The sequence below is a fragment of the Gordonia otitidis NBRC 100426 genome (assembly GCF_000248075.1).
Taxonomy (GTDB): Bacteria; Actinomycetota; Actinomycetes; order Mycobacteriales; family Mycobacteriaceae; genus Gordonia; species Gordonia otitidis.
Map to the genome: position 1 here is coordinate 1 of NZ_BAFB01000192.1, position 41,422 is coordinate 41,422.

General features: G+C 66.0%; 36 protein-coding genes and 3 pseudogenes. 17 read left to right on the plus strand and 22 right to left on the minus strand.

From position 1 onward, the window contains the following. A partial coding sequence (locus tag GOOTI_RS26225; RefSeq protein WP_007240198.1) for a DUF6297 family protein occupies positions 1–1,023 on the plus strand: 1,023 nt, incomplete at its 5' end. A gap of 15 nt (positions 1,024–1,038) precedes the next feature. Here GOOTI_RS26225 and GOOTI_RS18875 read toward each other — a convergent pair. The 6 genes from GOOTI_RS18875 to GOOTI_RS18900 form a co-directional block, all read right to left on the minus strand. Then, the gene (locus GOOTI_RS18875) at positions 1,039–1,485 is read right to left on the minus strand and encodes a hypothetical protein (RefSeq protein WP_039994352.1); all 447 of its coding nucleotides are present in this window, start codon (positions 1,483–1,485) and stop codon (positions 1,039–1,041) included. Positions 1,486–2,029: 544 nt separating this feature from the next. Then, a complete protein-coding gene (cydC, locus tag GOOTI_RS18880) occupies positions 2,030–3,814 on the minus strand; it encodes a thiol reductant ABC exporter subunit CydC (RefSeq protein ID WP_039994353.1) in 1,785 nt (594 codons plus the stop codon). A 1-nt stretch (position 3,815) separates the two neighbouring features. Then, on the minus strand, positions 3,816–5,549 hold the full coding sequence (cydD, locus tag GOOTI_RS18885) for a thiol reductant ABC exporter subunit CydD (RefSeq protein ID WP_007240201.1): 1,734 nt from the start codon (positions 5,547–5,549) through the stop codon (positions 3,816–3,818). Between the two features lie 5 nt (positions 5,550–5,554). Then, the gene (cydB, locus tag GOOTI_RS18890) at positions 5,555–6,631 is read right to left on the minus strand and encodes a cytochrome d ubiquinol oxidase subunit II (RefSeq protein ID WP_007240202.1); all 1,077 of its coding nucleotides are present in this window, start codon (positions 6,629–6,631) and stop codon (positions 5,555–5,557) included. A gap of 13 nt (positions 6,632–6,644) precedes the next feature. After that, entirely contained in the window at positions 6,645–8,231 is a 1,587-nt protein-coding gene (locus GOOTI_RS18895; RefSeq protein WP_007240203.1) for a cytochrome ubiquinol oxidase subunit I, read from the minus strand. A gap of 214 nt (positions 8,232–8,445) precedes the next feature. Then, complete coding sequence (locus tag GOOTI_RS18900) at positions 8,446–9,324, minus strand: aminodeoxychorismate lyase (RefSeq protein WP_007240204.1); 879 nt, start codon at positions 9,322–9,324, stop codon at positions 8,446–8,448. Positions 9,325–9,365: 41 nt separating this feature from the next. Here GOOTI_RS18900 and ygfZ point away from each other — a divergent pair, with 41 nt between their 5' ends. The 3 genes from ygfZ to GOOTI_RS25310 all read left to right on the plus strand — a co-directional run bounded on the left by ygfZ (position 9,366) and on the right by GOOTI_RS25310 (position 11,514). Further along, positions 9,366–10,541, plus strand: a complete 1,176-nt coding sequence (gene ygfZ, locus GOOTI_RS18905; RefSeq protein ID WP_039994354.1) for a CAF17-like 4Fe-4S cluster assembly/insertion protein YgfZ — start codon at positions 9,366–9,368, stop codon at positions 10,539–10,541. Further along, the gene (locus GOOTI_RS18910; RefSeq protein ID WP_007240206.1) at positions 10,538–11,188 is read left to right on the plus strand and encodes an MOSC domain-containing protein; all 651 of its coding nucleotides are present in this window, start codon (positions 10,538–10,540) and stop codon (positions 11,186–11,188) included. The genes ygfZ and GOOTI_RS18910 overlap by 4 nt, the downstream gene beginning before the upstream one ends. Before the next feature lie 149 nt (positions 11,189–11,337). After that, positions 11,338–11,514 carry a DUF3073 domain-containing protein gene (locus GOOTI_RS25310; protein ID WP_007240207.1) on the plus strand — a complete coding sequence of 59 codons (177 nt, stop codon included), beginning with the start codon at positions 11,338–11,340 and terminating at the stop codon, positions 11,512–11,514. Between the two features lie 144 nt (positions 11,515–11,658). Here the strand turns inward: GOOTI_RS25310 and purM are convergent, their stop codons facing one another. The 3 genes from purM to GOOTI_RS18925 all read right to left on the minus strand — a co-directional run bounded on the left by purM (position 11,659) and on the right by GOOTI_RS18925 (position 15,080). After that, complete coding sequence (purM, locus tag GOOTI_RS18915) at positions 11,659–12,816, minus strand: phosphoribosylformylglycinamidine cyclo-ligase (protein ID WP_007240208.1); 1,158 nt, start codon at positions 12,814–12,816, stop codon at positions 11,659–11,661. A 105-nt stretch (positions 12,817–12,921) separates the two neighbouring features. Continuing rightward, entirely contained in the window at positions 12,922–14,508 is a 1,587-nt protein-coding gene (purF, locus tag GOOTI_RS18920; RefSeq protein WP_007240209.1) for an amidophosphoribosyltransferase, read from the minus strand. 185 nt (positions 14,509–14,693) lie between these two features. After that, positions 14,694–15,080, minus strand: coding sequence for a sterol carrier family protein (locus GOOTI_RS18925; RefSeq protein WP_039994358.1), 387 nt, complete (start codon positions 15,078–15,080; stop codon positions 14,694–14,696). A 45-nt stretch (positions 15,081–15,125) separates the two neighbouring features. Here GOOTI_RS18925 and GOOTI_RS18930 point away from each other — a divergent pair, with 45 nt between their 5' ends. Then, complete coding sequence (locus GOOTI_RS18930) at positions 15,126–16,634, plus strand: glutamate-cysteine ligase family protein (protein ID WP_007240211.1); 1,509 nt, start codon at positions 15,126–15,128, stop codon at positions 16,632–16,634. 71 nt (positions 16,635–16,705) lie between these two features. Here the strand turns inward: GOOTI_RS18930 and GOOTI_RS18935 are convergent, their stop codons facing one another. After that, positions 16,706–17,833 (minus strand): NAD(P)H-dependent amine dehydrogenase family protein, encoded by a 1,128-nt coding sequence (locus GOOTI_RS18935; protein WP_007240212.1) that lies wholly within the window; start codon positions 17,831–17,833, stop codon positions 16,706–16,708. 62 nt (positions 17,834–17,895) lie between these two features. Between GOOTI_RS18935 and GOOTI_RS18940 the strand changes: the two genes are divergently transcribed. Further along, a complete protein-coding gene (locus GOOTI_RS18940; RefSeq protein ID WP_039994356.1) occupies positions 17,896–18,771 on the plus strand; it encodes a glycerophosphodiester phosphodiesterase in 876 nt (291 codons plus the stop codon). A 60-nt stretch (positions 18,772–18,831) separates the two neighbouring features. Here the strand turns inward: GOOTI_RS18940 and GOOTI_RS18945 are convergent, their stop codons facing one another. Both GOOTI_RS18945 and purL read right to left on the minus strand, forming a co-directional pair. Next, on the minus strand, positions 18,832–19,488 hold the full coding sequence (locus tag GOOTI_RS18945; protein WP_138985312.1) for a hypothetical protein: 657 nt from the start codon (positions 19,486–19,488) through the stop codon (positions 18,832–18,834). Positions 19,489–19,633: 145 nt separating this feature from the next. Next, entirely contained in the window at positions 19,634–21,934 is a 2,301-nt protein-coding gene (gene purL, locus GOOTI_RS18950; protein ID WP_227922095.1) for a phosphoribosylformylglycinamidine synthase subunit PurL, read from the minus strand. A gap of 184 nt (positions 21,935–22,118) precedes the next feature. Here purL and eccA point away from each other — a divergent pair. Beyond that, positions 22,119–23,910 (plus strand): annotated as a pseudogene (gene eccA / locus GOOTI_RS18955) (type VII secretion AAA-ATPase EccA). A gap of 27 nt (positions 23,911–23,937) precedes the next feature. Here the strand turns inward: eccA and GOOTI_RS18960 are convergent. Beyond that, the gene (locus GOOTI_RS18960; protein WP_007240218.1) at positions 23,938–24,714 is read right to left on the minus strand and encodes a 3'(2'),5'-bisphosphate nucleotidase CysQ; all 777 of its coding nucleotides are present in this window, start codon (positions 24,712–24,714) and stop codon (positions 23,938–23,940) included. A 120-nt stretch (positions 24,715–24,834) separates the two neighbouring features. Beyond that, positions 24,835–25,407, minus strand: a pseudogene (cysC, locus tag GOOTI_RS18965) (adenylyl-sulfate kinase); the annotation flags it as partial. Between the two features lie 208 nt (positions 25,408–25,615). Here cysC and GOOTI_RS18970 point away from each other — a divergent pair. The 6 genes from GOOTI_RS18970 (at position 25,616) to GOOTI_RS18995 (ending at position 30,952) form a co-directional block, all read left to right on the plus strand. Then, complete coding sequence (locus GOOTI_RS18970; RefSeq protein ID WP_007240220.1) at positions 25,616–26,137, plus strand: hypothetical protein; 522 nt, start codon at positions 25,616–25,618, stop codon at positions 26,135–26,137. Positions 26,138–26,175: 38 nt separating this feature from the next. Beyond that, complete coding sequence (locus GOOTI_RS18975; protein WP_007240221.1) at positions 26,176–26,661, plus strand: hypothetical protein; 486 nt, start codon at positions 26,176–26,178, stop codon at positions 26,659–26,661. Positions 26,662–26,768: 107 nt separating this feature from the next. Beyond that, positions 26,769–27,686, plus strand: a complete 918-nt coding sequence (locus GOOTI_RS18980; protein WP_007240222.1) for an enoyl-CoA hydratase — start codon at positions 26,769–26,771, stop codon at positions 27,684–27,686. A gap of 3 nt (positions 27,687–27,689) precedes the next feature. Further along, a complete protein-coding gene (locus GOOTI_RS18985) occupies positions 27,690–28,856 on the plus strand; it encodes an acyl-CoA dehydrogenase family protein (RefSeq protein WP_007240223.1) in 1,167 nt (388 codons plus the stop codon). Positions 28,857–28,859: 3 nt separating this feature from the next. Further along, positions 28,860–29,837 (plus strand): acyl-CoA dehydrogenase family protein, encoded by a 978-nt coding sequence (locus GOOTI_RS18990; protein WP_007240224.1) that lies wholly within the window; start codon positions 28,860–28,862, stop codon positions 29,835–29,837. Further along, complete coding sequence (locus GOOTI_RS18995) at positions 29,834–30,952, plus strand: acyl-CoA dehydrogenase family protein (protein WP_007240225.1); 1,119 nt, start codon at positions 29,834–29,836, stop codon at positions 30,950–30,952. Before GOOTI_RS18990 ends, GOOTI_RS18995 begins: the two co-directional genes overlap by 4 nt. Positions 30,953–30,991: 39 nt before the next feature. Here the strand turns inward: GOOTI_RS18995 and GOOTI_RS19000 are convergent, their stop codons facing one another. From GOOTI_RS19000 to hsaA, 7 genes are read right to left on the minus strand one after another with little or no spacing between them, the layout of a single operon-like run. Continuing rightward, positions 30,992–31,624: a TMEM175 family protein gene (locus tag GOOTI_RS19000; protein ID WP_007240226.1), complete on the minus strand. Its 633-nt coding sequence runs from the start codon at positions 31,622–31,624 to the stop codon at positions 30,992–30,994. 9 nt (positions 31,625–31,633) lie between these two features. Then, the gene (locus GOOTI_RS19005) at positions 31,634–32,773 is read right to left on the minus strand and encodes a sulfotransferase family protein (protein WP_007240227.1); all 1,140 of its coding nucleotides are present in this window, start codon (positions 32,771–32,773) and stop codon (positions 31,634–31,636) included. Beyond that, positions 32,766–33,581 carry an SDR family oxidoreductase gene (locus GOOTI_RS19010; protein ID WP_039994363.1) on the minus strand — a complete coding sequence of 272 codons (816 nt, stop codon included), beginning with the start codon at positions 33,579–33,581 and terminating at the stop codon, positions 32,766–32,768. Before GOOTI_RS19010 ends, GOOTI_RS19005 begins: the two co-directional genes overlap by 8 nt. Before the next feature lie 5 nt (positions 33,582–33,586). After that, positions 33,587–34,843, minus strand: coding sequence for a hypothetical protein (locus tag GOOTI_RS19015; protein ID WP_007240229.1), 1,257 nt, complete (start codon positions 34,841–34,843; stop codon positions 33,587–33,589). Next, entirely contained in the window at positions 34,840–35,412 is a 573-nt protein-coding gene (hsaB, locus tag GOOTI_RS19020; RefSeq protein ID WP_007240230.1) for a 3-hydroxy-9,10-secoandrosta-1,3,5(10)-triene-9,17-dione monooxygenase reductase subunit, read from the minus strand. Before hsaB ends, GOOTI_RS19015 begins: the two co-directional genes overlap by 4 nt. 20 nt (positions 35,413–35,432) lie before the next feature. Beyond that, positions 35,433–36,347, minus strand: coding sequence for an iron-dependent extradiol dioxygenase HsaC (hsaC, locus tag GOOTI_RS19025; protein ID WP_007240231.1), 915 nt, complete (start codon positions 36,345–36,347; stop codon positions 35,433–35,435). Positions 36,348–36,360: 13 nt separating this feature from the next. Beyond that, complete coding sequence (hsaA, locus tag GOOTI_RS19030; RefSeq protein WP_007240232.1) at positions 36,361–37,563, minus strand: 3-hydroxy-9,10-secoandrosta-1,3,5(10)-triene-9,17-dione monooxygenase oxygenase subunit; 1,203 nt, start codon at positions 37,561–37,563, stop codon at positions 36,361–36,363. Positions 37,564–37,865: 302 nt separating this feature from the next. On the opposite strand from hsaA, the gene GOOTI_RS19035 reads away from it, so the two are divergent. Together GOOTI_RS19035 and GOOTI_RS19040 are read left to right on the plus strand one after the other, a co-directional pair. Beyond that, positions 37,866–39,101, plus strand: a complete 1,236-nt coding sequence (locus GOOTI_RS19035) for a 3-ketosteroid-9-alpha-monooxygenase, oxygenase component (protein ID WP_007240233.1) — start codon at positions 37,866–37,868, stop codon at positions 39,099–39,101. Positions 39,102–39,103: 2 nt separating this feature from the next. Next, positions 39,104–39,520 (plus strand): hypothetical protein, encoded by a 417-nt coding sequence (locus GOOTI_RS19040; RefSeq protein WP_007240234.1) that lies wholly within the window; start codon positions 39,104–39,106, stop codon positions 39,518–39,520. On the opposite strand, the gene GOOTI_RS19045 is transcribed toward GOOTI_RS19040, so the two are convergent. Then, positions 39,454–40,020: a hypothetical protein gene (locus GOOTI_RS19045; protein ID WP_007240235.1), complete on the minus strand. Its 567-nt coding sequence runs from the start codon at positions 40,018–40,020 to the stop codon at positions 39,454–39,456. The genes GOOTI_RS19040 and GOOTI_RS19045 overlap by 67 nt on opposite strands. 131 nt (positions 40,021–40,151) lie before the next feature. On the opposite strand from GOOTI_RS19045, the gene GOOTI_RS19050 reads away from it, so the two are divergent. Together GOOTI_RS19050 and GOOTI_RS19055 are read left to right on the plus strand one after the other, a co-directional pair. Continuing rightward, positions 40,152–40,955, plus strand: coding sequence for a VOC family protein (locus GOOTI_RS19050; RefSeq protein WP_007240236.1), 804 nt, complete (start codon positions 40,152–40,154; stop codon positions 40,953–40,955). A 146-nt stretch (positions 40,956–41,101) separates the two neighbouring features. Next, positions 41,102–41,422: pseudogene (locus tag GOOTI_RS19055) on the plus strand (hypothetical protein); the annotation flags it as partial.

Here is a 41,422-nt window from a genome sequence, read left to right on the forward strand (position 1 = left end):
GCCGCGCTGATCCTCACCGTGTCGGCGGTCGGCGTGCTCGTACATCACTGGTCGACGATCTGGGGACCGGTGCGCGTCGGCCGGGCCACGGCACGGTGGGTTCTGTCCGGTCCCGACGACCGCACCCGCCCACTCGCTCGACGCCTCGTCACAGTCGGCGCTGCGATGGTCGTATGCTGCGCAGCGACGTCTGCGATACTGGCGACCCTGCATCCCGCATCGATCGCAGTCGTGGTGCCGGCCGGTGCGGCAGCGGGACTGCTGGCACTGGGTGCGGCGTATGCTCGTCAGCTGAATGAGGATCGGCGACGGCTGCCGCGGGAACGGGCGCTCTCACCGAAGTGGCTGCACCGCAACAGCTTTGCACCCCATGACGGATACGCGGATGCGCTGCAGCTCGCCGCGAGCATGTTCGACACCACGTGGCTGACCGACAACCGCGTGGTGCGGTGGCAGCGTCGACGCATGGCCGCACCGAGGCGAGCGCTGCCCGCGTCGTGGTTCGGTGCCGCCGTCGAACTCGATCGGCGACGACTGCTCCGGCATCCCGATGCCTGTGTCCGCTGGCTGATCTGCACTGCGATGATCGCCGTTGTGCCGCAGCTGGTCACCATTCACCACGGCGCGATACTCGTCCTGGCGATGCTGGTCTACAGCGCGGGCAACAGCCTGACCGGCGGCCTTCGCTCGGTGGCCGGCACCCCGGCGCTGCGACGGGCTTTCGATCTCGCAGATCGACCGATCATGTTGGCACACATGGCGATACCGTCGGTCGGGGTCATCGTGACCGGCGGTGTTGCCGTCGTGGCCTGGCCGCTGCCGATGACCTCCGCAGCACTCATGTTGTGCGGCCTACTGTTCGCGGTGTATCGACGCGCGACCCGCCCGCCCCTTCCCTACGACTCGCCTGCCATGAGCGAGCCGTTGGTGACTGGTGCGGTCATTCAACCACAACTACTCACCTCGATGATGCGCGGAACGGTTGCCGTGCTCGTGACCGCCGCGATCGTCGGGTTGCTGTGACCGAGCACCGTCGAGTCACCAACGCGGTTGCGGGGACGGACCGTCGAAGAAGAACTGTGGGCCTCCTGGGGCGTCGTCGACGATCTCACCGACCAGCACGGGCCGCCCGTCGCAGCGCTCGCCCTGCACGATGTGGAACTCGGTGTCGGGCAGGATGCGCGACGCACCGCTCGGCAGGAAAGTGAACAGCGTGCCGTCGGTGCCGCTCACACCCGGTGTCGAGAGAATGGCGAGATCATCGTCGCCGCCGTTGTACAGCACGAGATGCCCGATCATGGAGCCCGCGACGCCGAACCTGCTGTACCAGAGGCGCTCGACTCTGCCGATGATCCAGTTGGTCGGGCCGTCGTTCGTCCACTCGGGATCGTCCGGGGTGAGGTATCTGCGGCGTACCGCGACGGTGCGGTTCGACGAGGCGTGCATTCGTGAATGCAGGGTCCTGACCGCGCTGGCTGTTCTCATCGGCTCCGACCTTTCTGCAGGGCCCCGCGCTGTGCACGCGGTGTCGTCTGCCACCAAGTTCACCCGCTGGCGCCGATGTCTACATGCGTAGCGCGCTACTCGTTGTCGTCGATCTCCGGCCGCACCCCGCACTGGTACCCGTCGGCGACATGGAACGACCCCCGCACCACCCGTCTGGGACGGGCCGGGCGACCGGACTGGTCGGGTGCGGGGGTCGGGTGGCCATCTGGAATTCGCCGCGAAGCGAATCGGCCTAAGTCACAGGCGGTCCGCCGTCAGCGGATGGCCACCTCACGTGTCCGTATGTCATACAACTTCAGACCACCTCCTTTCTCGTGTACGAACGAAAGTACGCCCACTACCCGCGCTCGGCAACGGGTTTTCGCGCAGTCCACTGACGGCCCGCCACCGACCGCTGCGTACACAACTGCGACGTCACAGCGAGGCCGCGACAATTATTGTCGCCGCTCTCCGCTGACGACCGGATTGTGTACGTACCCAGCTACTCGGACCCCGCCGCACCGGGCCAACCGCGCTCGGCACGCTATCCGAGGGCGTCCAGCGGGGTCAGGTCGACGACGTCTGCGTCGAGTGCTCCGGTGCGGGCGCCCGCGGGCAGTTGGTGCGTCACGACCACCACGGTCCGCTCGGGACCAAACATGCCACCCACCGGTGTCAACAGGCGGGCCAGTAACTGCTCGGCATCCGTGGCGTCAAGGTGTTCGGTCGGCTCGTCGAGCAACACCACCGGCGCTCGGTGCAGCAGTGCACGGGCAAGTAGTAGTCGACGACGCTGCCCACCGCTGATCGCCTCGGCACCGCCGGTCAATACCGTGTCGAGGCCGCCGGGCAGACCCGCAAGCCAATCGCCGAGACCGACGGTCGCCAGCGCCTCGCGCATCTCGTCGTCGGTCACGTCGCCGCGCGCCACGCGCAGGTTCTCACCGAGCGTCGTCGAGAAGATGTGCGCTTCCTCGGCGAAATAACATGCGGCCGAACGCAATGCGACCGGAGTGCCGTCCTGGTCGGTCGCAGTCACCGAACCAGCACGCGACTCGAGCAAGCCGGCGATGGTCAGCAGCAGCGTCGACTTCCCGATGCCACTCGGGCCGACGACTGCAAGCCGCGATCCCGGCGGAAGAACCTGGGAGATGCCCTGGTCGGGTCCCAGCGTCCGCGGTGTGGCGTCGGCCGAGGCGGGCCACCCCCACCTCAGTTGTTCGAGCTGCATCGTCACCGGCCCAGCGTGTACTGGCACGTCGATGTCATCGGCGCCATCCGCAGAAGCACCGACGTCGGCACCATCAATGTCAGCACCTTCGGCGCGGGCACCATCGACCAAAGCCATCACGCGTGATGCGCTCTGACGGCTGCGCTCCAATTGGATCCCGGCCTCGGTCAGCGGGGCGGTGGACTCGAATGCGGACAGGGGCAACAGGATCAGCACACCGAGGATCATCGGGGTCAGTCCGTGGCCGCTCGCGACGTCGGAGAGAGAACCGGATGTCTGTGCGGCCAGGTGTATTCCGATGAGGCAGGCCGCGATCAACGAGGCGCCGAGCGCGAGCGGTGTCGCGGCCGCCGCTGCGGACTGCACCCGCACCCCACGATCGGCGGCGGAGATGGCTGCCTGGTCGGCAGCCCGAGCGTCGGCAAGCACCGCATCGCGACGTCTGCCGACGATCAACTCCGGCGCATGCCACAGTGCTGTGGCCGCGGTGTCGACGGCACGGGCGGTCGCGGTTGCACTATCGGCGATCGCGCGCGCCGATCCGCGTGCGGCCAGCCACGGGGCGATCACACCGCTGACGATCAACGCGACAGCCAATACCAGCGCAGCCCACCCCGAGACCAGCGCCATGATGACCACCGCGGCGACCGACGTCGTGAATCCGACCCCGATGGGGATCAGTCCGCGGATCAACGCGTTTCCGAGTTCATCGATGTCGTCGCCGGTTCGGGTGAGCAGGTCGCCACGACGCAACGTGACCGAGTACGCGGGCGAACCGGTGGCCAGAGCGAGGTACAGCCGTTCCCGCGCCGTCGACATCCCGCCGAGTGCGAGGTCGTGGGTGGCCAGCCGTTCCAGGTAGCGAAACAGGCCCCGTGAGATACCCAGTGCGCGTACCGCCGTGATCGCGACTGACAGGTACAGCACCGGCGGCATCTGCCAGGCGCGGGTGATGAGCCACGCCGACAACGCGGCGAGACCGAGCGCCGACATCGCCCCCGCGATACCGAGGAGCAGCGACCTCGCGACCGGACGCCACGTCAACCCGAGGAAACCGAGTGCCCGCACAAGGGGATCGTTCACGAGACCGTTCTTCATGTCAGCCAACGCCGATCACCGCCGGAAAATCGACAACCGAATCGGCATAAGCCCTGGCGATGGGCCGGTGCGCAACCACGATGACCGTGTCTCCGTTCGCGGCACGCCGCGCGATCGCAGCCAGGACAGACGCCTCCGATCCGGCGTCGAGGTGAGCGGTCGGCTCGTCGAGCAGCAGCAGCGGCGCCGGGGATGCCAGCGCCCTGGTCAACGCCAAGCGCTGACGCTGTCCGGCAGACAGCCCCACTCCACCCGCACCCAACTCGGTCTCGACGCCGTCGGAAAGACTCGACAGCACCACGTCGAAACCCGTTGCCGCAGCTGCCGAATCGTAGGCATCGGCGTTGAGCGTCCCGAACAGCGCGAGGTTCTCGGCGACCGTACCGGGCACGATGACCGGTTGTTGCGGGAGCCAGATCACCTGCTCGTGGTAGGCGGTGGGGTCGAGTTCCGCCACCGGAATCGACCCGACCAGAACCGACCCGTTGTCTGGTGCGATCAGTCCGAGGATCGTCGCGATGGCGGTCGACTTGCCCGCCCCGTTGGGGCCTGTGAACAACGTCAGCTGCCCGGCCTCCACGGTCGCGGACAACCCGTACGGCGCCCAGCCGTCGCGGCCGTGTACCCCGACGTCGAGCAAGCGAATCGGTTGTCCCGCAACGGTGCAGGTCCGCGTGCGACGATGCACGGGCGTCGCGTCGCCTTCTCCGGTCTCGATGAGTTCGAGCACCTCACGTGCGGCGGTGACACCGTCGGCGGAGTTGTGGAACTGCGCACCCACCTGCCGCAGTGGCAGATAAGCCTCCGGCGCGAGGATGAGCGCCAGAACTCCCGCGTAGAGGCTCATGTCCCCGAAGACGAGGCGGAGACCGATACCCACGGCGACGAGCGCCACGCACAGCGTGGCGAGGAACTCCAGCACACCACCCGACAGGAAGGCCACACGGAGTGTCGCCATCGTGCTGCGCTTGTGTTCTGCGCCGAGGTCGGCGACCCGCGCGGCAGGCGCCTTGGCACGATTGAGAGCACGGAGCGTCGGCAAGCCGGTGATGAGGTCGAGTACCTGGGAATTCAAAGTGCTCATCGTCTCGAGCTTGCGTTCGGTCCTGTCCCGGGTCATCACTCCGATGAGGATCATGAACAACGGAATGAGCGGCAGCGTGATGATGATGATGAGCGCCGACGGCCAATCGGTCAGCCCGATCACGACGACCACCGTCGGCGTCACCAACACCGTCACGATCAGTGCCGGGACGTACCCGGAGAGATACGGGCCGAGTGCGTCGAGCCCGCGCAGCAACACCGTCGTGGCGTGCTCTCTGCGGCGCAACAGTTCTCGCGTCGGCGTTCGGTCCGGATCGGTGAGCGCCCGCAGTGCACGCGCACGCAGTTCGGCGATGGTCGTCGCCGACGCACGGTGCGCGTAACGGTCATGGGCAAAGGATGTCCCCACTCGCACAACAAGAGCGACACCGAGAATCCACAGATGCGCGGACTGTGCCGACAACGACCGCGTGGTCGGATCGACGATGATCTCGGACAGGATCGACGCCGTCATCGCGGCCGCGACGATCATCGCGACAGTCGTGATGGACGCCGACACCGCGGTGACCGCAACGTATCTGCGGGTGGTCGGCGAGTACTTGAGCAGGCGCGGATCGAGCGGTGGTCCGCCTCGACGTTCGGTGACCGGTCTCGCCTGTGGGTCGCCCCGACCATCGGCCGGGGCGCCCACAGGACTTATTGCCACGCCTTCAGCGACGACAAGCCGATCGACTCGGGAATCTGGTCGACGGACAGCCGCTTGCGGAACACCCAGTAGGTCCAGGCCTGGTAGGCGATGACGATCGGCGTGACGATGACCGCGGCGATGGTCATCACCGTGAGCGTGTAGTCGCTCGACGACGTGTTCTCGACCGTCAGGTTCCACGCCGCATTCGTCGTCGACGGGAGCACGTTGGGGAACAGGCACGCGAACAGCGAGGCGACCGTACCTGCGATTGCGATCGCGTTGGCGGTGAACGCGATGCCCTCACGCTCGGCCTGGGTGGCGATGACCATGACCACGGCGGCGACCGCCGCGATCAGCACCGGAATCCAGGTCCACCCGTTGCCGTACGCGAACTGGGTCCAGAGCAGGAACACCGCTGCCACGATCAGTGTCGGGATGGCCAGTGTCTTGGCGTACTTCTTGGCGTCCTCCTCGAGCACGCCTCCCGTTTTGATACTCAGGAAGATCGCGCCGTGTGTGAGGAACACCAGCAGCGTCGTGAGCCCACCCAGCAGTCCATAGGGATTGAGCAGGTTGAAGAACCCGCCGGTGTACTGATGCCGCTCGTCGATCGGAAGTCCCCGTACGACATTCGCGAACGCGACGCCCCAGAGGATCGCCGGAATCCACGACCCGAGTCCGATACCGAAGTCACACCACTGACGCCACTTGGGATTGTTGATCTTGCCGCGCCATTCGATCGATACGACGCGGGCGATCAGGCCCACGAGGATCAGGAACAGCGGCAGATACAACGCGGAGAACATCGTGGCGTACCACCCGCCGAACGCCGCGAACAACGCACCGCCTGCCGTCAGGAGCCACACCTCGTTGCCGTCCCACACGGGTCCGATCGTGTTGAGCAGCACGCGACGTCGCTTGTCGTTGTCGGCGGCGTCGTCCTTCGCCGACACCTTGCTGTCGCCACCGGTGTGGCTGCGGCCGAGGAACGGCATGAGCATGCCGACGCCGAAGTCGAAGCCCTCGAGCACGAAGTACCCGACGAACAGGATCGCGACGATGACGAACCAGAGATTTCCGAGCATGTCCCTTAACTCCTCAGTACGCGAACGACAGTTGCTTGGGGCCGTCGGCATCGGAGTCGGTGACATCCTCGTCGACGATGGGCGGAACGTCGTCGTGCGGTCCTGGGCCCTCGATGATGTAGCGCCGCTGCAGCAGGAACCACACGACGCCGAGCGCGCCGTAAAGGACGGTGAATCCGATCAGCGTCACCCAGAGAATCGGCGGCGTGTGATTGGAGACACCGTTCTGCACCAGCATGTGGATACGAGTGGGATCGAGATCGTCGGCCCAGTTGGGCACGACCACCCACGGCTGACGTCCCATCTCGGTGAAGATCCAGCCGGATGCGTTGGCCAGGAAAGGCGTCGGGATCATCCAGAGCGCGAGCAGACCGAACTTGCGTGACGTGATCACCTTGTTCTTGCGCGTCAGCCACAATCCGCCGAGCGCCACGATCACCGATCCGAGCGCCCACGTGATCATCGCGCGGAAACCCCAGTAGGTGACGAAGAGGTTGGGCGCGAAGTTCTGACCGGGCTCGACACCCGGTGTCCCGGCGAGTCTCTGGGTGTACTCCTCCTGCAATTGATTGACGCCCTTGACCTCGCTGTCGAAGCGGTGATCGGCGAGGAACGACAGCATGCGCGGGATGGTGATGACGTGCTCGATGTTGTCGCAGTTGTTCTGCCGACCGACCGCCAGAACGGAGAAGCCTGCGGGCTGCTCGGTATCGCACAGCGATTCCGCGGCGGCCATCTTCATCGGCTGCTGTTTGAACATCAGTTGTGCCTGCATGTCACCGGTGATGATGACGAGGACGCCTGCGACGATCGCGAACCAGCACGCGAACCTCGTGACAGGCCGCCACAACCGACGCGCGTCGCGTTCGAGATCCTGCGGGGTCGCGTCGATCTGACTCGGCGACGTGGTCTTCGGCATGTCGGAGGTGTCACCGGTCTCGATGGCAGCACTGAGCTTCTTCGCGCGGATCATGTTGCGTGTCATCCACCAGGCACCGATCGCACCGACGAAAGTGGCTGCGGTGAGCCAGGATCCGGCGATGACGTGCGGGAAGGCAACGAGCGTCGTGTTGTTGGTGATGACCGCCCAGAAGTTGTTCATCGCAGGACGCTCACGCACGTCACTCCAGGCGACCCCGACCGGGTGCTGCATGAAGCTGTTCGCCGCGATGATGAAGTAGGCCGACGCCGTCACACCGATCGTGACCAACCAGATGGTCGCGAGATGCACACGCCGCGGCAACCTCGTCCACCCGAAGATCCACAGGCCGAGGAACGTCGATTCGAGGAAGAAGGCGATCAACCCCTCGAGCGCCAACGGCGCACCGAAGACGTCGGCAACATAGCGGCTGTATTCACTCCAGTTCATCCCGAACTGGAATTCCTGCACGATGCCGGTCGCCACACCGAGTGCGAAGTTGATGAGGAAGAGTTTTCCGAAGAATTTGGTGGCGCGTAGCCACTGCTCATTTCCGGTCCTGTGCCACACCGTCTGCATGATTGCGACCATCGGCGCGAGGCCGATGGTCAGTGGGACAAGAATGAAGTGATAGACAGTCGTGATTCCGAACTGCCATCGGGACAAATCCAGAGCGTTCATCGCGCCTCGAATCTCATAGCCGCGCCCCCGGGCTGGGAGACGCGTCTGGTAGCAGAGCGCGGACTTCTACGACGGCACGTAGTAGTCCGTTGTCGACGACGCTACGCTGGGCCGATCACGGGGACAAGCAGCCAAAGGTCCCGTCGTCGGGATGAAGTTATGAGCTGTGTCTCACGCTGTCTGTTCGTCTCACAAATCACTGTGACAGACGTGACTATTCTGTGTCATCGCCGATCGCCCGGTTCACCAAATCGGCGAATTGCTCGGTATTCGAAGCCACCGGCGTCACGTATCTGTTCAATGCGGTAACTCGCGCGGCCAGCGTGACGCTACTCACCAGCCAGAAGGAATCCGCCGCAATGAGGTCTGCCGTGCGCAGCACACGGGTACTGGTGTCCCAGCCCTCTTTCTCGGCCAGCTCGAATGTCGCCCGGGCCGTTGTCCCCGGAAGGATGCCCACCTCGCTCGGCGGCGTGACGAGTGTCTTGTCGTACACCGCGATCACCGTCGACCGCGGACCCTCGAGCACGGCACCTTCTGCGCTCAGATAGATGACGTCGTCGAATCCCTGTGCCGTCGCGTGCCGCAGGGCAGCCATGTTGGTCGCGTAGCTCAGTGTCTTGGCTCCCAGGAGCTGCCACGGAGAACTCGACGCCGCAACGATCGAGTAACCGCGGTCGAGGGTGACCACCGAGACCCCGTCCCGTCGGACTGCGGTCACCCTGTCGGCGACAGGGCCGACCGTCAGATAGGCCGTCGGCGACGCATCGTGACCCGCACTCTCCCTGCCTCGCGAATAGACGAGGCGCATGAGTCCCTCCGCGCCGCGCGGCGCGTCGGCCGTCCACTGCTTGGCTGCTACGTCGATCACCTCCCGCCACGCATCGGCGTCGGGCTCGGGCAGGTCGAGCATTGCCGCGCTACGCGCGAGGCGTTCGAGATGCAGCGCCACACATCGTGCGCGCCCTCCGCGGACGAGCAACGTCTCGAAGATCCCGTCGCCACGCACCGCGGCGAGGTCGTCGGCGCACAGAAACGGTGCGTCGGGGTCGTGGCGCTCACCGTCGAGGGTCATCAGGATCGAGTGCGACATACTCCAAGAGGCTAATGCGTCGGCTGCGTAGAATCTCAGGGGTGGCGCCCTCTTCGATCTTGACCAGGTATTCCACCATGGGCGCGGTTGCCGACCCGCACTCGCCCGACGACGATTCGTCGACGACCGTCGCGTGGCACTACGGCGATCCGCTCGGCGAACAGCGTGCGGCGGTACGTGGGGCGGTCATCGTCGACCGGTCCGATCGCTCGGTGATCGAGGTACCCGGCCCTGAACGCCTGACCTGGCTGCACAACATCAGCAGCCAGGACCTGCGTCAGCTGCCCGACCGACGCAGTGCGGAATCACTGTCGTTGGACATGAACGGTCGCATCGAAGACCACTTCGTGGTCAGCGACGTCGACGAGGTCACATGGATCGACACCGAGGGCTACCGCGGAGCTCCGCTTCTCGACTTCCTCACCAAGATGGTCTTCTGGGCCGACGTCGCCCCCGCGGCGCGGCCGGACATGAAGGTGCTGACACTCATCGGCCCCGACGTCCTGCGCGGCCCCATCGCCGAGACTCTCGAGATCGATCCCGACGCGCTCCCCTACACGGCAGGCGATCTCCCCGAATCCCATCACGAGGAGGAACCGCTCGGCTTCTGGCGCATCATGCCGCCACTCTCGGAGGGGCCGCACGCCTCCGGTGCCCTTCCCGTCGTCGACCTCGTCATCCCCGAGTCGCAGATCGTGAGCTGGTGGGACACCGTGATCGACGCCGGTGGGCGCGCCGCCGGAAGTTGGGCATTCGACGCACTGCGTGTCGCGGGCACGCGCCCCCGCCTCGGTATCGACACCGACGAACGAACCATTCCGCACGAGGTGAACTGGATCGGCGGACCGCAGGAGTTCGGTGCCGTACACCTCGACAAGGGGTGCTACCGCGGGCAGGAGACGGTGGCGCGGGTCCACAATCTGGGCAAGGCGCCCCGCCGACTCGTCCTCCTTCATCTCGACGGCAGCGCCGACGACAAGCCCGAGCCCGGCGCCGCAGTGACAGCGGGCGGCCGCACGGTCGGCCGTGTGGGGACAGTCATCGACCACTTCGAACTCGGCCCGATCGCACTTGCCCTGGTCAAGAACGGAATCGGTCCCGACGTCGAGCTCGAGGTCGGCGACCGTGTGCCGGCGCGCATCGACCCCGATTCCATCCGGACCGACGCGCGGGTGCAGGCAGGGCGTGCCGCGATCGACAGGCTGCGTGGTCGGTGAGCGAGCAGTCGCCCTCACTCCTCGGCCATGTCATCGCGGTCTGTGTCGCCGACCACGACGTCGACCTTCCTTCGATCGGCGCCAGCGCGATCGACAAGCGACCCCAGCAGGGCAGGGTGATGGTCGGCGCAGAAGGACTCGTCACCGACCACGTCTGCGATACCAAACATCACGGCGGAGTCGACCAGGCCGTCTACGCCTACGATCACGCCGAAGCGCACCACTGGGCCGCAACCCTGGGGCGTGAGCTGCCTTACGGTTGGTTCGGGGAGAATCTTCGCGTCACCGGACTCCCGGTGACCGATGCACTGGTCGGGGAACAGTGGGCAGTCGGCGACGACGGACTGCTGCTCGAGACGACGATCCCCCGCACCCCGTGCCGCACCTTCGCCGTGTGGGCCGACGAGACCAAGTGGATCAAACGCTTCCACGACCGCGGCGATGTGGGCACCTACCTGCGCGTTCTTCGGCCGGGCACGGTTGGGGCAGGCGACGACATCCGGGTCGTGCATCGTCCGGATCACCGCGTCCGCGTCCGTCACCTGATCACCGGGACCGACGCCGACTCGCTGCGCGAACTGCTCGCCATCGACGACCTCGCCCCCAAAGTCCGCCGCGAGGCCACCAAGAAGCTGGCGCGCGCGTAGTCGTCCCCGCCACCGCGTCGGCGTGGCAAGGCAGGGCAATCCACAGAATCCCTGCGGGCGCGCTAGACTGGTTGCACGACAGATTCACTACCTAGAGAACGGGGCCGCCACTTGTTTGGCCGCCCCGTCATTGTGCGAGGGGGTCCCATATGGGCCGCGGCCGGGCGAAAGCAAAGCAGACGAAGGTTGCTCGTCAGCTCAAATACTCCACTCCCCACACCGACTTCGACAGCTTGCAGCGCGAGTTGTCGGGGTCGAGTGATTCGGCAGACCGTCCGGATCCGGTGGACGAGTGGGCCGAAGAGGAGGAGTGGAAGCGCGCCTGACGCGCACCTTCTCCTGCGGTAACCCGCACGACCTTTGTTTCGTCGGTGGCGTGCCCGGCATTCCCGGACATGCCACCGACGAAACTCGTCTGTCGGCGTCGGGTCCGCGCGTCCGACTCACTCCGCGCGGCGCGCCGCGAGAGTTCAGAAACGCGGGTGTTCTCCGACGACGGTCACCTTCCCGACACCGTGGTTCTTGGGTTCGGGCGAGCGCTTGATCGAGCCGAGCACCCAGCTGTCGACGTGGCGCGCGGTGAGCACGGCCAGTGCACGATCGGTGTCCTCCGGCGCGACGATCGCGACCATCCCGACACCCATGTTGAACGTGCGCTCCATCTCCGCCTGTTCGACACGGCCGCGCTGCGAGATGAGTGCGAATATCGGTGCGGGAGTCCACGTTCCACGTTCCAGTTCGGCTACGAGGCCGTCCGGGATCACCCGCGCCAGGTTCTCGGCGAGTCCACCACCGGTGATGTGCGCGAAGATCCGTACGTCGGTTTCGGCAGCCAACGCCAGGCAATCACGCGCGTAGATCCGCGTCGGCTCGAGCAACTCCTCGCCGAGGGTGCGCCCGAACTCCTCGACATGTCCGCCGAGATCCATGTGTCCCCACTCGAGGAGCACTTTGCGCGCAAGTGAATAGCCGTTGGAATGCAACCCGGACGATCCCATCGCGATCACCACGTCGCCTGCGCGCACACGTTCGGGCGACAACAGTTCGTCGTTCTCGACGATGCCGACCGCGGTCGCCGACAGGTCGTAGTGATCGGGCAACATCAGGCCCGGGTGCTCGGCCGTCTCGCCACCGAGCAGCGCACAACCCGCCGCCACGCAACCGTCCGCGATACCCGAGACGATCTCGGCCACGACCTCGGGAATCACCTTGCCGATCGCGATGTAGTCCTGCAGGAAGAGTGGTTCCGCGCCGCACACGACCAGATCGTCGACACACATCGCGACGAGGTCCTGTCCGACGGTGTCGTGCTTGCCGACCGCCTGGGCGACGGCGAGCTTCGTACCGACACCGTCGCTCGACGCAGCGAGGACGGGCTCCCGATAGTTGCCCTTGAGGGCGAACAGGCCGGCGAATCCGCCGAGCCCGCCGAGCACCTCGGGACGCGTTGCGCGTTTGGCGTGCGGGGCGAACAACTCGACGGCGCGTTCACCCGCGTCGATGTCGACTCCGGCAGCTGCGTACGACGCACCCGAGTCCGTTGGGGTCGTACCGCGGTCGTTGGCTGCGGTGTCCTGGCCTTCAGCTGCCGAATCGCGGCCGTTGGCCGCCGTACCTTCGTCGGACATGTAGGCGCGTACCCCTTGCTCGCAATCGCTGATGGTCGGGTCACACGCTACCCGAGAGCGTGCGGGCAGTCGTCACAGGCGGGGAGTACTCACAGGGGTTGACGATCAGGGACGCAGGACAGCATTCGCGTTGTCGTTCGGCACCGTCAGCGGGTCGATACGCGCGTCTCCCGCCGCAGCGTTGGCGAGCATCTGCTCGAGGACCGCCTTGCCCATCGAGGTCTCCTTCGGGAGTTCGATCGGGTAGTTGCCGTCGAAACACGCCGCACACAGCGACGATGCAGGCTGGTCGGTGGCGGCGATCATCTCGTCGATGCTGATGTACCCGAGCGAGTCGGCGCCGATGGCCTGCCGCACGCCCTCGACCATGTGCTCCTCTGACTCCATTCCGTTGGCGATCAGCTCGGCGGGAGACGCGAAGTCGATCCCGTAGAAGCAGGGCCAGCGGACAGGGCTCGACGCGATGCGGACGTGGATTTCGGCCGCACCTGCCTCGCGCAGCATACGGATCAGCGCACGCTGGGTGTTACCACGGACGATCGAATCGTCGACGACCACCAGGCGCTTGCCGCGGATCACTTCCTTGAGTGGATTGAGCTTGAGCCGGATACCGAGCTGACGGATGGTCTGCGACGGCTGGATGAAGGTACGCCCCACGTAAGCGTTCTTCATCAGACCCTGGCCGTAGGGAATGCCCGATTCCTGCGCGTATCCGACGGCAGCCGGTGTTCCCGACTCCGGGACAGGGATCACCAGATCACCGTCGGCGGGGAACTCCCTGGCGAGCCGTCGACCGATCTCGACGCGCGTCGAATGCACCGACCTACCGTGGATCACGCTGTCGGGTCGGGCGAGGTAGACGTACTCGAAGACGCAGCCGCGCGGCGTCGGCTCGGCGAAGCGGGAACTGCGCACGCCGTCGGCGTCGATCGCAAGCAGCTCGCCGGGCTCGATGTCGCGGACGAACGAGGCGCCGACGATGTCGAGCGCTGCGGTCTCGGACGCGACGACCCATCCCCTGTCGAGTCGTCCGAGTGACAGCGGGCGAACCCCGTGGGGGTCACGCGCGGCATACAGGGTGTGCTCGTCCATGAAGGTCAGGCAGAACGCTCCGCGCAGCGTCGGTAGCAGTTCCATCGCCGCCTGCTCGATCGTGCTGTCGGCTGCGCCGTGTGCCAACAGCGCGCCGACGATGTCGGAGTCCGACGTCGCGGCGCCGCTCGCGATGCCCAGGTCACGCGCCCTGCTCGCGAGATCGGCTGTGTTGACCAGATTGCCGTTGTGTCCCAGCGCAACTCCGCTACCGGCGTCGGTGGTGCGGAAGATCGGTTGGGAGTTCTCCCAGGTGGTCGACCCGGTCGTCGAGTATCGGCAGTGCCCGATCGCGACGTGCCCGACCATCGCACCGAGGGTCTGTTCGTCGAAAACCTGACTGACCAGCCCGAGATCCTTGAACACCAGCACCTGGGAGCCGTCTCCGACCGCGATTCCCGCAGCTTCCTGGCCGCGGTGCTGCAGGGCGTAGAGACCGTAGTAGCTGAGTTTGGCGACATCTTCGCCCGGAGCCCATACGCCGAAGACGCCACATTCCTCGCGCGGTTCGTTCTCCGGTTCGTCCATCGCGTCGCGTGCGGGACAGTTGTGTTGGGTAGGAGCCAACAAGTTGGTGCTTGTGATCGAAAGATCCGGCATACGACGAGCTCCCTGGGCTGGACGTGGCGGCGCTGGCCTGGTCGATGGCTTCGCGTGACGAAGAGAACCACCAGCGAGTTTACGTGCCGGTAGCCCTCTATTTCCACTTGTGCAGCGGCGCGGCACCTGCGGTTATTCCGGCTGTGAGCCAGCGCACTGAACCTACTGGAGCGGGATTCGGGCCCTCATACCCGAACGAGCGGCATCCACGATGCGACCTCGCCCGCTCTGCTGCCCGACGACGAGACCGCACCGTCGGCGACCAGTTCGTCGAAGTCGGCGTCGCCCACGGCCAGGAGCAACCACGAGCGCGGATCGGTTTCGACGACGTTCGGCGGGGTTCCCCTGGTGTGGCGCGGGCCCTCGATGCACTGCACGGCGACGAACGGTGGCACACGCACCTCGACCGAGTTTCCGGGCGCAATGTCCTCGAGGGTGCGCGCGGTCAGCCGCACCGCCGCGGCGAGGTCGGCTCGAGCAGGGGTTGGCTGGGTGTCGTCGCGCAGCCAGGGCGTCACAGCGAGAACCGCTGCGCGCGCGGCTGCGGGATCGATCGGTTTTCGCGCGGGCACCCCGCAATGATGCCCGGACCCCGCGGCGTCGGGCACCATTGACCCATGGGAACCGACGTGCCCGATCAGAAGTTCACCGGCGCCGACCGGGTCCGTTTCCGACGCCAGGTCTCGCGTGGCACGGAGGCGATCGCGCGCATGCTCGCCGAAGGATTGTTCAGCGATCACGGCGCGCCACCGGAACCACTTCTGGGCATGGAGGTAGAGCTCAACCTCGTCGACGCCGCGATGAATCCCGCCATGGCCAACGCCGCGGTCCTCGACGCCATCGCCGACCCCGATTACCAGACCGAGCTCGGTCAGTTCAACATCGAGATCAACGTGTCTCCCCGCCCCTTCACCACCGACGACACCATCTCACTCGAGCAGGCCCTGCGCACCTCGCTCAATCGGGCGGAGAAGCGGGCCGCGGCCACCGACAGTCACCTCGTCATGATCGGCATGCTCCCGACGTTACGATCCGAACACTTTGCCCACCACTGGATTTCGGCCAACCCCCGGTATGACCTCCTGAACCGGCAGATCTTCGACGCTCGCGGTGAGGACATCGAACTCGACATCACCGGCGTGCCACTCGACGAACATCACGACGCCGAACATCTGCACACCTCGACCGATTCGATTCTTCCCGAGGCCGCCTGCACGTCACTGCAACTACATCTGCGCGTCGCACCAGAAGACTTCGCTCCGCATTGGAATGCGGCGCAAGCGATCTCGGGAGTTCAGGTCGCCCTGGCGGGCAATGCCCCGTTCCTCGCCGACACCGCCCTCTGGCACGAGAGTCGGATCCCGGTGTTCGAGCAGGCAACCGACACCCGACCGCTCGAACTGAAAAACCAGGGCGTCCGGCCGCGTGTCTGGTTCGGTGAGCGTTGGATCAACACCATTTTCGATCTCTTCGACGAGAACACCAGGTACTTCCCGGCATTGCTACCCGTGTCCTCCGACGAGGATCCCCTCGCCACGCTCGATGCAGGCGAGACTCCGGCGCTCGACGAGTTACGTCTGCACAACGGGACCGTCTACCGCTGGAACCGTCCGGTCTACGACGTCGTCGACGGTCATGCACACCTGCGCGTCGAGAACAGGGTGCTACCCGCGGGGCCGACCGTCGTCGACACCATGGCCAACGCGGCGTTCTACTACGGCCTCGTGCGCGGGCTCGTCGAACAGGATCTGCCGTTGTGGTCGCAGATGTCGTTCGACGCGGCTGCAGAAAATCTCCATGCCGGCGCACGAGCCGGCTTCGACAGCCAGCTCTACTGGCCGGGCGTCGGCTGGATACGTCCTGACGAGCTCACGCTTCGTCGCCTGTTGCCGTTGGCCGACGCCGGGCTGCGCTCGTTCGGGGTCTCCGACAAGGCGCGCTCGCGGTATCTCTCGGTCATCGAGGGACGGTGTATCACTCGTCAGTCGGGGTCGGTGTGGCAGCGCCGTGCGGTGGCCGCCCGCGAAGCCGCGGGCGACACGCGCAGCGCAGCGCTTCACGGCATGCTCGCCGACTACGTCGCGTTGATGCACGAGGGCGAACCCGTGCACACCTGGTCCCTGTGATCAGTCCCTGCGATGACCGGCCACCGATCACCACCCGGCGCTTCGTCGTCGACGGGTGCGGTTACGAGGACTCAGCGCGCGTGGACGACGTCGTCACCCACCGGTGCCGCCGACACCCCGTTCGCGCAAGCGACGAGCCCACGTCCGGTGACGAGCGGCAGATCGAGCGCGGTCGCGAGCCCCGCGGGTGCCGCGACGACCGCGGGCACGGCGTTGACCAGGCGCATCGCCGTCACGATCATGCCCGAGACGTTGTGGTCGCCGTTCTCACCGTGATGACCGAACTCGACTGTCATCTGCGGCTCCCCTGAGATGACGACGCGGTAGGAGCCGTCTCCGCGCGCGGGCTTGGGCCACTGTGGGCACTGGTCGGGGTGTGTCCGCGTGACGTGCTCCAGCACGATCCGGTCGACGCCGTCGACCTGGCCCACGACCTCGAATCGCAGCGCGGCCATCGTGCCCCGCGGCACGTCGACGGACACCGTCGAATAGTCACGATCGGCAGCGACCCGCTCGACGCGCTCCACGAGCGGCTCGTCGAGCGTGATGCCGAGCCCCGCCGCGAGTTGACGTACGACGCTCCCCCACGCCATCCCGAGGACGCCCGGCGTCAGCAGGACCGGGGTGCTGTCCATGGGTTGACCGAATCCGAACAGGTCGCGCATGACCACCGGCTGGTAATAGGTGGAGTAGTCGGCGATCTCCATGCACCTGACCTCGTCGATGCGCTGCGCGAGACTCGTGATCGACAGCGGTAGGACGTCGTTGGCGAATCCCGGATCGATGCCGTTCACGTGCAGGGTCGCACCACCACTGCGTGCCGCCGCCTCGATCTGCTCGATCATCGAGGCGGGCAGGATGCCGTGCGGGAACTGCAACACCACCGGGCCGCTCGACACCACGTTGATTCCCGCCTCGAGGAATCTCGACAGATCGTTGATCGACTCGACCACGCGGTCGTCGGTCATCGCGGTGTGCACGATGCAGTCGGGAGCCGTTGCCAGCAGTTCGTCGACATCCGACGTCGCCACGACACCGAGCTCACGGCCGAGTCCGGCGAGCTCTCCCGCGTCGAGACCGACCTTGGCCGGATCGGACACCCACACACCGACCAGTTCCAGATCGGGATGGGCATCGATTCCCGCGATGGCGTGCTTTCCGACGGTTCCGGTCGACCATTCGACGACGCGCAGACTCATGCCATCAAACTAGAACACGTTCCATATCGGTGAGCACTGTTTCGCGGGTAACGTCGGCATCGATGTCGAGCCCCCAACCGTCCGCCGCATCCTCTCCGCCGCCGATCTCGGTGTCGAGCGATGGCCGTCAAACCACACTCAAGTGGCATCGCGCCCGCCGTCGGCCGTCGGACACGCCGTTCACCGCGTCGCGGATCGTCGAAGCGCTGCGGGTCGGAGCGAGCGTCGAGGTCGACCTCGTGATCCATGCCGACCGCGGCTTCGCCCTGCTGCACGATCGCGACATCGCGCAGGCGACCACGGGACACGGCAATGTCGCGCAGGCGTCGGCGTCCTACCTCCGCGGGTTGTCGTTGCGCGATGCCACCGGGACGCCGACCCACGAGAAGGTTGTCCTCCTCGAAGACCTCGCGGCTCTGCTCGAGAACATCGACGTCGCCGACGACTCGATGCTGCAACTCGACTTCAAGGAGAACGCTGCAGCGCTCGACGAGGCGGCCGTCGAGGTGTTCGCTGCGGCGGTGACTCCCTTCGCGGACAACGCGATCCTGTCGTGCGGCGACGCCGACGCGGTGAGAATTCTGTGCGACGCCGCACCTGGGATCCACGTCGGCTACGACCCGTGCCACCACGGCGCGATCGGTCGGGTGTTGCGCTCGGGCGACTTTCGCGGTTTCGTCTTCACAGCGTGCCGCAATTCGCCGCGCGCCGAGATGATCTACCTCGACCAGAGCCTCGTACTGGCCGCAGCGGACAGGGGTGCCGATCTCATCGCGGCATTCCATGCGATGCAACGACGGGTCGACGCCTACACGCTCGGAAGTGCCGACGCGACCACGCTCGCGCGGTTCTGGCGCCTCGTCGAACGAGGTGCAGATCAGATCACGACCGACGATCCGGAGGGCTTCCACGCTGCCGCATCGGTGCAGCCGAACTGAGGCCGCATGCGTGTGGCGCCCGCGCGGACTCGCCGCGGTCAACGAGCTGTCAGCGCCGTCTCACCAGCGACGATTCACCATGGGCTGGCCGAACGAAACCTGTTGCGCGCGCGCACGATCGGCACACCACGCACCGGTGGCCGGAACCAGCGCGAGGATCGCGGTGGCAACGGGAAAGACGAGCACAGTCAGACTGACGAGCGTGGGAGTGATGTGAATCGCGGGTCCCGAGTAGCGGGACGACAGCGAGACGGCGCTGACCACCACATTGACAACGCTCACCAGAACTCCGACTGTGCACCCGCCGACGATCAGCCATCGGCCGAGTGCCTTCCGACGCAGCACCATGACTGCACCGGTCGCGAGCAATGCTGTACCGACGATCCCGAAGAGCAGATCGACGACGATCCACGCGTAGTAGCTACCGCTGAGGTACCTGGCGTTGTCGAAGAGCGCATCGGCCGTCGAGATGATCACCAACAGACCCCAGGCGGCGCCGAGGATCGCCAGCACCGACGAGACGATGGCAGTGACTCCGGAAGCCGCGGCGCTGCGCTGCCCGTAGCCGGGCATCGGGTATCCGTACCGGGGCTGGCCATACTGGGGCTGCCCGTATAGGGGGTGCCCGTACTGGGGTTGGCCATACTGGGGTTGGCCATACTGCGGCGGCTGCCCGAACTGGGGTTGCCCGCGGTACGGGTCAACAGGATTCGACATGGATTCTCCGCGGTGGTCGGGCTTCACGGCGTCGACCACGGTCTCGTATGTGATGAGGACCCGGACAGTAGATCATCCCGGCCGCTCGATCCCCGCGGACGGGGGCATCAGCCCACCGACCAGGGTCAGCCGAACGGGTCGGGCATCAGCCGAACAGCGCCGGCAGCGTCCCCTCGTACACGGCTCGCAGTTCGTCGAGGGTCACCTCGAACTGGTCCTGCACGGTCACCGAATCCGAGCCCTGATCGACGACGCCGATGCGCGTCCACGGCATCTGACGAGCGGTGAGCATCGAGGTGAATCGCGACTCCTCGGTACGCGGCACGGCGACCAGGACTCGACCCGACGACTCGGAGAACAACCACACGAATGGATCGGCGTCCTCGGGTAGCAGTATCCGACAGCCGGTTTCGCCTGCAAGAGCCGATTCGACGACGGCCTGGATCAACCCGCCCTCGCTGAGATCGTGTGCGGCAGAGACCAACCCGTCGCGCGACGCCGCGGTCAGGATGTCAGCCAACAGTTTCTCGTGATCGAGATCGACCGTCGGGGGCACTCCGCCGAGATGGTCGTAGGCGACCTCGGCCCAGATCGATCCGTCGAATTCGTCGCGTGTCTCACCGAGGAGGATCAGCGTCTCGCCCGGCTCCGTACCGAAGTCGGTGGGGAGCCGACGATGCACGTCGTCGATCACACCGAGCACGCCGACGACCGGTGTCGGCAGGATGGGCGTCGACCCGGTCTGGTTGTAGAAGCTCACGTTGCCGCCCGTCACGGGGATGCCGAGCTGTCGGCATCCATCGGCGAGTCCGTGGACGGCCTGCTGGAACTGCCACATCACACCGGGGTCCTCGGGCGAACCGAAGTTCAGGCAGTTCGTCACCGCGCGCGGTGTGGCACCCGACGCCGCCACGTTGCGGTAGGCCTCGGCGAGCGCGAGCTGCGCACCACGGTACGGATCGAGAAAGGTGTAGCGGCCCGAGGCATCGGTGGCCAAAGCTATTCCACGACCGGTCTTTTCGTCGATGCGGATTACGCCGGAGTCGGCGTGTTCGGCGAGGACGGTGTTGCCGCGCACGTATCGGTCGTACTGATCGGTGATGAACTTGCGACTGCACAGAGCGGGTGATGCCAACATGTCGAGCAGCGTCTTACGCAGTTCGACAGGCGTCGACGGTCGCTGCAACGCCTCCGTGGTCGACTCGATCACGCCGTCCTGCCACTCGGGTCGGGCAACGGGGCGCTCGTATACCGGGCCCTCGTGCGCGACGGTGCGCGGCGGAACGTCGACAACAGTCTCACCGTGCCAAGTGATCACGAGGTTGTCGCCGTCGGTGACCTCTCCGATGACAGTGGCGAGTACATCCCACTTGCGACACACGGCGAGGAACTCGTCGACATTCTCCGGCGTGACGACGGCACACATGCGCTCCTGCGACTCGCTGGAGAGCACCTCGGCCGGGGTCATACCCTCCGCGCGCATCGGCACCTTCTCGAGTTCGATCCGCATGCCGCCGTCGCCCGCCGAGGCCAACTCCGACGTCGCGCAGGACAGACCTGCACCACCGAGGTCCTGGATACCGACCACGAGCCCGGAGTGATAGAGCTCGAGACAACACTCGATCAGCACCTTCTCGGTGAACGGATCGCCCACCTGAACGCTGGGTAGCTTCTTGCGGTTGGGACCGGACTCGCCGGTGTCGTCGAACGTCTCCGACGCGAGGACCGATACGCCCCCGATGCCGTCGAGTCCCGTGCGTGCACCGAACAGGATGATCTTGTTGCCGGTTCCCGACGCGAACGCCAGTTGCAGGTCCTCGGTGCGCAACGCCCCCGCGCACAAAGCGTTGACGAGCGGGTTTCCCGCGTAGCTGGAGTCGAAGACGGTCTCGCCGCCGATGTTGGGCAGGCCGAGCGAGTTGCCGTATCCGCCGACACCACGCACCACACCGTCGAGCACACGACGGGTGTCGGGCGCGTCCGCGCGACCGAAGCGGAGCTGATCCATGACCGCGATCGGGCGTGCACCCATCGCCATGATGTCGCGCACGATACCGCCCACACCGGTCGCAGCGCCCTGGTAGGGCTCGACGTAACTGGGATGGTTGTGCGATTCGACCTTGAACGTGACGGCCCAGCCGTCGCCGATGTCGACGACGCCCGCGTTCTCGCCGATTCCGGCGAGCATGCCCGAGCGCATCTCCTCGGTGGTCGTCTCGCCGAAGTACCGCAGATGCACCTTCGACGACTTGTAGCTGCAGTGCTCCGACCACATCACCGAATACATGGCGAGCTCGGAATCGGTGGGCCGACGACCGAGGATCTGCTTGATGCGCTCGTACTCGTCGTCCTTGAGCCCGAGTTCTTTGTAGGGCTGGGGCTGATCGGGGCTGGCAACAGCACGCTCGATTGAATCCACCGACACGGTCTCCACAGGATCGCTCACCCGCCAGATTCTACCGTCCATGCCGTGCCGACCTCGGACTGTGTCGAGCCACGCACCCGGCTCTGAGTCCACAACGAATACTTCACGCCCGATCGCCGTACGCACCCGCTACCGTGATTGATCTACGCGAAGCGGTTCAATCGGACTTACGCGAAGCGGTTCAATCAGACTGAGTGGGGGGATGATGGCCGACGTCCGCAAGGCGAGGCAGCTCTTCGAGTTGGGAGTGCTCTCGTTGGGCATTTCCGTCGAGGGCACCGATCCGGTGAACGATCCGGCGCAGGCCGCCAAGGCGTTCACGCGTGCCAGCGAATGGAATCCCGGACTTGCCGACGCCTGGCTCGGCCGTCTCGCCTGCGGCGACACCTCCAACGAGGTGTTCCTCGCGCTGTTCCGGCACCGCGACCACATCGGTGCGGAGCAACGACGACTCGGCCTGCCACCACGAACACTCGTCGGGCGGTGGTACACGGGCATGTTCATCGACTACCCCCTGTCCGACGCCGTCGAGGCCAGCACCGCATATGCGGCGACACTGATCGCGGGCGACGATTTCGCGGGCGCCCGCCACGTCCTCGATGCCATCGGGCCGGAGCGTCGAACGACGATCGTCTCGTTCATCGAAGCCGTGCTCTATTTCCGCACCGGGCGCTGGCCGGATGTCCTGTCGACGCTCGCACGTTCGGAACAGTGGCACGACCCCTACATGGTTGCCGTCGCCGACTACCTCACGGGCACCGCGTGCGCCCAACTCGGCATGACGGCCGAAGCCATCCGACGCCTCGAACGAGCGATGACGTGCGCGATCCCCGCATGCGCCAGTCGCGCGATGTACACCTACGGGCTCGCACTGCGCGGAGAAGGAAAGGAAGCACAGGCGACCCCGCTGCTCGAGCAGGCCTTCGCCAACGACCCCTCCCTCACCGCAGCAGCCGAGGCGCTGCGGACGCCGTCGATCCGGCTGACCATCACGAGTGCCGACGAGATCGCGGCACGGACGGACCCCTGGGATCCCGCCTCGGTGCCGTCGACACCGACCGTCCTCGCAGCCACCGATATCTCCGACGCCGAGGCAGACACCGCCGACGCCCTGGTCACGACGGCACAGGCAGGCGGAGCTCGAGGCGCAGATCGGCCTGACATCGGTCAAAGAGCAGGTCGCCAAGCTCCAGTCGGCCGCAACGTTGGCGAGGATTCGCGCCGATCGGGGACTCTCGACCTCGGCGCGCAGTCTGCATCTGGCGTTCACGGGGCCGCCCGGGACGGGCAAGACCACTGTCGCCCGGGTGATCGCGAAGCTGTACTGCGGCCTCGGATTCATCAAGTCCGACAAGGTCGTCGAGGCCACCCGACGCGACATGGTCGGCGAGCACCTGGGCAGCACCGCGATCAAGACCTCGACCCTGATCGATTCCGCGATGGATGGCGTGCTGTTCATCGACGAGGCGTACACGCTTGTCCAGCAAGGACTCTCGGGCGGAGATGCCTTCGGACGCGAGGCTGTCGACACGCTGTTGGCCCGGATGGAGGACAACCGCGACCGCCTCGTCGTCATCATCGCGGGCTATGACGCCGAGATCGACCGATTCCTCGCGTCCAACGACGGCCTGGCCTCACGTTTCGCCCGGCGCATCAGATTCGAGTCGTACACACCCGACGAGTTGGCCCGCATCGGCGAGTACCTCGCGCAGCGTCGTGATTCGACGCTGACGCCCGAGGCAGTGGCGGCAATCGAGCAGGCCTGCACCCCGCTCTACCACGACGTGCGCGAGAACGACTCGGGCGTCCGCCGCGGCATCGATCTCGCGGGCAACGGACGATTCGTGCGGAACATCATCGAGTCCGCGGAAGAGGAGCGCGAATATCGCCTTTCCGCAGGCGATCTGACCTCACTGTCGCAGGAGGATCTGATGAGAATCGAGGCGCGTGACGTGCACACCGCGATCACGAACCTGATGTCGGGGTTGGCGAGGTGACGCGGCCGATTACGAAGCGACCCCGCGTCACTCCGCCGCGGTCACCGCGATGATCGTGTCCCGCAACTCGGGTCGGCAGATCACGAGGTCGGGCAGGTAGGTGTCGTCCTGGTTGTAGACGAGCGGCGATCCGTCGATTCGGCTGCACCACAGTCCTTGTGCCTGCGCGACGGCCACCGGCGCGGCCGAATCCCACTCGTACTGCCCGCCGGCATGGACGTAGGCGTCGGCCTCGCCTCGCACCACGGCCATCGCCTTGGCACCCGCCGATCCCATCTGCAGGACCTCACCGCCGAGGGCGTCGGCAACGGCCTGCGAGAACGCGGGCGGACGGGAGCCACTCACGACGACACGCGGCTTGTCACCGCGCGGAACGTCTGCCAGCCCCTCGGTCGGCGCGATCGGCGTCGGATCGTCGAGGTAGGTGACGCCCAGTGCGGGCAGCGCCACAGCACCGGCGATCAACGTTCCACCGCCGGTCGACGACCAGAGCGCGACATGCACCGCCCAGTCCCTACGGCCTTCGCCGGAGTCGTCGACGTTCCCGTACTCCCGCGTGCCGTCGACGGGGTCGACGATCCACACGCGCGGCGCGATGAGTCGCGCTTTGTCGTCAGCCGACTCTTCCGAGAGCACGGCATCGTCGGGTCGCAACTGCGCGAGTCGGCCGAGGATGTAGTCGTCGGAGCGTCGATCACCGGCGTCGCCGAGCGCGCGCCCGCTCAGGCCGCTGTTGGCGCGGATGTCGAGGAGTAACTCCCCTGCCGCGGTTGCCAGTTCTCCGGCCAGGCTGCGATCGTCCACTCGTGTTCCCTTTCCCACTACACCTTCGGGCAGGCAGGTGGCCCGCACACGACGACGGTACCGATGCTCACCGAGAATTCTTCACCGCGGGGTTGTCGTGTTCCTCGCGGTGTCCGCACGTCACAAACCCAGCTCGGCGAGAACAGCGGCGGCGGTGTCCGCGGGCAAGCCGTCGGCGGGCCTGATCACCACGTCCGGCTTCTCCGGACGCTCGTAGGGCGAATCGATCCCGGTGAAGTGCCTGATCTCGCCGCGCCGCGCACGGGCGTAGAGACCCTTGGGGTCGCGACGCTCGCACTCCTGCAGCGAGGTGTCGAGGAAGATCTCGTAGAACGGGAGCCCGCGTTCCTCGTGGATCTCTCGGGCACGACGACGTTCGTCAGCGAACGGGGAGATCAGCGACACGATCGCAACCGAGCCCGAATCGGCGAACAGAGCGGCGACTTCAGCTGTGCGCCTGATGTTCTCGCGCCTGTCGTCGTCGTTGAAGCCGAGGTCGGAGTTGAGCCCGTGCCGGAGGTTATCGCCGTCCATCAGATACGCCGGGCGCCCCTGCGCAACCAGTCGACGCTCGAGTTCAATTGCGACGGAGGATTTTCCAGATCCCGAGAGCCCGGTTATCCACAGCGTGCCACCGCGATGTGGGCGCTGCTCGCGAGACACTTTGCTCGACTGCCACACCACGTTGCGGTCATCCATTGCCCGCCCCTTCCACGTTCCGCCGCCTACCGAAGGATCACAGTGGCGTAACGGATCGGTTTTCCTGCTAACGAAACGTCCGCTTTGCCCGGTGTAGTCAGTGAGTGTCGTCGAACACAACCAACCCGCCTGGTGGCACTCGCCTCTCGGATCGCCAAGACCACACTCGCGTCCGATCGACCTTCTACCGAAGGAGTACACCATGTCCAGGCGCGTCACCCACCCGACAACACACGACGCCGCCTCGACACCCGGCCGTCGGCGCACGAGCAGGCTCGTCGGCATCGCCGCTGCGGTCGCACTCGCCACGGGAACGCTCGTCGGTCTCACCCACGGTGCAGGCACGGCGTCGGCCGACGGCGAGTATCCGCTGTCGCAGTGCTTCGGACCGAGCCCGAACATCGTCGACACCCCGTACATGCCCAATCGCATCTTTGTCGGCTCCTATCAGGGAACGAACTGGGTGACGGTCACCTACGGCAGCCTGTGGATCGGCGTCGGTTACGACTCGACCGCGTGGCTCGAGTGGCAGCAGGGGAACAAGCGAGGCACGAAGGTCTCGCATTCCAGAGTCGTGCCACCCAATACCGGTGTGCACACTTTCGTCTTCACACCGGGTGAGGCAGCGCCGGGCGCGGTCAAGGTCACGCTCCGGTCTGTCAACCGCAATGCGCTGTGGTCCATCCCGGCCACGTCGTGCAGCGGCACCCTGGTCCTCAGCTGACACGCTGCGCCCCTAACCCTCACGAAAGGAACACAGAGATGATTCGCAATCGAATTCGCACCACCACCGCATGCATGGCCGCCGCGGCGATCGTGGCCGGAGGAGCCACCGGTCTCGCACACGGAGCGGGCACAGCATCAGCCGACTACAACCGCTCGTTCCCGCTCTCGCAATGTTTCGGACTGAGCCCGAACATCATCGACGTCCCGTTCGCGCCCCCGGGCATCAACGTCACCCAATACGACGGTTTCACCACGCTGCTCGTCACATTCTCGAGTGTGTGGCTCGGCGTGGGCTACGTCTCCGACGCCACCCTCACCTGGAAACACCTCGACAACGGGAAGCACGGCACCATGCGATCGCATGGAGTGGCAAAGCCTCCCAACACCGGGACCCTCGGATTCGGCTTCCCACGCAACGAACCCGGCAAAGGACGGGTGAAGGTGACGCTGAGCGCCGTGAACAGCAACGGTCTCTGGTCGATCCCCACGAACTCCTGCACCGCCACCATCAGCATTCCCTGAACCACGTGCGCCGGCCGGCTCCCGCAACCGGCGCCACCGGGAGTGGGTGCGCTCGCCGAGACGGTCGAGGCTACCAACCAAGCATTTGCTAGGTTAGGCTCGTGAGCATGAGCGATGCCGTGATCCCCACCCCGCTGGGCCCCGACGACCTCGGCCCGGACACGTCTCCCGTCGCCTACGAGGTCGGCGGAGCCGACGGAGCCGTCGCGTACGTGACGCTGAACCGGCCCGAGTACCGCAACGCCCAGAACTCGGTGATGACGTACTCGCTGGACGCGGCCTTCCGCAGGGCTGTCGACGACGCCGCCGTCAAGGTCATCGTGCTGCGTGCCAATGGCAAACACTTCTCGGCCGGCCACGACATCGGCACCCCCGAACGCGACTTCGACACCTACTACGACAACGTCGCCGCCCTGCACTGGGATCACACGGACAAGACCGGGGCCGATCAGCGGCTTGCCCGGGAGACCGAGGTCTATCTCGGCATGTGCCGTCGGTGGCGGGAGATCCCCAAACCGATGATCGCCGCGGTACACGGCGCGTGCATCGCCGGCGGCCTGATGCTCACCTGGGTGTGCGACTTCATCGTCGCCTCCGACGACGCATTCTTCTCCGACCCCGTTGCACGCATGGGCATCCCCGGAGTCGAGTACTTCGCACACGCCTACGTACTCGGACCCCGCCGCGCCAAGGAGATCCTGTTCACCGGTGAACGGTTCACCGCCGCGCAGGCAGCGCAATGGGGCATGGTCAATCATGTCGTCGAGCGAGATGCGCTGTCCGGCAAGGTCGACGCAATCTGCGAGCAGATCGTCGCCATGCCGATGCAGGGACTGTTCCTGTCCAAGAAGGCGGTGAACATCTGCGAGGACCAGATGGGCATGCGCACCGCAATGGATTCGGTGTTCGGGTGGCACCACTTCGCCCACTCGGCAAACGCCGAATCCTCCGGTGGCGACTCCCTCGGCGGCATGGACGCGAAGTCCATGAAGGCGTCGGCCGGCTCTACGTCGAAAAGGAGCTGACCGATGGACCTCACCTTCGACGCCGCCACGGAGTCCTTTCGCTCCGAGGTCCGCGCCTGGCTCGCCGATCACGTTCCGGCACAACCGCTTCCGTCGATGGATACCGCAGAGGGGTTCGAGGCCCACCGCGAGTGGGAGCGCACCATGGCAGCCGACCGCATGTCGGTGGTCAGTTGGCCGGAAGAGTTCGGTGGACGCGACGCCCCGCTGCTGCACTGGGTCGTGTTCGAGGAGGAGTATCACCGTGCAGGTGCACCGGGTCGAGTGAGTCAGAACGGTATCTTTCTACTCGCACCGACCCTTTTCGAACACGCGCATCCCGATCAGCTTGCACGCATCATGCCGCGAATGGCGCGCGCCGATGACATCTGGGGTCAGGCCTGGAGCGAACCCGAGGCCGGCAGCGACCTCGCGTCACTCAGGTCGACGGCCACCCGCACAGACGGCGGCTGGCTACTCAACGGGCAGAAGACATGGAGCTCACGATCGAGCTTTGCCGATAGGGCCTTCGGCCTGTTCCGAACCGACAAAGCGGCGCAGCGGCATCGCGGATTGACCTACTTCATGTTCGATCTCCACAGCCCGGGCGTCACCGTCCGACCCATCCCCCAGCTCGACGGTGAGCCGGGATTCGCCGAACTGTTCTGCGAGAACGTCTTCGTTCCCGACGACCCTGCCGACCCCGGCGCCTCCGGGGTCATCGGCGCGGTGGACAACGGCTGGCGGGTGGCGATGAGTACCGCCGCCAATGAGCGCGGACTGTCGCTCCGCTCGCCGGGCCGGTTCCTGGCCACCACCGACCGTCTCGTCGAGTTGTGGAAAACGCGACGCCGCGACGCGCCATCGAGTTCTGATGTCGATGGTCGTGTCGCCGACGCGTGGATCGGCTCGCGCGCCTACGAGTTGTCGACGTACGCGACGGTCAGTCGGCTCGCGGCGGGTGGCCAGCTGGGCATGGAGTCGTCGATCAACAAGGTGTTCTGGTCGCAGTGGGATATCTCAGCACACGAAACCGCACTGGATCTGCAGGGCACCGAGGCAGAGATCGACGACTCCTGGATGGACGGCTACCTGTTCTCCCTGTCCGGGCCGATCTACGCCGGCACCAACGAGATTCAACGCAATGTGATCGCGGAGCGTCTCCTCGGCCTTCCGCGTGGGGATAGGTGAGCGATGGACTTCCTGCTGTCCGACATCCACGACGACCTCGCATCGAGTGTCGACGCACTCCTCACCAAGGCCGACGCTCCTGCCCTCGCACGCGCGTGGGCCGCTGGTGACCGCGCACCCGCGAAGGGGGTCTTCGGACAACTCGCCGACATCGGGGTCTTCGGCCTGCTGATCGACGAGGGGCACGGCGGCGCCGGAGCCGGCGCGGTCGAGATGGTCGTCGCGCTCGAACAGGTCGGGCGTCACGCGCTGCCCGGGCCGATCGTCGAATCCGTAGCAGTGCTGCCTGTTCTGCTCCGCGACACCGACGCCGACGCCGAAGAGCAGCTTCGGGCGATCGCGGAAGGCGGCCTCGGTTCCGCCGCCGCAGCACCGATGTCACCGCGCGCCGCGGACGCCGATGTCGCCGACCGCATCTATGTGGTCGAGAACGACAGCCTCTCGACTGCCACTGTGGAGAGCACGGCGCGGACCGTCGACCCAACGCGGACCGTCTCGACCGTGCGTGCCGCCGAGCCCGTCGCCGAGGGCGTCGACGGCGATCGCGCCGCGCAGGTCGGAGCGCTCGGCACAGCGGCCCAGCTGCTCGGACTCGGCGCGGCGATGCTCACGATCGCGTCGGAGTATGCGTTGTCGCGCACACAGTTCGGTCGCCAGATCGGTTCGTTTCAAGCGGTCAAACATCATCTCGCCGACGTGGCGATCGCGCTCGAGATGGCGCGTCCGTTGGTACACGCTGCGGCACTGGGCATCGATGGCGCGGTGCCCGCGGGCGTCGTCGTCGATCGCGACATCTCCGCCGCCAAGGTCGCCGCAGCAGACGCCGCCTACCTCGCGTCGCGGCGAGCCCTCCAGGTCCTCGGCGCCATCGGCTACACCGCGGAGCACGACGTGTCGTTGTACATCACCAAGACCCGCGCCCTGATGACCGCGTGGGGCACGCCGGCGCAGCATCGCGCACGAATCCTGGAGTCGCTGTGAGTGCTACGACACACCTGCCGGATGCCACGATCTCGCCGAGTGCGGTCTCACCAGAAGACCGTGAAGCACTCCGTGGTTCGGTTGCCGACCTCCTGACGAAGCGATCCGGCTCCGTCGAGGTACGAGCTGCGATGGGCGCGCCGGGGCGCATCGACAACAAGCTCTGGCGCACACTGTGCGACGAGATCGGCGTTGCCGCGCTCGCTGTTCCCGAAGAGTTCGGCGGGGCCGGGGCGTCGTTCGTGGAGACCGCAACGGTTCTCGAGGAGCTCGGTGCGGCGTTGAGTCCGGTGCCCGTCTTCTCGACGGCACTGGCAACCGGCGCACTGCTGCTCAGCGGTGACGCCGACGCGTGCGCGCGATTCCTGCCCGACATCGCCTCCGGGACACGAAACGCCGCACTGTGTTGGGCGGGAGCCTCGGGTTGGCGTACCCCCGGCGTCGCGAGCGAGTCCGGGTTGCTGACGGGCACGGCGCATTTCGTCATCGACGGCGAATCCGCAGATCAGTTCGTGGTCCTTGCGGGCACACCGTCGGGCATCACCCTCCACGTCGTCGACGCCCACACCGACGGTGTGGAAGTGACCGCACTGCCCACCGTCGACCCGACTCGGCCACTGGCCCGTGTCACGTTCGACGACACGGCGGCTACTGCCGTCACCGCAGACGGCAACCTGGTGGCGCGCCTGCGCACACTGGCCTTCGCGCTGCTGGCCGCAGAGCAGGTCGGTGGCGCCGACCGTGCGTTGAAACTCGCCGTGGAGCACGCATCGTCGCGGACACAGTTCGGGCGGATCATCGGCTCGTTCCAAGCTCTGAAGCATCGCATGGCCGACATGTACACGCTGGTCGAGTCGTCCCGGTCCCTGGCCCGCGCCGCGGTCGACGCCGTCGTATCCGGCGATCCGGAAGCCGCTGAGCTGGCGGCGTCGGCGCACGTCTACTGCTCGGAGGCCTTCGCCACGGTCGCGGGTGAGTCGATCCAGATCCACGGCGGCATCGGGATCACGTGGGAACACGACATCCAGCTGTACTTCAAACGTGCACACGGCAGCGCGCAACTCTTCGGCCAGCCGCATGAGCTCGTCGCCGAGATGGTCGAGTCCGTCCGCTGATCGAGTGAGTCCGCTGATCGGGTAAGCCGGAGGTGCCGGTCACTCCCGGCGCGAGTGCCTCAGCGCGGCAAGGATCTTGTCGGCAGGTCCCGCGAGGAACAGCACCACCAGCCACCAGGTCCCCCATTGCGGGACGACCAGCGAACCGACGAGTGCAACGACGAGCGCCACCACGGTGCCCAGGTCCGGTGCACTCGCCACCCACTCGTCGACGTCGGGCCCGGTCGCGAGAAGCGCGCGATGCCGTCTGCCCCACTCACCCATCGCGACGAGCGTCGTCACCGACACGAACAGCACCGCGACGTAGAACGCGGTGGCCCACTTCAGTCCGTTTCCACTCAGCAGCACTGTTGCGAACGGGAGGACGACGATCGTCAGCAGCCACACCAGATGCAGATCGAACAGCACCCTGTCGTAGCCCTCGAAGTACTCGATCGTCCGATGGTGATTGCGCCACAGCACCCAGATCACGAGGAAGCTGATGAGGAAGCCGATGATCTCGCCGGAATGGTCGGAGAACACGGCCGGGACCGTCGTGTCGCCACCGAGTTCCTTGCCGATTTCGGCGAGAGGCAACACCAGCAGGGTCAGCGCAATGGCGACAACCGCGTCGGCGAACGCGATCAACCGTCGAAAACCCTCGGCGGTGCGTCGACCGTTGGGTACTGCCATGCCCAGACTCTAGAACGCGGCGGCGACCTCCGCCTGCGTGAATCCGTAATCGGCCAGGTCGTATCGGTGCTGTGGGCGACGTGCGCCGGACCTGCTCTCCGCGTCGAGTGCCACCATCGCCGCGCGCGCCTCGTCCGATATCTCGATCTCCAGCGCCGCATACACGCGTTCGACGGTGCCGAGTGGATCGGCACGTAGGTCGTCGAACTCGACGTCGAGGAACTGCGCGGCGTCGTATCGCGCTCGGGCCTGCGAGAACTGACGCAGACCGCGCGACCACAGGTCGAGCTGGGTGCGCCCGATCGTATCGCCGACGAACACCGTCGACCATCCGGGCGTGGCGTGCTCGGCGAGGCTGCACATCGACGCGATGATCGTCTCCGGGGCCCGGTGTGTCTGGATCACCAAAGCGTCCGGGTGGACGGCCATCAGCGCGTCGAGTGCGAACAGGTGACTCGGATTCTTCAGCACCCACCGCTTGCCCGGCTCGTTCGAGCCGATCAATTGCAGGTTTCGACGATGCCGCGCGTACGCCGGTGTCCAGTCCTGTTCGGCGAGCCACCTCGAGTACGTCGGCACGTAGGCGAGCGATTCGTACGAGATCGACATGATGCTCTGCCGCAACAACTGCCAGCACTCCTCGACCTCACCGGCGTCGAGATAGTGCAAACCCATGAACTCGGGGTTGTCGACGTGGTGCTGCGCGATGCCGGCGTCGATCTGCTGATAGACCGGATTGGACGCCCACTGTTCGCGCGGCGGCCGTGGCTGCGGAAACTCGGTCAGCCACATCTCGAGTCCCTGGTGTGCAGGGTCGGCGGCGAGCAACCGATGCAGGGCCGTCGTGCCGGTGCGGGGCAGGCCGGTGACGAAGACCGGTCGGGTGATCGCGACGTCGGCATACGACGGGTTGGCCTGCCACGACGCTTCACTCATCAGCCGTGCCACCAGCGCGCCCTTGAGGAAGTAGCGGAACATCTTGCTGCCCAGTTCGGTGAGTCCTGCTTCGTTCGCGTACGACTCGAGCAGCACCCCGAGTGGTTCGAGATAGTCGTCGTCGCCGAAATCGTCGAGACCCGTTGTCCTGATCGCAGACTCGTGAAGGTCGTCGATGGTTCCGACGTTGCGCCTGCCTGCACGGTCAGTCATGGTATTCCCCGCAGTTCACATCGAGGGTGTGCCCGGTGATCGCGCTGGCCGCGTCGGACGCGAGAAACACCACGGCCTCGGCGATCTCGTCGGGCTCGGGTAGTCGCTTGAGGTCGGAACGTGCGGCGGTCTGCGCATACACCTCGTCCTCGCCGATGCCGTACTTCTTCGCGACCTCGCCGAAATACCACTTCAGCTGATCGTCCCAGATGTACCCGGGTGCCACCGAGTTCACCCGTATCCGCTTGTCGCCCAGTTCCGTCGCCAACGTCTGCGACATAGCGAGCAGCGCCGACTTGGCCATTTTGTAACTGCCATAGCGCGGCTCGGAATGCCGGATCACCATCGAGTTGATATTGACGATCGCACTCGTCGCCCGCGGCGATCCCGCCTTCGACGCGGCGTCGGCGAGCGGACCGGTGAAGGCCCTGACCACGCGTAGCGTGCCGAGCACCGTGAGTTCGACACTCGCGGTGATCTGCTCGAAATCTGTGCGCGCCAACGGTTTCATCGACGGGAGTGCAAAGGCGTTGTTCACCACGGCGTCCACCCGCCCGAACTCGTTGACCGTGGCCGACACGAGCTGCTCGACGGCGTCGTCGTCTGTGATGTCGGTGGGCACGACCAGCGATCGGCCACCGGCTGCGTCGATCTCGGCGGCGACCTCTTTCAGACGTGACTCCGTACGCGCGGCGAGAACGACGCGCGCGCCCTGCTGTGCCGCGCGCACCGATATCGATCTACCGAGTCCCGGGCCCACGCCGGAGACGACGACCACCTTGTCGCCGAGCAGTCCGTGACCCGTCATGTCGGTCACCCCAGCATCCTCTCTGCGAAACCACGCTGTCGCAGGGCAATTCGTGACGCCCATCCGGCGGCATCGATCGTGTTGTCGACAAGGTACGGCAGATGGTCAGCGACGTCGCCCGCATCGATGATCTGTGCTGTCGGACCCTGCTCGGGTGGAATCGGCACATCTGTCCGCTGCCAACGGAATTGCATGATCCCGGTCTCGTGTCCGGTGGTCTCGATCCAGTTGGCGACGCCGGGATTGCGGTGCGCGACGACCATGCGGATCATACCGTCGGCGTCGACCTGCGCCTGGGAAGAGTTCAGACTCGTCTGGTGATTGACGTAGTCGAGCGAGATGTACCACATACTGCCGAGTTGGAAACCCTGGTACGGCGCTGCGGATTTCGGCACCGTGATGATCATCGCCTCGTCCGGACTCAGTCTGAAATGACCGACCGACGAGTACTGGGTCGACAGGCCGCCGGGTGTGAGTCGCGGAGGCGTGAAGGTGTTCACCGGCTCGTCGAGGTAGAACCACGTGGGAAAGTTGAACCAGGTGTTCAGCCGCGCCAGGAGCATCTTCCCCGCGGTGGCATAACGTCGACGTACCCGCTCGAGATCGAGGTCGGGAGGCGCAGTACCGACGGTGTCGACACGCTCGATCGCTATCTCGCCCCTGCGTTGCGACCAGTCCGAGTACACCTCGCGCACCGCCAGCATCGACGCACCGTCACCGAGGCCGAAGTAGTCGGCTCGCTCGGACGCCGCGGCCTGGTCGGGCCCGAACATGATCTCGAATCTGCCGTCGTCGCCGATCGGTATCCGACGGTCGTCGAACGCGTCGTCACCACCCGGAACCTTGCTGGGTGTGTAGTCGCCGCGGAGTACCTGGAAGCTCAGATCGGTCGTGCTGCCGCGCCGCCCCCAGACGCGATAGGTGGCGGTCGGCTCGATGTCTGCGTGCAGATAGAGGGTGTCGGGGTTGTCCAGGCCCATCTTGGTACTCGGACCCGTCGAGGTGACGAAACCCGGATGGGTACGGCTGCGAGCCCTCGCCAGTTGCACCGTCGCAGCGATGCTCCCGGCCAGGTAGTCGAAGCCCTCGGCCAGGTCGGCGTCGGTGCGGACGAAATCGGCACCGGCCACCAGCGCCTGCGCCCGGGAGATGGCATCGGTGAGAGGCCCGGTGACGTCGACGATCCGCTCCTGCTCAGCTGTCGCGACCGACGCGGTACGCGGCGTCGTTGCCGTCACGGCGGTCTCGGCATCGCCGCTCATAGCCAGGTGTCCCCTCCGGTCCAGGTCAAGAAGTTCTCGAGTTCTGCTTGCGCGGGGGTGACCCGCGGGTGCTCGGTGGACAGGTATCCGCCGCGATAGAAGAGAAGCGGCTTGTCCTGCAACACTTCTCCGAGTGTCAGGGCTCGTCCGATCACGATGTGGTGGTCACCGCCGTCGTCGACGCGTTCGACCGAGCACTCGACCCAGGTCAAGCCGTGTCTTATCACCGGCAGTCCTGCAGGTGACGGGTCCCAGGCTATCCCCGCGAACTTGTCGTCGCCCGGCGCACCGAATGCGGCACTGACATCCTGCTGCCGGTTGGACAGGATGTTCACACAGAACTTCCCGTTCTGCTCGATCACCTTCCAGGTCCGCGATGTCCTCTGCGGACAGAACAGCACCAGAGGTGGATCCAGCGAGAGCGCCGCGAAGGACTGACACGCGAAACCCGACGGCGCGCCGTCGGCCGTCAGCGTGGTGATGACTGTGACGCCGGTGCAGAACTGCCCCATCGCGGTCCGGAATTGACGTGTGTCGAAATCGCTTGACCCGTACGGTGTCTGCGCCATCTGGGCACTCGCCCTTCCGTTCACTGGTTCTTGAATCCGACGGTGAAGTCGTGGCCCCACAAACTCACCGCGGTACTCTCCCTGGCCACCCAGTCGCCGTCGTCGACCTGTCTTCCCTCGCAACCGAATTCGACGTCGAATCCGCCCGGCGTCTTCATGTAGAACGACAACATCAGATCGTTGACGTGTCTACCCAACGACGCCGACATCGGCACCTTCCGGCGCAGAGCCCGATCGAGGCAGAGCCCGACGTCGTCGGCGTCGCCGACCTCGACCATGAGGTGGACGATACCCGTCGCATTAGGCATGGGCAGGAAAGCCAGTGAATGGTGCCGCGGGTTGCACCCGAGGAAACGCAACCACGGGATCTCGTCGCCCTCCTCCCGGCCTACGGCCTGGGGCGGGAGACGCATCGAGTCGCGCAACGTGAAACCGAGGACATCGCGATAGAACTCGAGTGCAGCCTTGTCGTCATCGCAGGTGAGGACGACGTGACCGAGGCCCTGGTCACCCGTGACGAAAGAGTGACCATAGGGGCTGACGACACGTCGGTGCTCGAGTGCTGCGCCATGGAAGACCTCGAGCGTGTTGCCTGCGGGGTCGTCGAAGATGATCATCTCGTCGACCCGTCGGTCGGCGCACTCCTCGTCCTTGCCCTCGCGGAAGATCACACCTGCCGCTGCGAGCCGGTCACGGACCTCCTGCAACCCGCGCGCATTTCGGCATTCCCAGCCGGTACTGCTGAGATGGTCGCGATCGGACGGCACGATGACCAGCCGCGCGGGGAAGTCGTCCATACGCAGGTAGAGGGCGTCGGGCGTGGCACCCTGCCCTTCGATCATGCCGAGGACCTTGAGGCCGTACTCACGCCACGCGGCCAGGTCGGTGGCCTCGATGCGCATGTAGCCGAGGGAACTGATCGGACTGTCGCTCATCTGGACGCCCCGCTCAGACCATCGTGTCGCCGACGGGAATACCGAACTCCCCGTTGCCGAATGCCACGTATGCCCGCTCCGGGTCGTTGGCGGCGTGGACGCGGCCTGCGTGGGCGTCGCGCCAGAAGCGTTGGATCGGGGTGCCGTTCTCGAGCGCGTGGGCGCCCGAGTTCTCGAACAGCGTGTCGATCGACGCGATCGCCCGCCCTGTGGCGCGCACCTGGTCGCGTCGGGCGGCCAGGCGCAATTCCATCGGCACCTCCTCGCCACGCAGGATGTGGTCGTACTCGGCAGCGAGGTTCCCGGACAGTTGGCGCCATGCCGCATCGATATCGCTTGCGGCTCCGGCGATCCGGACCTTGGCGAACGGGTCGTCCTTGGCCTTCTCGCCCGCATACGCGGCGCGCACGCGCTTGCCCTGATGTTCGACGTGCGCGGCGTACGCCCCGTATGCCATGCCGACGATCGGCGTCGAGATAGTACTGGGATGAATTGTGCCCCAGGGCATCTTGTAGACAGGGGCAGTGTTGCGCTCGAGACCCGGCGCCTGGCCCATCCCCATCGTGCGGTAACTCAGCATGCGATGCCGTGGCACGAAGACGTCTTTGACCTCGATCGTGTTCGAGCCGGTGCCGCGCAGACCGACCACGTTCCAGACGTCCTTGATGGTGTAATCCTCGCGCGGGATCAGGAAGCTGACGAAGTCGACGGGCTTTCCGTCCTTGATGACCGGGCCACCGACGAACACCCAGTCGGCGATACCACTGCCCGACGACCACGCCCACGAACCGTTGACGATGTAACCGCCGTCGACCACCTGACCGGCACCCATCGGTGCGTACGAGGAGGAGATGCGCACCGACGGGTCCACACCCCAGACGTCCTCCTGCGCCTGCTGATCGAACAGCGCGAGATGCCAGTTGTGCACGCCGATGATGCCCGAGACCCACCCCGTCGATCCGCATGCACTGCCGATCCGACGCACCGCTTCGTAGAACGTGACCGGGTCGGCCTCGTAACCGCCCCACTGTGCCGGTTGCAGCAGTTTAAAGAAGCCCGCGTCGTCGAGGCTCGAGACCGTCTCGTCCGGAATCTGACGGAGATCCTCGGTCTGCTGGGCCCGCTGTTCGATCTCGGGCAGCAACGCGTTGATCTTCTCGAGCACCTGTGCTGCCGCCTGCGCCGGGTCGTCGCGCCTCTGCGCGCCCGACGACATCGATTGTTGTGCTGACGGCTCATGTGCTGACATCTTGGCCCGGCTCCTACCCTGTCGATTCACGGTCGTGAGACTTCCGTTTCAGATCTGAGATTAGAACAGGTTCTAGTTTTTGTCGAGATCTTGGCGCAGACGGGACCTTGGCCCCATGTGCTGGTGCGATCGTGTGACGCAGAGTCGATGTGGACACGAATACTGGAACCTGTTCTAGTATTCGAAGTACAGCGGACCGCTCAGCGGCCGCGCGGCTCGGCGCCACCGCCGGCCGCAGTCGAACAGCCCTCGATCAAGGAGCACCGGAGATGACCGTCACCCCACGACCCGCTGCGAACACCGGTCCATCCGGTGGTGCACGCGACAGTGACGTGCGCGAGATCGACACCGGGGTGCCACCGACGCGGTTCGCGCGGGGCTGGCACTGCCTGGGACTGCTCTCCGAGTTCGACGACGGCGAGCCCCACTCGATCACCGTCTTCGGTACGAAGCTCGCGCTCTGGGTACATGACGGTGAGGTCAACATCCTCGACGCCTACTGCAGACACATGGGCGGCGATCTCAGCCAGGGTTCGATACGCGACGGGAACGTCGCATGCCCATTCCACGGCTGGATGTGGAAGGGCAACGGGCGTTGCGCTGGCGTGCCGTATGCGAAACGCAATCCCAAACTCGCCAAGACCCGTTCGTGGCCGACGATGGTCCGTAACGGGCAGGTCTTCGTGTACAACGACCCCGAGGGCAACCCGCCGCCGGAGGACTGCATCATCCCGGCACTCGACGAGGTCGGGAGCGACGCCTGGACGGGGTGGACCTGGAATCGCCTCGTGATCGAGGGGTCGAACTGCCGTGAGATCATCGACAACGTCGTCGACATGGCGCATTTCTTCTACGTCCACTACGCGCTGCCCGACTATTTCAAGAACGTCTTCGAAGGCGAAACGGCCGCGCAGTACATGAATTCCCACGGCAGGCCCGACATCGATTTCGGGAGCGGCTACGCCGAGAGCCGACTCGAGTCGATGGCCGCGTATTACGGCCCGTCGTACATGCTCAACCCAATGGTCCAGTTCTACGGCGACTTCAAGATCGAAACCATCCTCACCAACTGCCACTACCCCATCGACGCCAACTCGTTCGTTCTCATGTACGGCGTGATGGCCAAGGTCCCCGAGGGCATGACCGGCGAGCAGGCGTCGCGGATGGCGCACAAGATCTCCAAGGGTGTCGAGGTCGGCTTCCTGCAGGACGTCGAGATCTGGAAGAACAAGACCCGCATCGACAACCCACTGCTGGTCGAGGAGGACGGGCCGGTCTACCAGCTTCGCCGTTGGTACGAGCAGTTCTACGTCGACTCCGCCGAGGTCAGCGACGAGATGACCCAGCGCTTCGAGTACGAGATCGACACCACCAAGGCTGTGGAGAGCTGGAACATCGAGGTGGCCGAGAACCTGCGTCGCAAGCACGAGCGCGAGAGGGCGGAAGCCGAGTTGTCAGGGTCTTCTGTATCGGAGACGTCGTCTGATACCGACACGCGAGTCTGACCATGACGAGGGCCACCGATCGCATCGACACGGACGGGCTGCCGCAGCGCGACTCGCCCGCGCTCGCCGGGTGGTCCAAGGCGCCCGACTTCGGCGACGACCCGCAGCGCCGAGCCGCCGTGCACGAGTCGACGGCCCGCGACCGTGAGCATTACCTCCGCGGCGGGATGACCGAGATCGAGTGTCGCGGGTGCCACGCGTGCGTGCTCGTCAAGAAGACGAGCGCACACCACACGAGCGTGCAGTGGAACCCCGACGCCCGCGAGCGGTGCACCGAACTCGCCCGCATTCGCGCGCAGGGTGGAAACCCGGCACTCGTCCCGACATGCTCACGGTTGTCGGCGAGCATCGATCACGGCGTCGCCGAGGGGATCATTCCGTCGGAGTCGCCGGAATCCGACCCCGACGGGTACTGGTGACGACGCCCGGTGGTGACGACGACGGCTATCACGCCGACGAACACGATGATCGCCACGACGAGCACCGCGATCACTCCGTAACCCGGGTGGAGCACCTGCGCGCCCCGGGCGAGATCCAGGGTGTTGGTCACCGCGGCGTCGAGTAGTTGACCGGAGGGGTCTGCGAGCACGATTCCCGCGGCGACGGCCGAGCCGACTGCCGCGAGTCCGATCACGGCCAGCGCTGTCCACCGCAGGCGAGGACGCCACCACCCCGCGAGCGCCGCGAGCGCGATCACCGCCCCCAGCACGATCGTGACCAGCGCCGGTCGTTGCGTGTGCGCCTCGAGGAACGCAACGTCCTCGGGCTGCGCACCTGGCACCGACACACGCCCGACGCCTGAGATCTTCGAGTCGATGCCCTGATCGGAGTCCCCCCACGACACCAGACTGAACCCGACGATCAGCAGACCCGACACAGCGAACAACGGCCACGCGAGTGCACGCACACGGTCTGTCATGGGTCAAGCGTGCCACCCGTTGTGTCACTCCCGCATCGACCTCCGACGTTCGGCGACGCCACCGATGACTTTTCGCGAGGATGGAGGTCAGTACCGGCGTCTCACACCAGCACAGCAGAAGGGCCACTGTCATGACCGAGTACACCGCTCCGCCCGGGGCTCCCGTCTGGTTCGACCTGATGAGCAGCGACACCGCCAAGGCCATCGACTTCTACGGCGACCTGTTCGGCTGGCAGGTCGAGGAACCCAACCCGGATTTCGGCGGATATCAGAACTTCACCCTCAACGGACACCGCGTCGCCGGTCTGATGCCGGCCATGGGCGAAGGGGCAGTACCCAACGTGTGGTCGTCGTACCTGCGGTCCGACGATCCCGAGGCGACGCTCGAGCTGGTCACAGCCGCGGGCGGCTCGGTCATGCTTCCCCCGATGGACGTCGGCGAGGAGGGCACGATGGCCGTCGCGGTGGACTCTGCCGGCGCCGTGATCGGCTTCTGGAAACCGAACAGGCACAAGGGTTTCGCCGAGTGGGGCGTGCACGGCGCACCCTACTGGTTCGAGTGCGTGAGCCAGGACTACACGAAGTCGGTCGTGTTCTATCCGGAGGTCGTCGGCGCCCGCGTCGAGACGGTCATCGACAACAGTGCCGTCGAGATCGTCGAGCCGGGCAACCCGCTGCGGTACTCGCAGGTGTTCTTCGGCGACATGTCCTACGCGGGAATCATGGACGCCGTCAACCTGTTTCCGCCCGAGCTGCCCTCGTTCTGGCAGATCTACGTCTGCGTCGACGACGTGCCCGCCACGGTCAAGCGCGCCGAGGAGATCGGCGGTTCGGTCATGATGCCCGCGACCGATACACCGTACGGCACGCTCGCGACACTGCACGATCCCAATGGGGCTCTGATCTCGCTGGGGCACCCGCCGGCAGGCATGTAGCGCGGAGCGTCGGCCCCCGGGGCACGACCACGGCCAGACGCGGCTCGAACTTGTGGACGCGGTCGGTGTACCAGCCGCGTCTACCAGTTCGGGCCGCGTTTGGGGCGCGAGGGAACCGCCGGGTGCTCGCGCGCGTCGGAGCTGTCATGACCCCGTTCATCGCAGACGACCACGGCATCATCTACCGCAAGAAGGCACTGGCCGATGGCCTCACCGACGACGACCTGCGACGCGCGCTCAGACGCGGAGAGATCGTCCGCGTCGTCAGAGGTGCCTTCGCACCCGCCGACGTTCGTACACCCGAGGACGCGCACCGGCTCACCGTGATCGCGTCGGCAGTGCTCGGCATTGTCGCAGGTGTGGTGACCCATCAGTCGGCCGCCGCGATGCACAAGCTGCCGATGCTCAAGCCGAACTTCACACGCCTGCATGTCACCGACGGCACCGCCAACCACGGTTGCCGCACT

What these genes read in the sequence shown, in the direction of transcription:
- GOOTI_RS19035 (WP_007240233.1), top strand. Translation starts at nt 37,866, where the DNA reads ATGACCGTCACCCCACGACCCGCTGCGAACACCGGTCCATCCGGTGGT.
- GOOTI_RS18875 (WP_039994352.1), bottom strand. Translation starts at nt 1,485, where the DNA reads ATGAGAACAGCCAGCGCGGTCAGGACCCTGCATTCACGAATGCACGCC.
- GOOTI_RS18900 (WP_007240204.1), bottom strand. Translation starts at nt 9,324, where the DNA reads ATGTCGCACTCGATCCTGATGACCCTCGACGGTGAGCGCCACGACCCC.
- cydB (WP_007240202.1), bottom strand. Translation starts at nt 6,631, where the DNA reads ATGCTCGGAAATCTCTGGTTCGTCATCGTCGCGATCCTGTTCGTCGGG.
- GOOTI_RS18980 (WP_007240222.1), top strand. Translation starts at nt 26,769, where the DNA reads ATGAGCGATGCCGTGATCCCCACCCCGCTGGGCCCCGACGACCTCGGC.
- GOOTI_RS18985 (WP_007240223.1), top strand. Translation starts at nt 27,690, where the DNA reads ATGGACCTCACCTTCGACGCCGCCACGGAGTCCTTTCGCTCCGAGGTC.
- hsaA (WP_007240232.1), bottom strand. Translation starts at nt 37,563, where the DNA reads ATGTCGTCGGGCGCGCAGAGGCGCGACGACCCGGCGCAGGCGGCAGCA.
- cydC (WP_039994353.1), bottom strand. Translation starts at nt 3,814, where the DNA reads ATGAAGAACGGTCTCGTGAACGATCCCCTTGTGCGGGCACTCGGTTTC.
- GOOTI_RS19045 (WP_007240235.1), bottom strand. Translation starts at nt 40,020, where the DNA reads ATGACAGACCGTGTGCGTGCACTCGCGTGGCCGTTGTTCGCTGTGTCG.
- GOOTI_RS19005 (WP_007240227.1), bottom strand. Translation starts at nt 32,773, where the DNA reads ATGACTGACCGTGCAGGCAGGCGCAACGTCGGAACCATCGACGACCTT.
- GOOTI_RS19010 (WP_039994363.1), bottom strand. Translation starts at nt 33,581, where the DNA reads ATGACGGGTCACGGACTGCTCGGCGACAAGGTGGTCGTCGTCTCCGGC.
- hsaB (WP_007240230.1), bottom strand. Translation starts at nt 35,412, where the DNA reads ATGGCGCAGACACCGTACGGGTCAAGCGATTTCGACACACGTCAATTC.
- hsaC (WP_007240231.1), bottom strand. Translation starts at nt 36,347, where the DNA reads ATGAGCGACAGTCCGATCAGTTCCCTCGGCTACATGCGCATCGAGGCC.
- GOOTI_RS19040 (WP_007240234.1), top strand. Translation starts at nt 39,104, where the DNA reads ATGACGAGGGCCACCGATCGCATCGACACGGACGGGCTGCCGCAGCGC.
- GOOTI_RS25310 (WP_007240207.1), top strand. Translation starts at nt 11,338, where the DNA reads ATGGGCCGCGGCCGGGCGAAAGCAAAGCAGACGAAGGTTGCTCGTCAG.
- purF (WP_007240209.1), bottom strand. Translation starts at nt 14,508, where the DNA reads ATGCCGGATCTTTCGATCACAAGCACCAACTTGTTGGCTCCTACCCAA.
- GOOTI_RS18940 (WP_039994356.1), top strand. Translation starts at nt 17,896, where the DNA reads ATGTCGAGCCCCCAACCGTCCGCCGCATCCTCTCCGCCGCCGATCTCG.
- GOOTI_RS19015 (WP_007240229.1), bottom strand. Translation starts at nt 34,843, where the DNA reads ATGAGCGGCGATGCCGAGACCGCCGTGACGGCAACGACGCCGCGTACC.
- GOOTI_RS19050 (WP_007240236.1), top strand. Translation starts at nt 40,152, where the DNA reads ATGACCGAGTACACCGCTCCGCCCGGGGCTCCCGTCTGGTTCGACCTG.
- GOOTI_RS18945 (WP_138985312.1), bottom strand. Translation starts at nt 19,488, where the DNA reads ATGTCGAATCCTGTTGACCCGTACCGCGGGCAACCCCAGTTCGGGCAG.
- GOOTI_RS18990 (WP_007240224.1), top strand. Translation starts at nt 28,860, where the DNA reads ATGGACTTCCTGCTGTCCGACATCCACGACGACCTCGCATCGAGTGTC.
- GOOTI_RS19000 (WP_007240226.1), bottom strand. Translation starts at nt 31,624, where the DNA reads ATGGCAGTACCCAACGGTCGACGCACCGCCGAGGGTTTTCGACGGTTG.
- GOOTI_RS18935 (WP_007240212.1), bottom strand. Translation starts at nt 17,833, where the DNA reads ATGAGTCTGCGCGTCGTCGAATGGTCGACCGGAACCGTCGGAAAGCAC.
- GOOTI_RS18975 (WP_007240221.1), top strand. Translation starts at nt 26,176, where the DNA reads ATGATTCGCAATCGAATTCGCACCACCACCGCATGCATGGCCGCCGCG.
- GOOTI_RS18930 (WP_007240211.1), top strand. Translation starts at nt 15,126, where the DNA reads ATGGGAACCGACGTGCCCGATCAGAAGTTCACCGGCGCCGACCGGGTC.
- purM (WP_007240208.1), bottom strand. Translation starts at nt 12,816, where the DNA reads ATGTCCGACGAAGGTACGGCGGCCAACGGCCGCGATTCGGCAGCTGAA.
- GOOTI_RS18970 (WP_007240220.1), top strand. Translation starts at nt 25,616, where the DNA reads ATGTCCAGGCGCGTCACCCACCCGACAACACACGACGCCGCCTCGACA.
- GOOTI_RS18895 (WP_007240203.1), bottom strand. Translation starts at nt 8,231, where the DNA reads ATGAACGCTCTGGATTTGTCCCGATGGCAGTTCGGAATCACGACTGTC.